This window comes from Nocardioides sp. TRM66260-LWL, assembly GCF_020075545.1.
Classification (GTDB): domain Bacteria; phylum Actinomycetota; class Actinomycetes; order Propionibacteriales; family Nocardioidaceae; genus Nocardioides.
On sequence record NZ_JAIQZK010000010.1, the window covers coordinates 1 to 55,433 of the forward strand.

At 72.7% G+C, this 55,433-nt stretch carries 53 protein-coding genes (1 of these 53 running past the window's edge); 17 read left to right on the forward strand and 36 right to left on the reverse strand.

Annotated elements, in window-relative coordinates; translation table 11 throughout:
- Positions 1-318 precede the first annotated feature (318 nt).
- The 20 genes from K8Z61_RS17055 to uvrA all read right to left on the reverse strand — a co-directional run bounded on the left by K8Z61_RS17055 (position 319) and on the right by uvrA (position 22,380).
- Positions 319-948, reverse strand: coding sequence for a DNA-3-methyladenine glycosylase (locus K8Z61_RS17055; protein WP_224131295.1), 630 nt, complete (start codon positions 946-948; stop codon positions 319-321).
- Positions 935-2,377 (reverse strand): argininosuccinate lyase, encoded by a 1,443-nt coding sequence (argH, locus tag K8Z61_RS17060; RefSeq protein ID WP_224131297.1) that lies wholly within the window; start codon positions 2,375-2,377, stop codon positions 935-937. Before argH ends, K8Z61_RS17055 begins: the two co-directional genes overlap by 14 nt.
- Positions 2,377-3,807, reverse strand: a complete 1,431-nt coding sequence (gene argG / locus K8Z61_RS17065; RefSeq protein WP_224131299.1) for an argininosuccinate synthase — start codon at positions 3,805-3,807, stop codon at positions 2,377-2,379. The genes argH and argG overlap by 1 nt, the downstream gene beginning before the upstream one ends.
- Before the next feature lie 41 nt (positions 3,808-3,848).
- Positions 3,849-4,379: an arginine repressor gene (locus K8Z61_RS17070; protein WP_224131301.1), complete on the reverse strand. Its 531-nt coding sequence runs from the start codon at positions 4,377-4,379 to the stop codon at positions 3,849-3,851.
- A complete protein-coding gene (argF, locus tag K8Z61_RS17075; RefSeq protein ID WP_224131303.1) occupies positions 4,379-5,311 on the reverse strand; it encodes an ornithine carbamoyltransferase in 933 nt (310 codons plus the stop codon). Before argF ends, K8Z61_RS17070 begins: the two co-directional genes overlap by 1 nt.
- 1 nt (position 5,312) lies before the next feature.
- Positions 5,313-6,536 carry an acetylornithine transaminase gene (locus tag K8Z61_RS17080; protein ID WP_224131305.1) on the reverse strand — a complete coding sequence of 408 codons (1,224 nt, stop codon included), beginning with the start codon at positions 6,534-6,536 and terminating at the stop codon, positions 5,313-5,315.
- Positions 6,533-7,477, reverse strand: coding sequence for an acetylglutamate kinase (argB, locus tag K8Z61_RS17085; RefSeq protein ID WP_224131307.1), 945 nt, complete (start codon positions 7,475-7,477; stop codon positions 6,533-6,535). Before argB ends, K8Z61_RS17080 begins: the two co-directional genes overlap by 4 nt.
- Complete coding sequence (gene argJ / locus K8Z61_RS17090; RefSeq protein ID WP_224131309.1) at positions 7,474-8,625, reverse strand: bifunctional glutamate N-acetyltransferase/amino-acid acetyltransferase ArgJ; 1,152 nt, start codon at positions 8,623-8,625, stop codon at positions 7,474-7,476. Before argJ ends, argB begins: the two co-directional genes overlap by 4 nt.
- Before the next feature lie 40 nt (positions 8,626-8,665).
- The gene (gene argC / locus K8Z61_RS17095) at positions 8,666-9,688 is read right to left on the reverse strand and encodes an N-acetyl-gamma-glutamyl-phosphate reductase (protein ID WP_224131311.1); all 1,023 of its coding nucleotides are present in this window, start codon (positions 9,686-9,688) and stop codon (positions 8,666-8,668) included.
- A gap of 59 nt (positions 9,689-9,747) precedes the next feature.
- Positions 9,748-10,107 carry an RNA polymerase-binding protein RbpA gene (locus tag K8Z61_RS17100; RefSeq protein WP_224131312.1) on the reverse strand — a complete coding sequence of 120 codons (360 nt, stop codon included), beginning with the start codon at positions 10,105-10,107 and terminating at the stop codon, positions 9,748-9,750.
- Between the two features lie 124 nt (positions 10,108-10,231).
- Positions 10,232-10,462, reverse strand: coding sequence for a preprotein translocase subunit SecG (gene secG, locus K8Z61_RS17105; protein WP_224131314.1), 231 nt, complete (start codon positions 10,460-10,462; stop codon positions 10,232-10,234).
- A 30-nt stretch (positions 10,463-10,492) separates the two neighbouring features.
- Positions 10,493-11,284, reverse strand: coding sequence for a triose-phosphate isomerase (tpiA, locus tag K8Z61_RS17110; RefSeq protein ID WP_224131315.1), 792 nt, complete (start codon positions 11,282-11,284; stop codon positions 10,493-10,495).
- Between the two features lie 3 nt (positions 11,285-11,287).
- A complete protein-coding gene (locus K8Z61_RS17115; RefSeq protein WP_224131317.1) occupies positions 11,288-12,496 on the reverse strand; it encodes a phosphoglycerate kinase in 1,209 nt (402 codons plus the stop codon).
- A 2-nt stretch (positions 12,497-12,498) separates the two neighbouring features.
- A complete protein-coding gene (gene gap, locus K8Z61_RS17120; RefSeq protein WP_224131319.1) occupies positions 12,499-13,494 on the reverse strand; it encodes a type I glyceraldehyde-3-phosphate dehydrogenase in 996 nt (331 codons plus the stop codon).
- A 165-nt stretch (positions 13,495-13,659) separates the two neighbouring features.
- Positions 13,660-14,643, reverse strand: a complete 984-nt coding sequence (gene whiA / locus K8Z61_RS17125) for a DNA-binding protein WhiA (RefSeq protein WP_224131321.1) — start codon at positions 14,641-14,643, stop codon at positions 13,660-13,662.
- A 72-nt stretch (positions 14,644-14,715) separates the two neighbouring features.
- Positions 14,716-15,732: a uridine diphosphate-N-acetylglucosamine-binding protein YvcK gene (gene yvcK / locus K8Z61_RS17130; protein WP_224131323.1), complete on the reverse strand. Its 1,017-nt coding sequence runs from the start codon at positions 15,730-15,732 to the stop codon at positions 14,716-14,718.
- 2 nt (positions 15,733-15,734) lie between these two features.
- Positions 15,735-16,634, reverse strand: a complete 900-nt coding sequence (gene rapZ, locus K8Z61_RS17135) for an RNase adapter RapZ (protein WP_224131325.1) — start codon at positions 16,632-16,634, stop codon at positions 15,735-15,737.
- Positions 16,631-18,589 (reverse strand): excinuclease ABC subunit UvrC, encoded by a 1,959-nt coding sequence (gene uvrC, locus K8Z61_RS17140; RefSeq protein ID WP_224131327.1) that lies wholly within the window; start codon positions 18,587-18,589, stop codon positions 16,631-16,633. The genes rapZ and uvrC overlap by 4 nt, the downstream gene beginning before the upstream one ends.
- A gap of 94 nt (positions 18,590-18,683) precedes the next feature.
- Entirely contained in the window at positions 18,684-19,154 is a 471-nt protein-coding gene (locus tag K8Z61_RS17145; protein ID WP_224131329.1) for a Rieske (2Fe-2S) protein, read from the reverse strand.
- A 112-nt stretch (positions 19,155-19,266) separates the two neighbouring features.
- On the reverse strand, positions 19,267-22,380 hold the full coding sequence (uvrA, locus tag K8Z61_RS17150) for an excinuclease ABC subunit UvrA (RefSeq protein ID WP_224131331.1): 3,114 nt from the start codon (positions 22,378-22,380) through the stop codon (positions 19,267-19,269).
- Between the two features lie 113 nt (positions 22,381-22,493).
- Between uvrA and K8Z61_RS17155 the strand changes: the two genes are divergently transcribed.
- Entirely contained in the window at positions 22,494-23,168 is a 675-nt protein-coding gene (locus K8Z61_RS17155) for an MBL fold metallo-hydrolase (protein ID WP_224131333.1), read from the forward strand.
- A 99-nt stretch (positions 23,169-23,267) separates the two neighbouring features.
- Here K8Z61_RS17155 and K8Z61_RS17160 read toward each other — a convergent pair whose 3' ends face one another.
- From K8Z61_RS17160 to K8Z61_RS17175, 4 genes are all read right to left on the reverse strand, one after another.
- Positions 23,268-23,723 carry a hypothetical protein gene (locus K8Z61_RS17160; RefSeq protein ID WP_224131335.1) on the reverse strand — a complete coding sequence of 152 codons (456 nt, stop codon included), beginning with the start codon at positions 23,721-23,723 and terminating at the stop codon, positions 23,268-23,270.
- A gap of 143 nt (positions 23,724-23,866) precedes the next feature.
- Positions 23,867-24,934, reverse strand: a complete 1,068-nt coding sequence (locus tag K8Z61_RS19440; RefSeq protein WP_224131337.1) for a ferredoxin--NADP reductase — start codon at positions 24,932-24,934, stop codon at positions 23,867-23,869.
- A gap of 43 nt (positions 24,935-24,977) precedes the next feature.
- Positions 24,978-25,280: a hypothetical protein gene (locus K8Z61_RS17170; protein WP_224131338.1), complete on the reverse strand. Its 303-nt coding sequence runs from the start codon at positions 25,278-25,280 to the stop codon at positions 24,978-24,980.
- On the reverse strand, positions 25,280-26,479 hold the full coding sequence (locus K8Z61_RS17175; RefSeq protein ID WP_224131340.1) for a Rieske 2Fe-2S domain-containing protein: 1,200 nt from the start codon (positions 26,477-26,479) through the stop codon (positions 25,280-25,282). Before K8Z61_RS17175 ends, K8Z61_RS17170 begins: the two co-directional genes overlap by 1 nt.
- A 136-nt stretch (positions 26,480-26,615) precedes the next feature.
- On the opposite strand from K8Z61_RS17175, the gene K8Z61_RS17180 reads away from it, so the two are divergent.
- The 3 genes from K8Z61_RS17180 to K8Z61_RS17190 all read left to right on the forward strand — a co-directional run bounded on the left by K8Z61_RS17180 (position 26,616) and on the right by K8Z61_RS17190 (position 29,218).
- Positions 26,616-27,803 carry an acyl-CoA dehydrogenase family protein gene (locus K8Z61_RS17180; RefSeq protein ID WP_224131342.1) on the forward strand — a complete coding sequence of 396 codons (1,188 nt, stop codon included), beginning with the start codon at positions 26,616-26,618 and terminating at the stop codon, positions 27,801-27,803.
- A 39-nt stretch (positions 27,804-27,842) separates the two neighbouring features.
- Complete coding sequence (locus K8Z61_RS17185) at positions 27,843-28,955, forward strand: acyl-CoA dehydrogenase family protein (RefSeq protein WP_224131344.1); 1,113 nt, start codon at positions 27,843-27,845, stop codon at positions 28,953-28,955.
- A gap of 98 nt (positions 28,956-29,053) precedes the next feature.
- Positions 29,054-29,218: a hypothetical protein gene (locus tag K8Z61_RS17190; RefSeq protein WP_224131345.1), complete on the forward strand. Its 165-nt coding sequence runs from the start codon at positions 29,054-29,056 to the stop codon at positions 29,216-29,218.
- A gap of 87 nt (positions 29,219-29,305) precedes the next feature.
- Here K8Z61_RS17190 and K8Z61_RS17195 read toward each other — a convergent pair whose 3' ends face one another.
- The 3 genes from K8Z61_RS17195 to K8Z61_RS17205 are packed head-to-tail and all read right to left on the reverse strand — an operon-like array spanning position 29,306 to position 33,515.
- Positions 29,306-30,766: an LVIVD repeat-containing protein gene (locus tag K8Z61_RS17195; protein ID WP_224131347.1), complete on the reverse strand. Its 1,461-nt coding sequence runs from the start codon at positions 30,764-30,766 to the stop codon at positions 29,306-29,308.
- A gap of 1 nt (position 30,767) precedes the next feature.
- Positions 30,768-31,871, reverse strand: a complete 1,104-nt coding sequence (locus tag K8Z61_RS17200; RefSeq protein WP_224131348.1) for a nitronate monooxygenase family protein — start codon at positions 31,869-31,871, stop codon at positions 30,768-30,770.
- Between the two features lie 3 nt (positions 31,872-31,874).
- Positions 31,875-33,515, reverse strand: a complete 1,641-nt coding sequence (locus K8Z61_RS17205) for an acyl-CoA synthetase (RefSeq protein ID WP_224131350.1) — start codon at positions 33,513-33,515, stop codon at positions 31,875-31,877.
- A 46-nt stretch (positions 33,516-33,561) separates the two neighbouring features.
- On the opposite strand from K8Z61_RS17205, the gene K8Z61_RS17210 reads away from it, so the two are divergent.
- The 3 genes from K8Z61_RS17210 to K8Z61_RS17220 all read left to right on the forward strand — a co-directional run bounded on the left by K8Z61_RS17210 (position 33,562) and on the right by K8Z61_RS17220 (position 35,805).
- Positions 33,562-34,383: a crotonase/enoyl-CoA hydratase family protein gene (locus K8Z61_RS17210; RefSeq protein WP_224131352.1), complete on the forward strand. Its 822-nt coding sequence runs from the start codon at positions 33,562-33,564 to the stop codon at positions 34,381-34,383.
- Between the two features lie 190 nt (positions 34,384-34,573).
- Positions 34,574-35,251 (forward strand): DUF3137 domain-containing protein, encoded by a 678-nt coding sequence (locus K8Z61_RS19445; RefSeq protein WP_224131353.1) that lies wholly within the window; start codon positions 34,574-34,576, stop codon positions 35,249-35,251.
- Complete coding sequence (locus tag K8Z61_RS17220) at positions 35,248-35,805, forward strand: LemA family protein (protein WP_224131354.1); 558 nt, start codon at positions 35,248-35,250, stop codon at positions 35,803-35,805. The genes K8Z61_RS19445 and K8Z61_RS17220 overlap by 4 nt, the downstream gene beginning before the upstream one ends.
- A 27-nt stretch (positions 35,806-35,832) precedes the next feature.
- Here the strand turns inward: K8Z61_RS17220 and fadD8 are convergent, their stop codons facing one another.
- The 3 genes from fadD8 to K8Z61_RS17235 all read right to left on the reverse strand — a co-directional run bounded on the left by fadD8 (position 35,833) and on the right by K8Z61_RS17235 (position 39,503).
- Positions 35,833-37,455, reverse strand: a complete 1,623-nt coding sequence (fadD8, locus tag K8Z61_RS17225; protein WP_224131356.1) for a fatty-acid--CoA ligase FadD8 — start codon at positions 37,453-37,455, stop codon at positions 35,833-35,835.
- 64 nt (positions 37,456-37,519) lie between these two features.
- Positions 37,520-38,386 (reverse strand): oxidoreductase, encoded by an 867-nt coding sequence (locus tag K8Z61_RS17230; RefSeq protein WP_224131358.1) that lies wholly within the window; start codon positions 38,384-38,386, stop codon positions 37,520-37,522.
- Positions 38,387-38,459: 73 nt separating this feature from the next.
- Complete coding sequence (locus K8Z61_RS17235) at positions 38,460-39,503, reverse strand: LLM class F420-dependent oxidoreductase (protein ID WP_224131360.1); 1,044 nt, start codon at positions 39,501-39,503, stop codon at positions 38,460-38,462.
- 57 nt (positions 39,504-39,560) lie between these two features.
- Here K8Z61_RS17235 and K8Z61_RS17240 point away from each other — a divergent pair, with 57 nt between their 5' ends.
- Genes K8Z61_RS17240 through K8Z61_RS17250 form a run of 3 tightly spaced genes read left to right on the forward strand, consistent with a single transcriptional unit; the run spans position 39,561 to position 42,778 of the window.
- A complete protein-coding gene (locus tag K8Z61_RS17240; RefSeq protein WP_224131362.1) occupies positions 39,561-40,541 on the forward strand; it encodes a Zn-ribbon domain-containing OB-fold protein in 981 nt (326 codons plus the stop codon).
- A gap of 12 nt (positions 40,542-40,553) precedes the next feature.
- Positions 40,554-41,621 carry a thiolase domain-containing protein gene (locus tag K8Z61_RS17245; RefSeq protein WP_224131364.1) on the forward strand — a complete coding sequence of 356 codons (1,068 nt, stop codon included), beginning with the start codon at positions 40,554-40,556 and terminating at the stop codon, positions 41,619-41,621.
- Positions 41,618-42,778: a thiolase domain-containing protein gene (locus K8Z61_RS17250; RefSeq protein WP_224131365.1), complete on the forward strand. Its 1,161-nt coding sequence runs from the start codon at positions 41,618-41,620 to the stop codon at positions 42,776-42,778. The genes K8Z61_RS17245 and K8Z61_RS17250 overlap by 4 nt, the downstream gene beginning before the upstream one ends.
- A 129-nt stretch (positions 42,779-42,907) precedes the next feature.
- Here K8Z61_RS17250 and K8Z61_RS17255 read toward each other — a convergent pair whose 3' ends face one another.
- Positions 42,908-43,594: a hypothetical protein gene (locus K8Z61_RS17255; RefSeq protein ID WP_224131367.1), complete on the reverse strand. Its 687-nt coding sequence runs from the start codon at positions 43,592-43,594 to the stop codon at positions 42,908-42,910.
- Positions 43,595-43,651: 57 nt separating this feature from the next.
- On the opposite strand from K8Z61_RS17255, the gene map reads away from it, so the two are divergent.
- Positions 43,652-44,419: a type I methionyl aminopeptidase gene (map, locus tag K8Z61_RS17260; protein WP_224131369.1), complete on the forward strand. Its 768-nt coding sequence runs from the start codon at positions 43,652-43,654 to the stop codon at positions 44,417-44,419.
- A 51-nt stretch (positions 44,420-44,470) separates the two neighbouring features.
- Here map and K8Z61_RS17265 read toward each other — a convergent pair whose 3' ends face one another.
- Positions 44,471-45,727, reverse strand: coding sequence for a cytochrome P450 (locus K8Z61_RS17265; RefSeq protein WP_224131371.1), 1,257 nt, complete (start codon positions 45,725-45,727; stop codon positions 44,471-44,473).
- A 57-nt stretch (positions 45,728-45,784) separates the two neighbouring features.
- Entirely contained in the window at positions 45,785-47,026 is a 1,242-nt protein-coding gene (locus K8Z61_RS17270) for a cytochrome P450 (protein ID WP_224131373.1), read from the reverse strand.
- Positions 47,027-47,143: 117 nt separating this feature from the next.
- Between K8Z61_RS17270 and K8Z61_RS17275 the strand changes: the two genes are divergently transcribed.
- Together K8Z61_RS17275 and K8Z61_RS17280 are read left to right on the forward strand one after the other, a co-directional pair.
- On the forward strand, positions 47,144-48,307 hold the full coding sequence (locus tag K8Z61_RS17275) for a steroid 3-ketoacyl-CoA thiolase (RefSeq protein ID WP_224131375.1): 1,164 nt from the start codon (positions 47,144-47,146) through the stop codon (positions 48,305-48,307).
- A gap of 229 nt (positions 48,308-48,536) precedes the next feature.
- Entirely contained in the window at positions 48,537-49,472 is a 936-nt protein-coding gene (locus tag K8Z61_RS17280; protein ID WP_224131377.1) for a type IV toxin-antitoxin system AbiEi family antitoxin domain-containing protein, read from the forward strand.
- Between the two features lie 100 nt (positions 49,473-49,572).
- On the opposite strand, the gene K8Z61_RS17285 is transcribed toward K8Z61_RS17280, so the two are convergent.
- Both K8Z61_RS17285 and K8Z61_RS17290 read right to left on the reverse strand, forming a co-directional pair.
- Positions 49,573-50,457 carry an SDR family oxidoreductase gene (locus tag K8Z61_RS17285; protein WP_224131378.1) on the reverse strand — a complete coding sequence of 295 codons (885 nt, stop codon included), beginning with the start codon at positions 50,455-50,457 and terminating at the stop codon, positions 49,573-49,575.
- A gap of 3 nt (positions 50,458-50,460) precedes the next feature.
- Positions 50,461-51,243 (reverse strand): SDR family oxidoreductase, encoded by a 783-nt coding sequence (locus tag K8Z61_RS17290; RefSeq protein ID WP_224131380.1) that lies wholly within the window; start codon positions 51,241-51,243, stop codon positions 50,461-50,463.
- 38 nt (positions 51,244-51,281) lie between these two features.
- On the opposite strand from K8Z61_RS17290, the gene K8Z61_RS17295 reads away from it, so the two are divergent.
- Genes K8Z61_RS17295 through K8Z61_RS17310 form a run of 4 tightly spaced genes read left to right on the forward strand, consistent with a single transcriptional unit; the run spans position 51,282 to position 54,815 of the window.
- A complete protein-coding gene (locus K8Z61_RS17295; protein ID WP_224131381.1) occupies positions 51,282-52,037 on the forward strand; it encodes an enoyl-CoA hydratase family protein in 756 nt (251 codons plus the stop codon).
- Positions 52,038-52,051: 14 nt separating this feature from the next.
- Positions 52,052-52,942: a CoA transferase subunit A gene (locus K8Z61_RS17300; RefSeq protein WP_224131382.1), complete on the forward strand. Its 891-nt coding sequence runs from the start codon at positions 52,052-52,054 to the stop codon at positions 52,940-52,942.
- Positions 52,939-53,745: a CoA-transferase subunit beta gene (locus K8Z61_RS17305; protein ID WP_224131383.1), complete on the forward strand. Its 807-nt coding sequence runs from the start codon at positions 52,939-52,941 to the stop codon at positions 53,743-53,745. Before K8Z61_RS17300 ends, K8Z61_RS17305 begins: the two co-directional genes overlap by 4 nt.
- A complete protein-coding gene (locus tag K8Z61_RS17310) occupies positions 53,742-54,815 on the forward strand; it encodes a nitronate monooxygenase family protein (protein WP_224131384.1) in 1,074 nt (357 codons plus the stop codon). The genes K8Z61_RS17305 and K8Z61_RS17310 overlap by 4 nt, the downstream gene beginning before the upstream one ends.
- A gap of 76 nt (positions 54,816-54,891) precedes the next feature.
- Here K8Z61_RS17310 and K8Z61_RS17315 read toward each other — a convergent pair whose 3' ends face one another.
- Positions 54,892-55,433, reverse strand: the end of a protein-coding gene (locus K8Z61_RS17315; RefSeq protein ID WP_224131385.1) for a M4 family metallopeptidase. 1,036 nt of this gene lie beyond the right edge of the window; the window shows 542 of its 1,578 coding nt (coding positions 1,037-1,578); its start codon lies off the right edge, out of view — the gene reads right to left on this strand; it ends in the stop codon at positions 54,892-54,894.

Consider the following 55,433-nt stretch of genomic DNA (forward strand, 5'->3'; position numbering starts at 1 on the left):
AAGGTCGACAGGGCATCAAACTAATTCGTCGACTATCCAACACACTGTTGAGTTCTCAAACATCACGCGCATCCCGTCTCGGCTCCTCGGAGCCGCGGGCGGGGCAACCTGCAGAAACTTACCCGGCTGTCTTCGGCGCGTCAACTTGACTGTCGCGCCTCGGTTCAGTCGGTGCCGCACATGACGACTCGCGGTTCTTCGGGGCTGTCCGCCCCTGCTCCGCGGGCCGCTCTGGGCGACGACGAGAAAGTTACACGCGGGTTGCGTCGACACCAAATCGGGTGTGGTGGCGAGACGTCCTCCCAGGTCAGAGGCCTGTCAGCCGGGCTGCGCGCGTCCGGATCGCAGCGGAGCGGCCGGACGGTAGGCGGACACCGTCGGGTCTGCGGCCAGCCAGAACCTCCACGGGACATCCGCCGCCGCCCGCAGGCCGACGCGCGGTCCCGTGCGGATCTCTCCCGGATCGACGTGCGTCGGCGGCAGCCGTAGGCGGATCCGCCCCGACGACAGGTCCGTGCCGTCGTCGTCCAGCGCGATGCCGAGGGCACGGGTGAGCCTGGCGGGGCCACGCGCCAGGTCACGATCCGACGCGCCGGGCCGACGCGAGCGGGCCAGCTCGAGGCCGTCGACGATCTCGCCGGCGCGGAGCAGCACGCCGCACCCCTCGTCCTCCTCGCCCGTCACCACGTTGGCGCAGGTGTGCATGCCGTAGGTGAAGTAGCAGTAGAGGCGTCCCGCGGGGCCGAACATCGTCGCGTTGCGCGGCGTCCGGCCGCGGTGCGCGTGCGAGCCGGGATCGTCCCCGCCGCCGTACGCCTCGACCTCCGTGATCCGCAGCGCCACTCCCCCGGACGACAGCACCGCGCCCAGCAGTCGCGGCGCCATCGCGTGCGCCGGACCGCCGAGCGCGGTGCGGAGGTCGTCGGACCGCTCGTCAGAGTCGGGCACGCTCGCGCGCGATCCGCTGCTCGAGCTCGACCAGCTGCTCGCGCACCCGGTCGGGGGCGGTGCCGCCGCGTCCGGATCGCGAGGCCACGGAGCCGGCGGCCGTCAGCACCGAGCGCACCTCCGGCGTCAGCCGGGGGTCGATCGCGGCGAACTGCTCGTCGCTCAGCCCGTCCAGCTCGAGCCCGAGCTCCTCGCACCGGCGCACGCACGCGCCGGCCAGCTCGTGGGCGACGCGGAACGGGACGTCCTGCCGGACCAGCCACTCGGCGACGTCGGTCGCGAGCGAGAAGCCCTGCGGCGCGAGCTCGGCGAGCCTGTCGCGGTCGAACTCGAGCGTCGCGGTCATGCCCGTGAACGCCGGGAGCAGGACCTCGAGGGTGTCGACGGAGTCGAAGACCGGCTCCTTGTCCTCCTGCAGGTCGCGGTTGTAGGCCAGGGGCAGCGCCTTCAGCGTCGCCAGCAGCCCGGAGAGGTTGCCGATCAGGCGCCCGGCCTTGCCCCGCGCCAGCTCGGCGATGTCGGGGTTCTTCTTCTGCGGCATGATGCTCGACCCCGTCGACCACGAGTCGTGCAGCGTGACGAACGCGAACTCCCGCGTCGCCCAGAGGATGACCTCCTCGGCGAGCCGGCTGACGTCGACCCCGATCTGCGCGGCGACGAACGCGAACTCGGCGACGAAGTCGCGCGCGGCCGTGCCGTCGATCGAGTTGGCGGTCGAGCCGGTGAACCCGAGGTCGGCGGCCACGGCGGACGGGTCGAGGCCCAGGCTCTGGCCGGCGAGCGCACCCGACCCGTAGGGCGAGTCGGCCGCCACGCGAGCGTCCCAGTCGGCCAGCCGGTCGACGTCGCGCAGGAGCGGCCACGCGTGCGCGAGCAGGTGGTGCGAGAGCAGCACCGGCTGCGCGTGCTGGAGGTGGGTGCGGCCCGGCATGACCGTCGGCTCGACGCCCGCGCCGCCCAGATGCACTCGCGCCTGCTCCGCCAGCACCTCGACGAGGTCGAGCACCTGCCCGGCGATCACCCGTGCGTGGTCGCGCAGGAAGACCTTGAACAGGGTCGCGATCTGGTCGTTGCGGCTGCGACCCGCCCGTAGGCGTCCGCCGACCTCCGCGCCGACCTCCTCGAGCAGCAGGCGCTCGAGCGCGCCGTGGACGTCCTCGTCCGAGACGTCCGGACGCAGCTCGCCGGCGGCGTACCGCTCCCCCAGGACGTCCAGCCCGCGCCGTAGCTCGGCATGGTCGGCGTCGCTGAGCAGGCCGGCACGGTGGAGTGCCGCGGCGTGAGCGCGCGAGCCCGCGAGGTCGTACGGGGTCAGCCGCCAGTCGAAGTGCGTCGAGCGCGACAGCGCCTCGAGCTCGGGCGAGGGGCCGCCGGCGAACCGGCCGCCCCAGAGCTTGCCGGTGTTGGTGGTGTCGAGCGCGTCGGCCATCAGTCGGTCCCGGACTCGAGCGCCGCCTGGTCGAGCGCACCGAGGTCGGCCGCGTCGGCCGCCGGGTTCGCGGCGATCGTGTCGGCGCCGCCGGCGGGCAGCTCGCCGAAGAGCGTGCCGTGCTCGACGAGCACCTGGCCCTGGTCGAGCGGCTGCGCCGCGTACAGCTCGAGCTTGGCGCGCGAGTCGGCGATGTCGAGGTTGCGCATCGTGAGCTGCCCGATCCGGTCGGTCGGCCCGAACGCGGCGTTCTCGGTGCGCTCCATCGAGAGCTTCTCCGGGTGGTAGGAGAACGCGGGCCCCTCGGTGCGCAGGATCGTGTAGTCCTCGCCGCGCCGCAGCCGGATCGTCACCTCGCCGCTGACGAGCGAGGCCACCCAGCGCTGGATCGACTCCCGCAGCATGAGCGCCTGCGGGTCGAGCCAGCGGCCCTCGTACAGGAGGCGACCGAGACGGCGTCCCTCGCCGTGGTAGTTCGCCAGCGTGTCCTCGTTGTGGATCGCGTTGAGCAGACGCTCGTAGGCGATGAAGAGCAGCGCCATGCCGGGGGCCTCGTAGATGCCCCGCGACTTCGCCTCGATGATGCGGTTCTCGATCTGGTCGGACATGCCCAGACCGTGGCGTCCGCCGATGGCGTTGACCTCGTGCACCAGGGCGACCGCGTCGTCGAACCGGCGACCGTTCACCGACACCGGGCGACCGCGGTCGAAGCCGATGGTGACGTCCTCGGGCGCGATCTCGACCGTGGGATCCCAGAACCGGACGCCCATGATCGGCTGCACCGACTCCAGGGAGACGTCGAGGTGCTCGAGGGTCTTGGCCTCGTGCGTCGCGCCCCAGATGTTGGCGTCGGTGGAGTACGCCTTCTCGGCGCTGTCGCGGTAGGGCAGACCGTGCTCGGTGAGCCACTGGCTCATCTCGGCGCGCCCGCCGAGCTCGGTGACGAAGTCGGCGTCCAGCCACGGCTTGTAGATGCGCAGGGACGGGTTGGCCAGCAGCCCGTAGCGGTAGAAGCGCTCGATGTCGTTGCCCTTGAAGGTCGAGCCGTCGCCCCAGATGTCGACGCCGTCCTCGTGCATCGCGCGCACCAGCATGGTGCCGGTGACGGCGCGACCGAGCGGCGTGGTGTTGAAGTAGGCCCGCCCCCCGCTGCGGATGTGGAACGCTCCGCAGGCCAGCGCGGCGAACCCCTCCTCGACCAGCTGCGGGCGGCAGTCGACGGCCCGCGCGATCTCGGCGCCGTACTGCAGCGCGCGCGCCGGCACCCCCGAGATGTCCGGCTCGTCGTACTGCCCGATGTCGGCGGTGTAGGTGCACGGGACGGCGCCCCTGTCGCGCATCCACGCGACCGCGACGGAGGTGTCGAGGCCGCCGGAGAACGCGATGCCGACGCGCTCGCCCTGGGGCAGCGTGGTGAGGACCTTGCTCACGAGGTGTTCCTTCTGTGGTGGACGGGCTGGGTACGGGTGGGTCAGGACGGCTCGTCGGTGGGTGCGGCGAGCTCGGTGAGTCGGCGCGCCAACGCGTCGCCGCCGGCGGGATCGCGGCCGATCAGCAGGACGGTGTCGTCGCCGGCGATCGTGCCGAGGACCTCGGCGAGATCGGCCTTGTCGAGGGCGGACGCGAGGAACTGGGCGGCCCCGGGCGGGGTGCGCAGGACGACCAGGTTGGCGCTGGCCTCCGCGCTGACCAGCAGCTCGCCGAGGAGGCGGGCCAGGCGGGAGCGCGCCGCGACCGCGTCGATCGGCGTCGTCGGACGCCGGTCGCCGCCCTCGCCGGGCACCGCGTAGACCATCGCGCCGGACGGCGCGCGCACCTTGACCGCGTCGAGCTCGAGCAGGTCGCGCGAGAGCGTCGCCTGGGTGACGCGGACGCCGGCCTCGGCCAGCAGCACCGCGAGCTCGCCCTGGCTGTGCACCTCGTGTTGACCGACGAGGTCGACGATCAGCTGGTGACGGGCGCCCTTCGTGGTCGGGCGCAGCGGCAGGGCGAAGTCGGACATCAGGCGTCCTGCTGGGCGGCCTCGAGGAGCCAGGCGAGCACGGCCTTCTGCACGTGCAGCCGGTTCTCCGCCTCGTCCCACACGACGCTGCGCGGGCCGTCGAGCACCTCCGCGGCGATCTCCTTGCCGCGGTAGGCGGGCAGGCAGTGCAGGACGACGGCCTGCGGGTCGGCGTGCGCGAGCAGCTCGGAGGTGAGCGACCACGGCCCGAAGACGCGCTCGCGCTCGGCGGCCTCGTCCTCCTTGCCCATGGAGACCCACGTGTCGGTGACGACGACGTCGGCTCCGGACACCGCCGCGACGGCGTCGGGGACGACCGCGGCCGATCCGCCGGTCACGGCGGCGATCGCGTCGGCGCGGGCGAACATGTCGGGCCCGGGCACGTAGCCGTCCGGCCCGGACAGCCGCACGTGCATGCCGGCGGTGGTGCCCGCGAGCAGCCACGAGTTGCCCATGTTGCACGCGGCGTCGCCGACGAAGGCGACCGTGAGGCCCGCGAGGCGACCCCGGTGCTCGCGGATCGTCAGCAGGTCGGCGAGCAGCTGGCACGGGTGGTAGTCGTCGGTGAGCGCGTTGACGACCGGGACGCCGGCGTGCTCGGCCATCTGCTCCAGCCGCTGCTGCGCGTAGGTGCGCCAGACCACGGCCGCCACCTGGCGGCCGAGCACGCGCGCGACGTCGGCGACCGACTCGCGCACGCCGATGCCGGCCAGGGCGCCGTCGATGAGCAGCGGGTGGCCGCCGAGGTCGGCCACGCCGACGCCGAAGCTGACCTGGGTGCGCAGTGTCGGCTTGTCGAAGATCAGGGCGACGGACCGAGGCCCCGCCAGCGGCTGCCGGACGTGCGGCGCGCCCTTCATCGAGGCCGCGAGGTCGAGCAGGTGCGCCTGCTCGGCGGGGCTGAGGTCGTCGTCGGCGAGGAGGTGGCGCATCTCAGACCTCCGCCGCGTCGAGGATGCCGGGCCACGCGGCGAGGAACGTCGCGACGTCGTCGTCGGCGAGGACGTACGGCGGGGCGAGTCGGATCCGCCGCGGACCGGTGGCGTTGACGATGAAGCCGGCGTCCTGCGCGGCGGCGACCACGGCCGGCGCCGCGTCGCTGACCAGGTCGAGGCCGATCAGCAGGCCCAGCCCGCGCACCTCGACGACCCGCGGGTCGGCGGCGAGGCCGGCGCGCAGCCGCTCCCCCAGCTCCGCGGCGCGCGCCAGGAGCCCGTCGTCCTCGATCGTGCGGAGCACGGCGAGCCCCGCTGCGCAGGCGAGCGGGTTGCCGCCGAAGGTCGTGCCGTGGTTGCCCGGCTCGAGCAGGCTCGCGGCGCGGCCGACGCCGATGATGGCGCCGATCGGGACGCCGCCGCCGAGGCTCTTGGCGAGCGTGACGACGTCGGGCACGACCGGCTCGCCGAGCGCCGGGTGCTGGTGGGCGAACCACGAGCCGGTGCGACCGGCGCCGCTCTGGATCTCGTCGAGCCACAGCAGCGAGCCGTGCTCGTCGGCGATCCGACGCGCGGCGGCGAGGTAGCCCGACGGGGCGACGACCACGCCCGCCTCGCCCTGGATCGGCTCCAGGACGATGGCGGCCGTCTCGTCGGTGACCGCCGCCGCGAGCGCCTCGACGTCGCCGTAGGGCACGAACGTGACATGGCCCGGCAGGGGCTCGAACGGCGCCCGGTAGGCCTCCTTCGAGGTCAGCGCCAGGGCGCCGGTCGTGCGTCCGTGGAAGGCCCCCTCCGCGGCGACCAGATGCGTCCGGCCCGTGCGGCGGGTGAGCTTGAACGCCGCCTCGTTGGCCTCGGCGCCGGAGTTCGCGAAGAACACGCGTCCGTGCTCGGGCTGGCCCAGGAGGCGCAGCAGGGTCTCGGCGAGCTCGACCTGGGGCGCGGAGGTGAAGAAGTTGCTGATGTGGCCGAGCGTGCCCAGCTGCGCGGAGACGGCCTCGACCAGCGCGGGGTGGGCGTGGCCGAGCGCGTTGACGGCGATGCCGCCGAGCAGGTCGAGGTGACGGCGGCCGTCGACGTCCCACACGTACGGGCCCTCGCCCCGGGTGAGCACGAGCTTCGGCGGGCCGAAGGTGTTCATCAGGCTCGCGGCGTAGCGGGTCGCGTAGTCGCCCGCGGCCGTCGTCGGCGCCTGGGGCGCGCTGGTCTGGGTCGTCACTTGGTGACCGCCTTCTGCCGGGCCTTGCGGATCTTGGTCTCGACGCCGGGCAGCACCTGTGTGCCGACGCCCTCGTCGGTGAACAGCTCGAGCAGCACCGCGTGCGGCTCGCGCCCGTCGACCACGGTGGCCCGCGGGACGCCGTCCTGGACCGCCTGGAGGCAGGCGGTCATCTTCGGCACCATGCCGCTGGCGAGCGTCGGGATCAGCTCGCCGAGCGTCTCCGGGCTGATCTCGTAGATGACGTCGTCGCTGTGGGGCCAGTCGCGGTACAGGCCCTCGACGTCCGTGAGCACGAGCAGCTTCTCGGCCCCCAGCGCGACGGCCAGCGCGGACGCGGCGGTGTCGGCGTTGACGTTGTGCACCCGCCCGCGCTCGTCGGGGGCGACGCTGGAGACGACCGGGATGCGCCCGGCCTCGATCAGGTCGAGCACCGCCTCGGGCCGCACCTGCCGCACCTCGCCGACGAGGCCGAGGTCGACCTCCTCGCCGTCGACGACGGTGTTGGTCGGCTCGGCGGTGAACAGGCCGGCGTCCTCGCCCGAGAGCCCGACCGCGAGCGGCCCGTGCTCGTTGATCAGGCCGACGAGCTCCCGCTGCACCTGGCCGACCAGCACCATCCGGACGACGTCCATCGCCTCGGGGGTCGTGTAGCGCAGGCCGCCGCGGAACTCCGACTCGATGCCGAGCCGGTCGAGCATCGTCGAGATCTGCGGACCGCCGCCGTGGACGACGACCGGCTTGAAGCCGGCGAAGCGGAGGAAGGCGATGTCCTCGGCGAACGCGCGCTTGAGCACGTCGTCGGTCATGGCGTTGCCGCCGTACTTCACCACCACGATCTTGCCGTGGTAGCGCTTGAGCCACGGGAGGGCGCCCGCCAGGACGTGGGCCTTGGACGGGTCGGCGGCGTGCCCGGGCTGCGCGGGCTGGTCGGTCGTCATGAGCTGTAGGCGCTGTTCTCGTGGACGTAGGCGTGGGTGAGGTCGTTCGTCCACACCGTCGCCCGGGCGTCCCCGGACTTCAGGTCGATCGTGACGGTGACCTGGCGCGGCTCGAGGTCGACCCCGGCGGGGTCCTCGGCCGGGGTCGAGCGGCGGCAGACCCAGACGCCGTTGATGGCGACGTCGAGGTCGGCGGGGTCGAAGACCGCGTCGGTGGTGCCGATCGAGGCGAGGACGCGGCCCCAGTTGGGGTCCTTGCCGAAGACCGCGGCCTTGAACAGGTTGCTGCGCGCGACGCTGCGGCCGACGGCGACCGCATCGTCCTCGCTCGCGGCGTTGAGGGTGGTGATCGCGATCTCGTGGTCGGCGCCCTCGGCGTCGGCGAGCAGCTGCATCGCGAGATCGGTGCAGGCCCGGGTGAGGGCGGCGGTGAGGTCCTCGAGGGTCGGCGTGATGCCCGAGGCGCCGCTGGCGAGGACCGTGACGGTGTCGTTGGTGGACATGCAGCCGTCGGAGTCGAGCCGGTCGAAGGAGACCCTCGTGGCGGCGCGCAGCGCGGCGTCGAGGTCGGCCGGAGACGCCACGGCATCGGTGGTGAGCACCACCAGCATCGTCGCCAGCGCGGGCGCGAGCATGCCGGCGCCCTTGGCCATGCCGCCGACCGACCAGCCGGCCTCCTCGACGACGACCTGCTTGCTCACCGAGTCGGTGGTCATGATCGCGGTCGCGGCGTCGGTCCCGCCCTGCTCGGACAGCCCGGCGTGCGCGGCGTCGACGCCGGCCAGCAGCGCCTGCCGGTCGTTGGCCAGGCCGATCAGCCCGGTGGAGCACACCACGACGTCGATCGCGCCGATGCCCACGCGCTCCGCGACCCGCTCGGCCACCGCGTGGGTGGTCTGGAAGCCCTCGGGCCCGGTGTAGCAGTTCGCGCCGCCGGAGTTCAGCACGACGGCGCGCACAACGCCGTCCTTGACGACCTCCTTGCTCCACAGCACCGGGTTGGCCTGGCAGCGGTTGCTGGTGAACACCGAGGCGGAGTCGTGGCGCGGCCCGTCGTTGACGACGAGCGCGAGGTCGGGAGCGCCGGTGGACTTCAGCCCGGCGGCGACGCCGGCGGCCCGGAAGCCCCGGGGATGGGTGACGGTCATGGGAGTCCTTGGGATCTGCGGTGCGGAGCGGGCGGCGGCGTCAGGGCGCCAGGCCGACCGTCGAGAGGCCGGTGGTCTCGGGGAGCCCGAGAGCGAGGTTCATGCACTGGATGGCGCCGCCGGCGGTGCCCTTCGCGAGGTTGTCCACGACGCCGACGGCGACGAGTCGTCGTGCGCGGTGGTCGACGGCCACCTGGACGTGCACCGCGTTGGAGCCCACGACCGCCTTGGTCTGCGGCCAGACCCCGGCCGGCAGCAGGTGGACGAAGGGCTCCTCGGCATAGGCCTCGGCATAGGCCGCACGCGCCTGCTCGTCGGACACCTCGCCGCGCAGCGGCGCGCTGACGGTGGCCAGGATGCCGCGCGGCGTGGGCGCGAGCACGGGCGTGAAGCTCACGCCGACCGGCTCGTCGGTCAGGGTCGCCAGGTTCTGGGCGATCTCGGGGGTGTGCCGGTGGGTGGTGACGCCGTACGCGCTGAGGTTGCCCATGACCTCGCTGCCGAGCAGGTGGGGCTTGGCGGCCTTGCCGGCGCCGCTGGTGCCGGAGGCGGCGACCACGACGACGTCCGGCTCGACCAGTCCGGCGGCGACCGCCGGGGCGATGGTCAGCGTCGAGACGGTCGGGTAGCACCCGGGCACGGCGATCCGCGTCGCTCCGGCCAGCTCGGCGCGCTGACCGGGCAGCTCGGGCAGGCCGTAGGGCCACGTGCCGGCGTGCTCGCCGCCGTAGTAGGCCGTCCAGGCCTCGGGGTCGCGCAGCCGGAAGTCGGCGCCGCAGTCGATGACGACGGTCTCGCCGAGGGCGGCGGCGACGGCCGCGGACTCGCCGTGGGGCAGCGCCAGGAAGACGACGTCGTGGCCGGCGAGGACCTCCGGCGTGGTCGGCTCGAGCACGCGGCCGGCGAGCGGCACCAGGTGGGGTTGGAGCAGGCCGAGCGGCTGACCGGCGTTGGACGCTCCGGTGAGCGCGCCGATCTCGACGTCGGGGTGGCCGAGCAGGAGCCGGAGGAGCTCGCCTCCGGCGTAGCCGCTGGCGCCGGCGACGGCGATCCGCGTGGTCATGTGCATGACCATACATCAAGATGCATAGTCACGCGGCGGCATTCCACCGGCGCGGCGACTCAGAAGATCAGGTCGCCCGACTTGCGTCGCGAGCGCAGGAGCGTGAGGGCCTCGTCGAGGATCTCCTGCGCCTCCTGGTCGGAGCGCCGCTCCTTCACGTACGCGAGGTGCGTCTTGTACGGCTCGATCTTCGGCGCCGGCGGGGCGTTCTCGGAGTCGCGCCCCGCGGGCAGGCCGCACTTCGGGCAGTCCCAGGAGTCGGGCACCTGCGCCTCGACCGAGAAGGTCACGACGGAGCGGTGCTGGTTGGAGCAGAAGTAGCTGACGGCCTGACGCGGGGCGGCCTCGCCCCGCTCGGCCTCGCCCATCGGGCCTGCGCCGACCCGACTTCCACGGATCGCGTTGCCTCCACCGGCCATGGCGGCTCTCCTCAAGCGGTGTGTGTCGCCGACCGGAGCGCCGGGGGCGACGTGGGGGTGTGGGGGTCCCGACGCCGTCGTCGGAGGTGCGGTCGCCACCCGCGGACGGGCGGCGACCGGAGGGTCAGTAGGCCTTGAGCAGGCCCATGCCGACGACGCAGGCGAACCAGATGATGCCGATGCCGACGGTCAGCCGGTCGAGGTTGCGCTCGGCCACCGAGGAGCCGCCCAACGAGCTGGAGACGCCTCCGCCGAACATGTCGGAGAGGCCGCCGCCGCGACCCTTGTGCAGCAGCACGAGCAGGATCATCAGCAGACTCGCTGCGATCAGGACGATCGTCACGAACAGTTCCACGGTCGGGATCCTATGCCACGTCGTCCGGGCTCAGAGCGCCGGCATGTCGTAGAACCGGCAGATGCCGCCGAACTCGTCCGCCTGCAGGCTCGCACCGCCGACGAGCGCGCCGTCGACGTCGGGCTTCGCCATGATGCCGGCGACGTTCGAGGCCTTGACCGAGCCGCCGTAGAGGATGCGGAGGCCGGCGGCCGCGTCGGCGCCGTGGGTCTCCTCGATGCGCGCCCGGATGGCCGCGCACACCTCCTGGGCGTCCTCGGGCGTGGCGACCTCGCCGGTGCCGATCGCCCAGACGGGCTCGTAGGCGACGACCAGGCCGGCCACCTGCTCGGCGGAGAGCCCCGCCAGCGAGCCGTCGACCTGCGCGAGAGCGTACGCGACGTGCTCGCCGGCCTTGCGGACGTCCAGGCCCTCGCCGACGCAGACGATCGGCGTCATGCCGTCGCCGAGCACCCGGTGCGCCTTGGCGTTGACGACCGCGTCGTCCTCGCCGTGGTGCTCGCGGCGCTCGGAGTGCCCGACGACGACGTAGGAGCAGCCGAGCTTGGCGAGCATGCCCGAGGAGATCTCGCCGGTGTGGGCCCCGGACTCGTGGACCGAGACGTCCTGGGCGCCGTACTTCACCGGGAGGCGGTCGCCGTCGACCAGCGTCTGCACCGACCGCAGGTCGGTGAAGGGCGGGATGACGACGACCTCGGCCTTGGCGTGGTCGTGCCGCTTGTCCTGGAGGGTCCAGGCCAGCTTCTGCACCAGGTGCACGGCCTCCTGGTGGTTGAGGTTCATCTTCCAGTTGCCCGCCATGAGCGGGGTGCGGGACGACATGGCTCAGGCCTCCAGGACGGTGATGCCGGGCAGGGTCCTGCCCTCGAGGTACTCCAGCGACGCGCCGCCGCCGGTGGAGATGTGGCCGAAGGACGCCTCGTCGAAGCCCAGCGTTCGGACGGCGGCGGCGGAGTCGCCGCCGCCGACGACCGACAGGCCGCCGTGGTCGCGGGTGCGGCTCAGCGCGTCGGCGACGACCCGGGTGCCGTCGGAGAACTCCGGCACCTCGAAGACGCCCATCGGACCGTTCCAGAACACCGTCTGCGCGTCGGCGAGGGCCGCCGCGAAGTCGGCCGCCGAGGCGGGACCGATGTCGAGGCCCAGCGCGTCGGCCGGGATCTCCGAGGCCGGCACCACCTGCGGCTGCGGGGTGCGCTCGCCGGCCGGGAACTCGGTGTCGACGACGATGTCGCCGGGCAGCAGGATGCGCACGCCCGACTCCTCGGCCCGCCGCAGGTACTCCCGGCAGGTGTCGAGCTGGTCCTCCTCGAGCAGGCTCCGCCCGACCTCATGGCCCTGGGCCTTGAGGAAGGTGAAGACCATGCCGCCGCCGATCAGCAGCGTGTCGGCCTTGCCGAGGAGGTTGTCGATGACGCCCAGCTTGTCGGAGACCTTCGAGCCGCCGAGCACCACGGCGTACGGACGGGCGGGCTCGTCGGTGAGCCGACGCAGGACGTCGATCTCGGCGCTGACGAGGGTGCCCATCGCGTGCGGCAGCAGCTGCGCCACGTCGTAGACGCTCGCCTGCTTGCGGTGCACCACGCCGAAGCCGTCGGAGACGAAGGCGTCGGCCAGCTCGGCGAGACGCCGGGCGAACTCGGCCCGCTCGGCGTCGTCCTTGCTGGTCTCGCCCGCGTTGAACCGGACGTTCTCGAGCAGCGCGACCTGGCCGTCCGAGAGCGCCGCGACGGTCTCGTGGGCCGACTCGCCGACGGTATCGCCGGCGAAGGCGACCTCGCTGCCGAGCAGCTCGCCGAGCCGCGCGGCGACGGGAGCCAGCGAGTAGCGCGCCTCCGGCTCGCCCTTCGGGCGACCGAGGTGCGCGACCACCACCACCCGCGCGCCGGCCTCGGCCAGCGCGCGGATGGTCGGGACGCTGGCGCGGATGCGGCCGTCGTCGGTGATGCGGTCGCCGTCGAGCGGCACGTTGAGGTCGGAGCGGACGAGGACGCGCTTGCCGCCCACCTCGCCCAGACCGGCGTACTCCCCCACGATCAGAGGGTCTCGCCGACGTACGCGATCAGGTCGACGAGGCGGTTGGAGTAGCCCCACTCGTTGTCGTACCAGCCCGCGACCTTCACCTGGTTGCCGATGACCTTGGTCAGCGGCGCGTCGAAGATGCACGACGCGGAGTCGGTGACGATGTCGGTGGAGACGATCGGCGCGGTCGAGTACTTGAGGATCTTGCCGTCGGCAGCGGCCTTGACCGCCCCGTTGACCTCCTCGACCGAGGTCTCGCGGGAGGCCTCGAAGGAGAGGTCGGTGAGCGAGCCGGTCGGGGTGGGGACGCGCAGCGCGTAGCCGTCGAGCTTGCCCTTGAGCTCGGGCAGCACCAGGCCGATCGCCTTCGCGGCACCGGTGGAGGTGGGGACGATGTTCAGCGCGGCGGCACGGGCCCGGCGCAGGTCCTTGTGGATGTTGTCCTGCAGGTTCTGGTCGGCGGTGTAGGCGTGGATGGTGGTCATCAGGCCCTTGTTGATGCCGATCGCGTCGTTCAGCGCCTTGGCCATCGGGCCGAGGCAGTTGGTGGTGCACGACGCGTTCGAGATGACGGTGTGCGCCGCCGGGTCGTACTGGGTGTGGTTGACGCCCATCACGACGGTGATGTCCTCGTTGGAGGCGGGCGCGGAGATGATGACCTTCTTCGCGCCGGCGTCGACGTGGGCCTTCGCCTTGGTCGCGTCGGTGAAGAAGCCGGTCGACTCCACGACGACGTCGACGCCGAGGTCGCCCCAGGCCAGGTTGCCGGGCTCGCGCTCGGAGGTGACCTTGATCGTCCGGCCGTCGACGACGATGGCGTCGTCGGTGGCCTCGACCTCGGAGCCCAGGCGGCCCAGGATCGAGTCGTACTTCAGCAGGTGCGCGAGCACCTGGTTGTCGGTGAGGTCGTTGATGCCCACGATCTCGACGTCGGCGCCCGAGGCGGCGACCGCCCGGAAGAAGTTGCGGCCGATCCGACCGAAGCCGTTGATGCCTACACGAACGGTCACTGCTGCTCCTGCTCTTCCCCGCGGGCGGGGGTACGGGGGTTCACGACGCGGCGACCCTATCGCGCGCGACGGGGCGTCCTCGGGCGGTGTCCCGCCGTACGTGCGGGTAACCCTGGTCACGCCGTCGCGCGGCGCGGGACCAGCGCCGACGTGCCGGCGCCGGCGTCAGGCGTCGCCGAGCAGGTCGGGGCTGAGCGAGGCCTCGGTGTCGGGGATGCCGAGCTCCTCGGCGCGCTTGTCGGCCATCGCCAGCAGGCGGCGGATGCGGCCCGCGATGGCGTCCTTGGTGAGCACCGGCTCGTGCAGCTGGCCGAGCTCCTCGAGGCTGGCCTGCTTGTGCTCCAGACGCAGGGCGCCGGCCATCCGCAGGTGGTCGGGCACCTCCTCGCCGAGGATCTCCATCGCCCGCTCGACCCGGGCGCCGGCCGCCACGGCGGCGCGCGCGGAGCGGCGCAGGTTGGCGTCGTCGAAGTTCGCCAGGCGGTTGGCGGTGGCCCGCACCTCGCGGCGCATCCGCCGCTCCTCCCAGGCGAGCAGCGACTCGTGGGCGCCGAGGCGCGTGAGCAGCTGACCGATGGCGTCGCCGTCGCGGATGACCACGCGGTCGACGCCGCGCACCTCCCGCGGCTTGGCGGAGATGCCGAGGCGCCGCGCGACGCCGACGAGGGCCAGCGCCGCCTCCGAGCCCGGGCAGGTGATCTCGAGGCTGGACGAGCGGCCCGGCTCGGTGAGCGAGCCGTGCGCGAGGAAGGCGCCGCGCCAGGCGGCCACGGCGTCGCAGGCGCCGCCCGTGACGATCGCCGGCGGCAGACCGCGGACCGGACGCCCGCGCTGGTCGACCAGGCCGGTCTGCCGGGCGAGGGAGTCGCCGTCCTTGACCACCCGCACGACGTAGCGGGTGCCGCGCCGCAGGCCGTTGCCCTGCACCATCACGACGTCGGCGTGGTGGCCGTAGACCTCCTGGATGTCACGCCGCAGGCGTCGGGCGGCGGCACCGGTGTCGAGCTCGGCCTCGAGCACGATCCGGCCGTTGACCAGGTGGAGACCGTTGGAGAAGCGGAAGATCGAGGCGACCTCGGCCTTGCGACAGCACGGCTTGGTGACCTGCGTGCTGGCCAGCTCCGCCTTCACCTGTGCCGTCATCGCCATGTCGCCGATCCTCACACACGCGTCCAGCACCCTCGCAACCTGGTGCGGGCCGGCACCGTGCCCCCGACCCGGTCAGCCGCGGGGCCCGGCCGCCGCCGGCTCCTCGGCGAGGATGTGCTCGAACGCGGCGGCGAGCCGGTGCGGGTCGTGCCGCGGGGTGCCGTCGCCGAGCGCCACGTCGGCCACCACCAGCCGCGCGCCGAGCGCCTTCACCGTCTGCTCGAGCTCGGCCTCGTGGCCCTCGACGCTGACGGTGTCGGCCAGGACGACGTCGATGCGCAGCTCGGGCGCGTGCTCGGCCAGGACGGCGAGGTGGTCGGCGGGGCCGAAGCCGTGGGTCTCCCCCGCCTGCTCGTCGAGGTTCAGCACGACCGCGCGGCGGGCCGGGGTGCGCACGAGCGCTTCGCGGAGCGCGGGCACCATCAGGTGTGGGATGACCGAGGTGAACCACGAGCCCGGGCCGAGCACGACCCAGTCGGCGGCGTCGACCGCCGCGATCGCCTCGGGGCAGGGCTCGGGGTCGGACGGCTCGAGCTCGATCGACGCGATGACGCCATCGGTGCGGGCGACCTGCACCTGCCCCCGCACGGTCGTCAGCGACTCGGGGTCGAGCGGGTCGAGGCCCCGCACCTGTGCCCGGATGTCCATCGGGCTCAGCGCCATCGGGAGGACGCGGCCGGCCGCGCCGAGCAGGCGGCCGACGAGGTCGAGCGCCCGGACGTGGTCGCCGAGCTGCTCCCACATCGCGACGATCAGCAGGTTGCCGACCACGTGGCCGTTCATCTCGCCGTCGCCGGCGAAGCGGTGCTGGAGGACGCCGGCCCAGGTGTCGCCCCAGTCGTCGGTGCGGCACAGGGCGGCCAGGGCCATCCGCAGGTCGCCCGGCGGCAGGACGCCGAACTCGCCGCGGAGCCTGCCGGACGAGCCGCCGTTGTCGGCGACCGTGACGACGGCCGTCAGGTCGCCGACGACGCGGCGATGGACGAGCTCGCGCAGGGCCCGCAGGCTGGCCGAGAGCCCGTGACCCCCGCCGAACGCGACGACCGAGCGGCCCTGGCCCAGCCGGACGTCGGGCACCGTGACCCGCATGCTCACTCCCGCCCGAGGTCGCGGTGGGTGGAGGTGGCCTCGTGGCCCAGCTCGCGCAGGCGGCGGACGATCTCCTCGGTCATGGCGACGCTGCGGTGCTTGCCGCCCGTGCAGCCGATCGCCACCCGCATGAACCGCTTGCCCTCGCGCAGGTAGCCGCCGGCGACGCCGTCGAGCACGGGCACGTAGGCGTCGAGGAACTCCGCCGCCCCGTCGCGGGAGAGCACGTACTGCGAGACCTCGGGATCGCGTCCGGTGTTGGGGCGCAGCTCGGGGATCCAGTGCGGATTCGGCAGGAAGCGCATGTCGGCGACGAAGTCGGCGTCGACAGGGATGCCGTACTTGAAGCCGAAGCTGACCACGCGGATGCGCAGGGTGGTGGACTCCGGGGAGCCGAAGCTCTCGGCGATGCGCTTGGCCAGCTGGTGCACGTTGAGCGAGGTCGTGTCGATGACCAGGTCGGCCTCGCCGCGCAGCTCGGCCAGCACCTCGCGCTCGCGCTGGAGGCCGTCGAGCAGGCGGCCGCCGGCCTGGAGCGGGTGGGGCCGGCGCGCGGCCTCCTGGCGGCGGACGAGCACGTCGTCGGTGGCCTCGAGGAACACCAGGGTCGCGTCGCGTCCGGTCGCGCCCTGGGCGAGGTTGGCCTGCAGCGAGCCGAAGAACGAGCCCGAGCGCACGTCGACCACCACCGCGATCGGCTGCGCGACGCCGCGGCTCTCGTCGACCAGCCGGACGACGTCGCGCAGCAGGCTCGGCGGCAGGTTGTCGACGACGTAGTAGCCGAGGTCCTCGAGCTCGGCGGCGGCGGTGCTGCGTCCGGCGCCGGTCATGCCGGTGACGACCACGAGCGGCCCCGGCACGGGCGCGGCCGACGGGACGGGGACCTCGGGCTGCTCGCTCATGACTCCTCGATCTCGCCGGTGGCGGTGTTGACGGCGACAGTCTTGCGGGTGGCCGACGCGGCCGCGACGGCGTCCTTGATCGCGACCGCCGTGCGCTCGCCGATGCCCGGCACCTGGACGAGCTCCTCGACCGTGGCCTCGCGCAGCCGCTTGAGCGAGCCGAAGTGCTTGAGCAGCGTGCGCCGACGGACCTCGCCGAGGCCGGGCACGTCGTCGAGGGTGCTCTCGACCATGGTGCGGCTGCGCCGCGAGCGGTGGTGGTTGATCGCGAAGCGGTGCGCCTCGTCACGGATGCGCTGGAGCAGGTACAGCCCCTCGGAGGTGCGGGGCAGGATGACCGGGTCGTCCTCGCCCGGCAGCCAGACCTCCTCGAGGCGCTTGGCCAGACCGCAGACCGGCACGTCGTCGATGCCCAGCTCGTCGAGGGCGCGCTGCGCGGCGGCCACCTGGGGCGGGCCGCCGTCGACGACGACCAGCCCGGGGACGTAGGCGAACTTCCGGGGGCGGCCGGTCTCGGGGTCGACCAGCATGGGCCCGGAGTCGCCCTCGACGGTCGCGGACCGGGCCTGCTCGTCGAGCAGGCGACGGAAGCGGCGGGTGATGACCTCGTGCATGGAGGCGACGTCGTTCTGTCCGTCGACGCTCTTGATGACGAACCGCCGGTACTCGCTCTTGCGGGACAGGCCGTCCTCGAAGACCACCATCGAGGCCACCACCTCGGTGCCCTGCAGGTTCGAGACGTCGTAGCACTCGATGCGCAGCGGGGCGTCGTCGAGCTCGAGGGCCTCCTGGATCTCCTCGAGCGCCTTGCTGCGGGTGGTGAGGTCGCTGGCGCGCTTGGTCTTGTGCAGCGCGAGCGACTGGGCGGCGTTCTGGGCGACGGTCTCCTGCAGCGTCCGCTTGTCGCCCCGCTGGGGGACGCGGATCTGCACGCGCGAGCCGCGCAGGTCGGAGAGCAGGCTCTCCAGCGTCGCGGCCTCGGGCGGCAGAGCCGGGACGAGGATCTCGCGCGGGATGGAGTCGGACTCGCTGGCGTAGAGCTGGAGCAGGAAGTGCTCGACCAGCTCGGCGGTCTCGCCCTCCTCGACGCGGTCGGCGACCCAGCCGCGCTGACCGCGGATGCGGCCGCCCCGCACGTAGAAGACCTGGACGGCGACCTCCAGGGGGTCCTCGGCCAGCGCCACGACGTCGGCGTCGGCGCCGTCGCCCAGGACCACCGCCTGCTTCTCGAGGGCCCGGTTCATCGCGCCGAGGTCGTCACGCAGCCGCGCCGCCTTCTCGAAGTCGAGCGCGTCGGAGGCGTCGTACATCTGCTGCTCGATGCGCCGCATGAACGGGCGGGTCTGACCGCCCATGAAGTCGCAGAAGTCGTCGACGATGCGTCGGTGCTCCTCGGCGTCGACCTTGCCGACGCAGGGCGCGGAGCACTTGTCGATGTATCCGAGCAGGCACGGGCGACCCACCTGCTGGGAGCGCTTGAAGACCCCGGCGCTGCACGAGCGCATCGGGAAGACCCGCAGCAGGATGTCGACGGTCTCGCGGATCGCCCAGGCGTGGCTGTACGGGCCGAAGTAGCGGGTGCCCTTGCGCTTGGCGCCCCGGCCCACCATCACCCGCGGGAACTCCTCGCCGGTGGTGACGGCGAGCCACGGGTAGGACTTGTCGTCGCGGTACTTGACGTTGAAGCGGGGGTCGAACTCCTTGATCCAGGAGTACTCGAGCTGGAGGGCCTCGACCTCGGTGTTGACGACCGTCCACTCCACGCTGGCCGCCGTGTGCACCATCGTCGCGGTGCGGGGATGCAGGTGCGCGACGTCCTGGAAGTACGACGACAGGCGTGGCCGCAGGCTCTTGGCCTTGCCGACGTAGATCACCCGGCCGCGGGCGTCCCGGAAGCGGTAGACCCCGGGCTGCGTGGGGATCGAGCCGGGCTCGGGGCGGTACGGGACGGACACGTCCCCAACCCTACGAGCGGCCACCGACAGGCCCGGCACAAGGTCGGGCGCGGCATCCGGGTCGGCCGCCGGCCGTCCCAGGGTCAGGCCCGGGTCAGGCCAGGGTGACCTCCCCGCCGCTGACCTTGACCGGCTTCTCCGCGAGGGGCGCGCTGGCGGGGCCGGCGGTGACCGAGCCGTCGGCGATGGAGAACTCCGAGCCGTGGCAGCGGCAGACGATCTGACCGTCCTCGACCGCGGACACCGCGCAGCCGGCGTGGGTGCAGGTGGCGCTGAAGGCCTTGAACTCGCCCGCGGACGGCTGGGTGACGACCACGCCCTGGTCGCCCAGGACCACGCCGCCGCCGACCGGGACGTCCTTGGTCGCGGTCAGCGGGCCGTCCGAGGCCGTCGCCCCCGTGCCGCCGGCCGACGTCGAGGAGGAGCCCGACGTGCCGCACGCGGCGAGCAGCGGCGCCCCCGCGCCGAGCGCCACCAGCCCGCAGATCGCGCCGCGGCGGGTCGAGCCGCGCGTGCCGCACGGCTCCTCGGCCGAGGTGGTCGGGTCGGTGCTCGGTGCGCTCATGGGGTACCTCTCGGCCGGGTCCTGGCGGGCTCGGGTGGACGTCGTCGACGCTACCGTCGCCGCCGACCCCGCCCCACCGCCGCCGGGTGAGAGCTCCCTGTGAATCGTCCGCTCAGGACGCCGCGCGCTTCGCGGTCTTCTTCGCCGCGGTCTTCTTCGCGGTCGCCTTGGTCGCCGTGGCCTTCGTGGCCGTCGTCTTCTTCGCGGCCGTCTTCTTCGCCGTCGGCGTGCGACGGGCGTCGGCCGCCTCCGTGGCCCGCGCCGCGGCCCGGGCGTTGGCGCTCTGGGTGGCTGCCTGACGACGCGTGGCACGGGCGGGCGCGGGCGCGGCATCGGCCGGCAGCATGCGCGTGGGCTGGCGGGCCTCGCGTCCCTCGAGCAGCGGGCGGAGGAAGCGTCCGGTGTGGCTCGCCGACACCTGGGAGACCTGCTCCGGCGTGCCCTCGGCGACGATCGTGCCGCCGCCGGAGCCGCCCTCGGGGCCCATGTCGACGATCCAGTCGGCGGTCTTGATGACGTCGAGGTTGTGCTCGATGACCAGCACCGTGTTGCCCTGGTCGACGAGGCGGCCGAGCACGAGCAGGAGCTTGCGGATGTCCTCGAAGTGCAGGCCGGTGGTGGGCTCGTCGAGCACGTAGACCGTGCGGCCCGTGGACCGCTTCTGCAGCTCGGCGGCCAGCTTGACCCGCTGCGCCTCGCCGCCGGAGAGCGTCGTGGCCGGCTGGCCGAGACGGACGTAGCCCAGACCCACCTCGACGAGGGTCGTCAGGTGGCGCGCGATCGCGGGGACCGCCGCGAAGAAGTCGACGGCCTCCTCGATCGGCATGTCGAGGACCTCGGCGATGGTCTTGCCCTTGTAGTGCACCTCGAGCGTCTCGCGGTTGTACCGCGCGCCCTGGCAGACCTCGCACGGCACGTAGACGTCGGGCAGGAAGTTCATCTCGATCTTGATCGTGCCGTCGCCGGCGCACGCCTCGCAGCGACCGCCCTTGACGTTGAAGGAGAAGCGGCCCTGCAGGTAGCCGCGGACCTTGGCCTCCGGGGTGGCGGCGAAGAGCTTGCGGACGTGGTCGAAGACGCCGGTGTAGGTGGCGGGGTTCGAGCGGGGCGTGCGGCCGATCGGCGACTGGTCGACGTGGATGACCTTGTCGACGTGCTCGAGGCCGGTGATCGCCCGGTGCCGACCGGGCAGCGTGCGGGCGTTGTAGAGCTGCTTGGCCAGCGAGGTGTAGAGGATGTCGTTGACCAGCGTCGACTTGCCCGAGCCGGAGACGCCCGTGACGGCCACGAAGACGCCGAGGGGGAAGGCGACGTCGACGTCGCGCAGGTTGTGCTCGCGTGCGCCGAGCACCTTCAGCTCGCGGCCCTTGGTGCGGGGGCGCCGGACCTCCGGCACGGAGATCTCGCGTCGACCCGAGAGGTACTGACCGGTGAGCGACTCCGGGTGCTCGTAGAGGTCCTTGACGGTGCCGCTGTGGACGACGCGGCCGCCGTGCTCGCCCGCCCCGGGGCCGATGTCGACGACCCAGTCGGCGACGCGGATGGTGTCCTCGTCGTGCTCGACGACGATGAGCGTGTTGCCGAGCTCCTTGAGCCGGACGAGGGTCTCGATCAGCCGCTGGTTGTCGCGCTGGTGCAGGCCGATCGACGGCTCGTCGAGGACGTAGAGGACTCCGACGAGGCCCGCGCCGATCTGCGTGGCCAGGCGGATGCGCTGCGCCTCGCCGCCGGACAGCGAGCCGGACGGGCGGTCGAGCGAGAGGTAGTCGAGGCCGACGTCGAGCAGGAACTGCAGGCGCTCCTGGATCTCCTTGAGCACCCGCTCGGCGATCTGCCGCTCGCGCTCGGAGAGCTCGAGCGTGCGCAGGTAGGCGGCGGTCTCGCTGATCGGCCGCGAGCAGAGCTCGTGGATGTTCAGCCCGCCGTCCTCCTTCGCGCCCAGGGTGACCGCCAGCGAGACGGGCTTGAGCCGGCTGCCGGAGCACGTGGGGCACGGCACCTCGCGCATGAAGCCCTCGAACCGCTCGCGGCTGGTGTCGGACTCGGCCTCGCGGTGGCGACGCTCGACGTAGGGCCGCACGCCCTCGAAGTCGGCGAAGTACGCGCGCTCGCGGCCGTAGCGGTTGCGGGTGACGACGTGCACGCGGGACGTGTGGCCGTCGAGCAGCGACCGCTGGGCCTTGGCCGGGAGGTCCTCCCACGGCGTGTTGAGGTCGAAGCCGAGCTCCTCGCCCAGCGCCGCCATCAGCCGCAGGAAGTAGTCGGCGATGTGCGCATGGCTCCACGGGGCGATGGCGCCCTCGCCGAGCGTCGCCGCGGGGTTGGGCACGACCAGCTCGGGGTCGACCTCCATGCGCGTGCCGAGGCCGCTGCAGACCGGGCAGGCGCCGAACGGCGAGTTGAACGAGAACGACCGCGGCTCGAGGTCGTCGGTGTCGATCGGGTGGTCGTTGGGGCACGCCATCCGCTCGCTGAACTTCAGCTCGCGCCCCGGATCGTCGGCCGGGAGGTCGACGAAGTCGACGACGACCAGGCCGCCCGCGAGGGTCAGCGCGGTCTCGATCGAGTCGGTGAGCCGGCGCTTGGCGGTCTCCTTGACCGCCAGCCGGTCGACGACGACCTCGATGGTGTGCTTGCGCTGCTTGTCGAGCGTCGGCGGCGCGTCGAGCGTGTGCGTCTCGCCGTCGATGCGGGCCCGGGAGTAGCCCTGGCTCTGCAGCTGGCGCAGGAGGTCGACGTACTCCCCCTTGCGGCCGCGGATGACCGGCGCGAGCACCTGGAAGCGCCGCCCCTCCTCCAGGGCGAGGAGCCGGTCGACGATCTGCTGCGGCGTCTGCCGCTCGATCGGGGCGCCGCACGTGGGGCAGTGCGGACGGCCGGCGCGCGCGTAGAGCAGGCGCAGGTAGTCGTAGACCTCGGTGATCGTGCCGACGGTCGAGCGGGGGTTGCGCGAGGTGGACTTCTGGTCGATCGACACCGCCGGCGAGAGGCCCTCGATGAAGTCGACGTCCGGCTTGTCCATCTGGCCGAGGAACTGCCGGGCATAGGCCGAGAGCGACTCGACGTACCGCCGCTGGCCCTCCGCGAAGATCGTGTCGAAGGCCAGCGACGACTTGCCCGAGCCGGAGAGCCCGGTGAAGACGATGAGGGAGTCGCGCGGGAGATCGAGCGAGACGTCGCGCAGGTTGTGCTCGCGCGCGCCACGGATGATCAGCTGGTCGGCCACGGACTCGTCCTCGGGGTGGTGGGGTGGGGCAGGATCGAACAGCTGTTCATCCTACGGGCGGGACGCGCGTCAGCCTGTCACGGCCCTCCGACACTCACGTTACGGTGGCGCGCATGAGCGCCTACACCGGAGACGTCGCCGTCGGCGGCGCCCCCGCCGTCCGCACCCTCGAGCACCTGACGATCACGAAGGTCGCCGTCGACGAGAAGATGGCCAACAACTGCTACCTGCTGCGGTGCGCGGCGACCGGCGAGCAGCTGCTGGTCGACGCCGCGGACGCCTCGGCGACCCTGCTGCCGCTGATCGGCGACGCCGGCCTGACCGCCGTGGTCACGACCCACCAGCACTGGGACCACCACCGAGCGCTCGCCGACGTCGTCGCCGCGACCGGCGCGGCGGTGATCAGCGGCGAGCCCGACGCGGCCGCGATCACCGAGCAGACCGGCGTGCCGGTGACCCGCACCGTGGGCGACGGCGACGTCGTCCGGGTCGGCGCCTGCGAGCTCGAGGTCACCGCGATCGCCGGCCACACCCCCGGCTCCGTCGCCCTGACCTACCGCGACCCGTCCGGCCACCCGCACCTGTTCACCGGCGACACCCTCTTCCCGGGCGGGGTCGGTGCCACCTTCGGCGACGCGGACGCGTTCGCGCAGCTCATCGGCGACGTCGAGACCAAGATCTTCGGCACCCTGCCGGACGACACGTGGTTCTACCCCGGCCACGGCGGCGACTCGACGCTGGGCGAGCAGCGGCCGCACCTGGCGGAGTGGCGCGAGCGCGGCTGGTGACGCGCGACCGCGGCGCGGGGCCGGTCACCGGAGTCAGGCAGGTCCGGGACGTCGGCTCCGCGCCGCGGTGGCAGGGGGAGGGAGCGGTCGAGGGCGGCGTCAGCCGTGACGCAGCTCGGCGGCCCCGCCGCAGAGCTGCGGGCTGAGCCCGCGGACGCCGGCCAGCACGGCCAGCGAGTCGAGGTCGGGGCAGCGGCCGCGCATCAGCGCGCCGGCCAGCTCCGCGGTGGTGAGGCCGCCGACGACGGCGACCGCGAGGGCCCGGGCGCCGAAGCGCTCGACCCAGGACCAGAGGAAGGCCGGGGCGACGAGGCGACGCTCGGCCGCCTCGAGGACGAGGGCGACGTCGGCCTCCGGGAGGCCCTCCCGACGCAGCCGCTCGACGACGTCGGGCAGCCGGACCTCGCGCGGGTCGACCGCGGCTCGGGAGCGCTCGCGGCGGATCACGGCGGCGTGGCCGGCCGGCGGCCGCGCGGCCAGCAGCATCACGGCCACGACCACGGCCAGCGAGATCAGCATCGCGGTTGCCACGACGATGGCGTCGTCGATGATCATTCGGTTCCCTCCCCAGGTTGCCTTCGAGGAGGACAACGCGACCGGCCCCGGGAGGCTACGGGTGTGCGCCGAACGATCTCGTCCGGTCTGGACCACCGCTCGCCGGGCGGTCGGGGCGAACCGGCGCGACCCAGGCGCGACGCTCAGGAGTAGGTGGCCTCGACGTCCTCGCCCACCGAGACCGACTGGCAGGCCAGGCGGATGCCGTCGGCGCGGTCCTCGTCGTCGAGGACGTCGTCGTGCAGCATCCGCACCTCGCCGGCCAGCAGCCGCACCGCGCAGGCCGAGCACTCGCCCTCGCGGCACGAGAACGGCGCCTTGACGCCCTTCGACTCCAGGTGGTCGAGCATCGTGGTGCCCGGGGCCCAGTCGTCGAAGACGTGCTTCTCGCCGTCCAGCTCGACCGAGAGCGAGACCGGCTCGGTGACGACCGGGCCGGCGTCGGCGACCGGCGCGTCCTCGGCCGGCGCGGTCGCGAGCGCGATCTCGCCGAACGGGTTGCCGCCGAGGGAGACGAACTTCTCCTGGTGGCGTCGCTCGCGCGGGAAGCCGAGCTCCTTGAGCGCGCCGGTGACCATCTTCATGAACGGCGCGGGGCCGCAGACGAACGCGTCGTGGCCGAGCCGGTCGGCGGCGAACGCCTCGATCTGGGCCGGCGTCGGCAGGCCCTGCACCGACTCCAGCCAGTGGACGACCTGGAGCCGGGAGGGGTGCTCGGCCGCCAGCCGCGACAGCTCCTCGGCGAAGATCACCGACCGCTCGTCGCGGTTGGCGTAGAGGACGTCGATGCGGCCGGTGCCGTGGGCGAGCGCGGTGCGCAGGATGGACATGATCGGCGTGACGCCGCTGCCGCCCGCGAACAGCAGCAGGTCGGCGTCGAGCGACGCCGGGGTGAAGATGCCGCTCGGCGGCAGCACCCGCAACGTGTCGCCCGGCGTCAGTCGGTCGCACAGCCAGTTCGACGCGTAGCCCTGGGCGGTGCGCTTGACCGTGACCGTCAGCGGTCCGCCGTCGTGCGGGCTCGAGGACAGCGAGTAGCAGCGTGCGGCGACGCCCGTGAGGTCGCTCGGCACGGCGACGGTCAGGAACTGGCCGGGCCGGTAGGCGAACGTCTGCTCCTCCCCCGCCGGCACGGCGAAGGAGATCGAGCGGGCGTCGGCGGTCTCCTCGACGACGTCGACGACGGTGAGCTCGAAGGACTGCGGGTCCACGGGTGCGGTGTCTCCTCGGTTCGGGGGCGGCGCGGCCGACGGCTCAGTAGCCGTCCTCGGCGCCGAGCGGGATGTCGCCGCGGCGGGCGGCGGCGTCGATGCTGGCGGCCAGGCGCTCACAAGCCTGATGCACGCCGCGGCCGCGGGCGCGCTCGTCCCGCCGGCTGAGCACAGGGCACGCGGCGGTGGCCTCGGCGCTCCACTGCACCGACGTGTGGTGCTCGGAGTTCTTCTTCACCCCGACCCTCGCCAGGCAGTCGAGGCAGGCGACCTCGACGAGCCGGGCCGCGGTGTAGAGCCGCTGGTCCTCGGCGGTCTCCGGGCTGGTCGGGACGAACGAGGCCATCAGGCGTCGACGGCCGCCGGGGCGGCCTCCTCCTGCGCGGCGGCCTCCTGCTCGGCCCGCTCCTGCTCGGCCCGCCGGGCGAGGTTCTCGGCGACCTCGACCTGCCAGAACTCGTTGGCCTTCGTGGTGTCGACCTCGAACTCGAAGCGGGCCGTCATCTCCGGGCTGACGTCGGCGACGTCGACGTAGAACTGCTCGTACCAGCGGCGCAGCTGGTAGACCGGCCCGTCCTCCTCGCAGAGCAGCGGGTTCTGCACGGGGATCTTGTTCTTCCAGATGTGCACGTCCTGCAGGAATCCGCCGCCGAACATCTGGGCGTACTTGCGCGCGATGTACTGCGCGGTGCGGTCGTCGAGCCCCTCGGGCTTCTTGACGGTGATGCCGTACTGGAGGGTGAAGGAGTCGGGCCCGGTGGGCAGGTGGCAGTTGATCAGGACGACCTCGGTCTGGAAGCCCTTGTACTCCACGTCGAGCCAGTTGATCATGTACGACGGCCCGTAGTACGTGGCCTCCGAGCGCAGGAAGAGGTCGGCGTCGGAGTAGCCCTCGGTCTTGTCGGGGCGCCCCTTGGACTCCATGTACTGGGTGGCCGTGTGGCCCTCGAAGACGTTGCGGAAGCTCGTCGGGAACGAGAAGTGCACGTAGTAGAAGTGCGCCATGTCGACGACGTTGTCGATCAGCTCGCGGCAGTGGGAGCCCTCGATCGGCTCGACCGCCCAGATCCAATCGGTGTAGGCGTCGGTGCCGACGCCGGGCAGCTCCGGGGGCAGCAGGTCGTGGTCGGCCGCGCTGTTCTCGGCGTCGTGCCAGATGAGCAGCTGGCCGTTGCGGACGACCGTCTCGTAGCGCTGCGTGCGGGCGCGCAGCGGGACGCGTCGGGCGTACGGGATGGTCTTGCAGCGGCCGTCGCCGCCCCAGCGCCAGTCGTGGAACGGACACGCGATCTCGTCGCCCTTGACCGAGCCCTGGGTGAGGTCGCCACCCATGTGGCGGCAGTAGCCGTCCAGGACGTTCAGCCGGCCCTCGGAGTCCGACCAGACGACCAGCTTGGTGCCGAAGGCCTCGATGCCGTGCGGCTTCCCGTCGGCGAAGGTCGAGGCCAGGCCGAGGCAGTGCCAGCCGCGGGCGAACCGCTGGGGCTCCAGGCCCCGGTCGAGCATCCGCACCGCACCTGGGGTGGTGCCGCCGCCGTGGTTCATCGCGTCCTCCGCTTCCTGTGGACCAAAACGAGAACAGGTTATAGTTTTGCGACGTGTGGCGCCAGCCACACGCCCCAGCATCCCAGAGCCGCGCCGTCCCGGCGGCGGCTCGCCGGCCGCACGAACGGAGCCGTCCATGCACCTGGAGCTCGAGCCCGAGCAGGTACGCCTGCGCGAGGAGCTGCGCGAGTACTTCGCCGACCTGGTCACCCCCGAGGTCCGCGCGGGCCTCTCCTCGGCCACCGGCGAGTTCGGCGACGCCGGCGTCTACAAGGACGTCATCCGTCGCCTCGGCACGGACGGCTGGCTCGGCATCGGCTGGCCGAAGGAGTACGGCGGCCAGGCGCGCTCGATGGTCGACCAGCTGATCTTCACCGACGCCGCCGCCGTGGCCGGCGTGCCGGTGCCGTACCTGACGCTCAACACCGTCGGGCCGACGATCATGCACTACGGCACGCAGGAGCAGAAGGACTACTTCCTCCCCCGCATCCTGGCCGGCGACCTGCACTTCTCCATCGGCTACTCCGAGCCCGGCTCCGGCACCGACCTCGCCTCGCTGCAGACCCGCGCGGTGCGCGAGGGCGACGAGTGGGTGATCAACGGCCAGAAGATGTGGACCTCGCTGATCCAGTACGCCGACTGGATCTGGCTGGCCTGCCGCACCGACGCCGACCTGCCCCGGCACAAGGGCCTCTCGATGATCCTCGTGCCGGCCGACGCCGAGGGCTTCTCCTACACGCCCGTGCACACGGTGGCGGGGGTGCACACCAGCGCCACCTACTACCAGGACGTGCGGGTGCCGGTGACCAACCTGGTCGGCGAGCTCAACCGCGGGTGGCCGCTGATCACCGACCAGCTCAACAAGGAGCGCGTGGCGCTGACCTCGGCCGCGCCGCTGCAGCAGTCCCTGCGCCTGGTGCGCGAGTGGGCGCAGCAGACCAAGAACCCCGACGGCCAGCGGGTGATCGACGCCGAGTGGGTGCAGATCGCGCTCGGCCGGGCGCACGCCCGCATCGACATGCTCACCCAGCTGAACTGGAAGCTCACCTCCGACGCCGACCTCGGCATCGCGCTCTCCCCCGCCGAGGCGTCGGCGACCAAGATCTACGGCTCCGAGCTCGCGATCGAGGTGTATCGCTCGCTGATGGAGGTCGTCGGCCCGCACGCCGGGCTCACCGGCGACTCCGAGGGCGCGGTGCTCGCCGGGCGCCTCGAGCGCTACCACCGCTCGTCGCTCGTCATGACCTTCGGCGCCGGCACCAACGAGATCCAGCGCGACATCATCGGCTACGTCGGCCTCGGCCTGCCGGCCGCGTCCCGCTGACGCCGAGCCGCACCCGAGCCCCCTCCCAGGACGGATCCCATGGACTTCACCTTCACCCCCGAGCAGGACGACGCCGCGGCCCTCGCCGCGCGGATCCTCGCCGACGCCACGACCACCGACCGGCTCAAGGCGGTCGAGGCCGCCGGCGATCGCCTCGACCGCGACCTGTGGCGAGCCCTCGGCGAGGCCGGCCTGCTCTCCCTGCAGCTCCCCGAGGAGCACGGCGGCGCCGGGCTCGGCCTGATCGAGCTCGCCCGGGTGCTCGTCGAGGCCGGACGCCGCGTCGCGCCCGTGCCGCTCGCCGTGCACGGGGCGGCGTCGCTGCTGCTGGCCGAGGCGGGGACGCCGGAGCAGCAGGCCGCCTGGCTGCCCGCCGCCGCATCCGGCGAGGCCGTGCTGACCGCCGCCGTGGCCGAGGAGCGCAGCCATCTGCCGGCGCGTCCCGTCACGGTCGCCCGGGTCGCGGGCGAGGGCCACGCCCTGCACGGCGCCAAGGCGCTGGTGCGCGCCGGCGCCACGGCCTCCGCGGCGCTGGTCACCGCCACCGTCGAGGGCACCGAGGGCGGCGTCGGCGTGTTCCTCCTCGACCTCGGCGCAGACGGCGTGGAGCGCACGCCGCAGCGCACCAGCGACGGCGACGTCGTCGTCCGGCTCGACCTCACCGGCGCCCCCGCGACGCTGGTCGGCGCCGCCGACGGCGTCGCCGCCACCCGGCTGGGCCAGCTGCTGACCCTCACCACGGCCGCCGAGCTGCTCGGCGTCACCGAGGGGGCGCTCGCGCTGACCGCCGGCTACGCGCGCACCCGCGAGCAGTTCGGTCGTCCGATCGGCACCTTCCAGGCGGTCTCGCAGCGCCTCGCCGACGGCTACATCGACGTGCTCGGGCAGCGGCTGACGCTGTGGAGCGCCGTGTGGCGGCTCACCGAGGGCCTCCCCGCGGAGGTGGAGGTCGCCACCGCCAAGCTGTGGGCCGCGGACGCCGCCCACCGGCTGGCGCACACCACCGTGCACGTGCACGGGGGCGTCGGCATCGACCTCGACGGCGAGGCGCACCGGTACTTCACCGCGGCCAAGCGCTTCGAGTTCGCCTGGGGCTCGGCCACCGAGCAGGCGCTCGCCATCGGCCGCGTGCTGGCCGCCGAGCCGGCCTGACCGCCCGCCGGTCGGCCCGGCCGGCCCACCCTGTCGCACGCCCCGGATCGTCCGTTCGACCGATCCGGGGCGTCGTCGCGTCGGCCTACCGTTCTCGGGTGAGGTGGGCGGACGAGGCGCAGCGGCAGGCGTCGCTGCGGCGCGCCGTGCGGCTGGCGCTGGTGGTCGCCATGCTGGTCTTCCTCGCCGTCGCGACCTGGCCCACGCTGACCCGCGCGGGCACGCCGGGCGGCGCGATCACGCCGGTGAGCTCCGACCACTGAGGTCGGCGGACGCGAGGGTCTCGACAGGCTCGACCACCGACCCACGGCCCGACCCAGCGACGGACGCCCAGACGGCTCGCGTGACGGTCAGCGGAGCAGCCGCTGGACCCCGTTCGTGAGCTGGACGACGTGGAAGCCGGTGTTGGCGTCGGTGTACCAGACCTGGCCGCGCCGGCGGTCCCAGGCGGGCGCGGACATCGCGAAGGCGCCCGCGAAGGTGGGCAGCCCCACCGCCGGCGTGGCGGGCTGGTTGAAGTAGGCCACCTCCCGCGGGTGGTCGACGTCGCGGATGTCGAAGAGCCGCAGCCCCGAGAGGATCATCGAGCAGCCCGCGATCGCCGGGTCGACGCTCGTCGGCAGCGAGCAGTAGTGGGCCGCGTAGCCCTGGGCGGGGAACGACGCCCCGGGGTCGCCCACCTGCTCGCCGCCGTGGACGTCGGGCTGGTGGACGGCGAGCCGGATGCGCGAGACCACGCGCGGGCGGCGCGGGTCCTCGACGTCGATGATCCGTGCGGCGCCGACCGAGGCGTTCGGCCCGGCGAGCAGCCCGCCGAGCTCGAAGAGGTCGATGAACTCGTCGACCTCGAGGACGTAGTGGTGGCCGTCGCGGGTGAACGGCTCGGCCACCTGCGGGATCGAGTGCTCGGGCCAGGTGATCTCCGAGAGCACGGGCACGGCCGGGCTCGCCGCGCGGTCCTGGATGCCGCCGACGTCGAGGATGGTCAGGCCGGCGTCGCGCAGCAGGGTCAGCGACGGCGTGCCGATGCGGGCGGCGTACAGCGTGCGGTCGTCGGCGGAGAGCCGCAGACCGTGGTAGGTGACGCCCCAGCGGGTGAAGATCGTCCGCGGGGTCGAGGGATCGGTCAGGTCGACCGCGGCGAGCGTCGCCACCGTGCTCGCGGTGTAGAAGGTGCGGCCGTCGTGCGACCAGCCCGACTCGTGGCCCAGCACGCCGGACGGCGTGCTCGAGCGCAGCACCGGGAAGCGGCAGTCGGCGCGCAGGTCGTAGACGTCCAGGACGCCCGGGTAGGTCAGGAACGTGCCGAGCACGCCGGCCAGCAGGCCGCGCCGCTGGTTGAGCAGCAGGCTCTCGTGCGGGCTGATCATCGCCGGCGTGCGGAGCGTGGTCGTGTGCACCGGCTTCGCCGGGTCGGTCATGTCGAGGACGACCACCCCGTTGCCCTTCCCGGTCGTCAGTCCGGTGACGACGTCGCGGGGGAAGACCAGCGTCGAGTCGTAGTAGGCGCAGGTGCGTCCGGTGCGGTCGGTGTAGCGCAGCACCTTGAAGCCGCCGGTGCGCCCGACGGTCGCGACCGGACGCGTGTTGCACCGGTAGCCGCGGGCGGCGCGGCCCGAGGCGTAGTCGGAGGCCGGCACGCGGCCCTGGATGCCGGTCTCCGGGCGGGCCCCGGGGCCGCAGACGGCCGCCGGCACCGGCTGCAGCGCGTCGAGCGCGGAGACGCTCGGGACGGCGTGCAGGCCGACGCCGCCGGCCACGACGAGCGCGATCGCCGCCCCGAGGCGGCGCACCGGGGCGGCGACGCGCACGTCAGGCGTTGATCTTGCCGAGGGCGGCGACGGCCTCGCCGAACTCCGTGACCAGGTCGGCCACGACGTCGGCGACCGGGCGCACCCGGTTCATCCGACCGACGATCTGGCCGATCGGCATCGAGATGACGTCGGGGTCGCCGGAGGCGTTGATCCGGTTGTGGGCCTCGGCCACGAGCAGGTTCTGCAGCGGCATCGGCAGCGGCGCGGGTGCGCCCTCCTCCGCCCATGCGTCGGTCCACTTCGTCTTCAGCAGGCGCGCCGGCTTGCCGGTGTAGATGCGGGTGCGCACGGTGTCGCTGGAGCTGGCCCGGAGGAAGGCCTCCTCCCAGCCCTGGTTGGAGGCGAGGTTGCGGTACTCCTCGGTGCCCAGCCAGATCGAGCCCATCCACACGCCCTGCGCGCCGAGCGCGAGCGAGGCCGCGATCTGCCGGCCCGAGCCGATGCCGCCGGCGCCGAGCACCGGGACGTCCGGGCCGACGGCGTCAACGACCTCGGGCGTGAGCACCATCGAGGCGATCTCGCCGGTGTGACCGCCGGCCTCGTAGCCCTGGGCGATGATCACGTCGACGCCGTTGGCCACGTGGTTGAGCGCGTGCTTGGCGGTGCCCGCGAGCGCGCCCACCTTGACCCCCGCCGCGTGGCACTTCTCGATCACGTCGACCGGCGGGCTGCCCAGCGCGTTCGCCATGAACACGGTGCGGTGCTGCAGGGCGACGTCGACGTGCGAGCGCGCCACCGAGTGCAGCCAGCCGAGCACCCCGTCGCGACCCTCGCCCTCGGGCAGCGGCGGGACGCCGAGCCTGAGCAGGGTCTCGTCGACGAACCGGCGGTGGTCCTCGGGGATGTAGGACGACAGGTCGGTGGAGGTGCCCTCGGTGGGCACCTTCATCGGCATGACGACGTCGGTGCCGTACGGCTTGCCGTCGGTGTTCTCGTCCATCCAGGTCAGCGTGCGGTCGAGCTCCTCGGTGTCGTTGAACCGCACGCAGCCGAGCACGCCCAGGCCGCCGGCGCGGGACACCGCGGCGGCCACGTGCTCGGAGGGGGTGAACGCGACGATCGGGTACTCGACGCCGAAGAGGTCGCAGATGGGGGTGCGCATCGATCAGACTCCAGTCGTGAGGGATTCCAGGGCGAGCTCCTTGGCTCGCGGGTACTGCGCCTTGCCGGTGGCGTTCCGCGGGATCTGCGGGACGACGGCGAGCTGGCGCGGCAGCTTGTAGCCCGAGAGGTGCTCGCGCAGGAAGGTCCGCAGGTCCTCCAGCTCGAGCGTGACGTCCTCGCGCAGCTCGACGACGGCGGTGACGGCCTGGCCGTACCGCTCGTCGGGCAGCCCGACGACGAGCACGTCGTAGACGGCCGGGTGGCGCTTGATCGCCATCTCGACCTCCTCGGGGAAGACCTTCTCCCCGCCGGTGTTCACGCAGTTCGAGCCCCGGCCGAGCATCGTCACGCGGCCGTCGGCCTCGATGCGGGCGAAGTCGCCGGGCACCGAGTAGCGCTCGCCGTCGATGACCAGGAAGGTCTCGGCCGACTTGCGCTCGTCCTTGTAGTAGCCGACCGGCACGTGGCCGCCACGCGCCAGCCGCCCGGTGCGTCCGGCACCCGAGGCCAGGTCGATCGGCCGGTTGTCGTCGTCGAGCACGACCACGTGCGGGCCGAGCGCGACGACCGGTCCGTCGGTGCTCAGGTGCGCGGCGTCCTGCAGGCCGGTGCCCTGGAAGCCGGTCTCGGAGGCCCCGATGGAGTCGGTGAAGAACGAGTTCGGGAACGCCGCCATCCAGCGCTCCTTGACCGGCGGGCTGAAGATCGCGGCGCTGCTGGAGATCGCGATCAGGTCGGGGCAGTGGTACGGCGTGCCGGTGGCGGCCTTCGCCTCGTAGGCCTCGATGAGCGGGCGCGCCATGGCGTCGCCGGTCATGAATATCAGCTGCACCTTCTCGCGCTCGATGATCTCCCAAGTGCGCACGGGGTCGAACTTCGGCTCGAGGATCGTGAGGTGCCCGGCGAACAGGTGCATGAGCAGGCCCGCCTGGGCGCCGCCGTGCATGAGCGGGCTCAGCGGGAAGGTGGTCATCCGGCCGTCCTGCGCGGCCTGCGCCGCCTGGTCGTGCTCCTCGAGCAGCGCGCCGGTCATGAAGTCGATGCCGCCGCCGAGCACCCGCCAGAAGTCCTCGTGGCGCCACATGACGCCCTTCGGGAAGCCCGTGGTGCCGCCGGTGTAGATGATGTGCAGGTCGTCGTTCGAGCGCGGGCCGAAGTCGCGCTCGGCGCTCTGCACGCCCAGCGCGTCGTCCCACAGCACGCCGCCGAAGGCCGAGACGTCGCTGGCGTCGTCGGGTTCCATGACGTCGGGCATGACGACGACCGAGGTGAGCCGCTCGTGCTTGGGGAAGCACGACGCGACGAGCGGGGCGTAGGTGCGCTCGACGACCAGCGCGACGACGTCGGCGTTGTCGAAGAGGTAGTCGAGCTCGGCCTCGACGTAGCGGTAGTTGACGTTGATGTTGACGGCGCGGATCTTGCAGATCGCGAGCACAGCCACCACGTGCTCGACGGAGTTCTTGGCGTAGACCGCGACGTGCTGCCCGGGCTGCACGCCCTGGGCCTGCAGGTGGTGGGCGAGCCGGTTGGCGTCGGCCTCGAGCTCGGCGAAGGTGACGGTGCGCTCCCCCACCTTCAGGGCCGGCTTGTCAGGGGCGGCGTCGACGGCGTGCTCGAAGAGATCGGCGATGTTGAGGGCCACGGCCGAAGACTAGAACACGTTCTTGTTTGTGGCTAGCATCACGCCCATGACCGCTGCGATCACCGAGCCGGACGCCGCCGCGACGGCCCCCGACTGCCTCGTCGAGCAGGACGGCCACGTCCTGATCGTCACCATGAACCGTCCCGAGCGTCGCAACGCGCTCTCCTCGCAGATGCTGCGGATCATGGAGTCGGCGTGGGACCGCGTGAACGAGGACCCCGAGATCCGCGTGTGCATCCTCACCGGCGCCGGCGGCTACTTCTGCGCCGGCATGGACCTCAAGGCGGCCGACGAGAAGCCGCCGTCGGAGAGCTTCGAGGACGGCAGCTACGACCCCACGATCATCAAGGGCCTGCTCAAGGGCTTCCGCCTGACCAAGCCGCTGATCGCGGCGGTCGAGGGCCCGGCGATCGCCGGCGGCACCGAGATCCTCCAGGGCACCGACCTGCGCGTGGCCGGCGCGTCCGCCCGGTTCGGCGTCGCCGAGGCCCGGTGGAGCCTCTACCCGATGGGCGGCTCGGCGGTGCGGCTCCCCCGCCAGATCCCCTACACCGTGGCCGCGGAGCTGCTGCTGACCGGCCGCACCCTCGACGCCGCCGAGGCGAAGGAGATCGGCCTGATCGGCCACGTCGTCCCCGACGGCGAGGCGCTGACGAAGGCCCGCGAGCTCGCCGACCGGATCGCCGCGAACGGCCCGCTCGCCGTCCAGGCGATCCTGCGGACGATGCGCGCGTCCGAGGGCCGCCACGAGGACGAGTGCTGGGCCGACGACGCCCGCATCGGCGCCGCCGTGTTCTCCTCCGACGACGCCAAGGAGGGCCCGCGGGCGTTCCTGGAGAAGCGCGCGCCGGTCTTCCGCGGCCGCTGACGTGGGAGCGGCGCCGCCAGGGTCCCGATAGCCCTGGCCGCACCGCGCGTCCCAGCCTCGCGGCCGCAGGGCGGACCCACATGAGCAGCGATGCTCAGGTCCGGCCCGACAGCCGCGGAGGCCTGCGACGGACCCCGACCGTTCGGCGAACGTCCGCCTTCCTGGGGACGCCGGACGGCATGCTGAGCCCGTGATCGTCCTCGCGTTCGTCGGCGCCCTCGCGCTGATCGCGCTCGTCGCCTGGCTGTCGTACCGCGCCGAGCAGCGGCACCGCGCCGCCCTCACCGCGTTCGCGACCGCCCGCGGCTGGAGCCTCGCCGACTCCGATCCGAGCCTGGTGCACCGGTTCTCCGGGGAGCCCTTCGGCCGGGGGTTCGGCCGGAGGACGCGGCACGTGCTGCGCGGCACCCACGCCGGGCGGCCGTTCGTCGTCTTCGACTACGTGCACAAGACGCGAGACGGCAGCGGCGAGAACGCCCGCACGGTCACCCATCGCCACTGCCTGACGGTGATCGAGCTGGGCGTGCGCACCCCCGGCCTCGTGGTCGACCCCGAGAACGTGCTCGAGCGGTTCGCGGGACGGCTGCTGAACACCGACATCGAGCTGGAGTCCGAGGAGTTCAACCGGGCCTTCCGGGTCAACTCCCGCGACCGGCGGTTCGCCTCGGCGGTGCTGCACCCGCGGATGATGGAGCACCTGCTGCACCTGCGCGACCTCGGCTGGCGGATCGAGGACGACGCGATGATCCTGGTCGAGCGGGGCTCCTACGAGGTCGACGGCGTCGAGACGAGGCTGGCGATGCTGGCCTCGGTGCTCGACCTCGTGCCCGACTTCGTCTGGGACGATCTGCGCGGAGGCCGCGGATGATCGCGCTCGCCGTCGCGGCCGGCGTCGTCCTGCTCGCCGGACTCGCGGTGATCGTCATGTACAACCGGTTCGGCTCCCAGCAGGCGCTGATCGAGGAGTCGTGGTCGGGCATCGACGTCGAGCTCACCCGGCGTCACGACCTGGTCCCGAACCTGGTCGCGACCGTGCGCGGCTATGCGGCGCACGAGGCGGCGGTCCTCGCGGCCCTGACCGACGCCCGGGAGAGCGCCGTGGCCGCGGCCGGACGTCCGCCCGCCGACCGCGCCCCCGCCGAGGACGCGCTCACCGGCTCGCTCGGGCAGGTGCTCGCGCGCGCCGAGGCCTACCCCGACCTGAAGGCGTCGGCCGGCTTCCTGGCCCTCCAGCGCGAGCTGGTCACGACCGAGGACCGCATCGCCGCCGCCCGCCGGTTCTTCAACGGCAACGTCCGCGCCTACAACGCCCGCTGCCGCACCGTGCCGTCGAGCCTCGTGGCCTCGGCGTTCGGGTTCCGTCCGCGGGCGTTCTTCGAGATCCGCGACGTCTCGGTGCGGGAGGTGCCGGACGCGGGCTGAGCCCGGCGGCCGGCCCGGGCCGTCCGGTCAGCCGACGGCGCGCTCGCCGGTCCAGAACCGCGCGCGGAGCGCCTTCTTGTCCGGCTTGCCGAGCCCGGTGAGCGGCAGCGCGTCGGCGACGATCACCTGCTTCGGCGCCTGCACCGACCCCTTGCGCTGCTTGACGGCGGCCTGGATCTCGGCGGTCATGGTCGCGATCGAGGCCTCGTCGCGCGGGGCGTCCTCGCGCAGCACGACGACCGCCGTGACGGCCTCGCCGAACCGCTCGTCCGGCACCCCGATGACGCCGACCTGGGCGACCATCGGGTGCTCGGCGACGACGTCCTCGACCTCGCGCGGGAAGACGTTGAAGCCGCCCGTCACGATCATGTCCTTGGTGCGGTCGACGATGTACCAGAAGCCGTCCTCGTCCTCGCGGGCGACGTCGCCGGTGTGCATCCAGCCGTCGCGGAAGGTCTCGGCGGTGGCGTCCGGCAACTGCCAGTAGCCGGCCGAGAGCAGCGGTCCGGCCACGCAGATCTCCCCCGGCTCGCCCTGCGCCACCGGCCGGCCGTCCTCGCCGAGGAGGGCCGCGCGCAGGTAGGCCGAGGGCCGGCCGCACGAGGTGAGCCGGTGCTCCAGCGGCCGGCCGTCCTCGTCGACGTGGTCGCCCTTGGCGAAGTAGGTGATGACCATCGGCGCCTCGGACTGGCCGTAGTACTGGGCGAAGATCGGGCCGAGCCGCTCGATCGCCTCCTTCAGGCGCACCGGGTTGATCGCCGAGGCCCCGTAGTAGACCGTCTCGAGGCTGGAGAGGTCGCGGGTGCGCGAGTCGGGGTGGTCGAGCAGCGCGTAGAGCATCGTCGGGACGAGCATGAGCGAGGTGATCCGCTGCTCCTCGATGGTCCTCAGCACCTCGGCGGGGTCGAAGCGCGCGGAGACGAAGAGCGTGCCGCCCTGCAGCACGACCGGCACGAAGAACGCCGCGCCCGCGTGCGAGAGCGGGGTGCACATGAGGAAGCGGGGCTGCGCGGGCCACTCCCACTCGGCCATCTGGATCTGCGCCATGGTCGAGAAGGCGCGGACGGTGCCGACGACGCCCTTCGGCTTGCCGGTGGTGCCGCCGGTGTAGGTGATCGAGGTGATGTGGTCGGGCTCCAGCAGCGCCGCCTCGAGGGGACGCGGCTCGAAGCCGGCCGCGACCTCGGTGAGGTCGGTGGCCGTGACGCCGGGCAGGTCGGCCAGCTGCGGCGGCACGGGGCCGATCGTCAGCACCTGACCGAGCTTCGGGCACCGCTGCACCAGCTCGACGGCGCGGTCGGCGAAGTACGGGTCGACGACGAGCACGCTGATGCCGGCGTCCTCGATGACGTAGGCGTGGTCGTCGGCCGAGCCGAGCGGGTGCAGCGAGGTGCGCTGGAACCCCTGGGTCTGGCCCGCGCCGAGCACGAAGAGCACCTCGGGACGGTTGAGCGCGAGCAGCGCGCCGGCCACGCCGCGTCCGGCGCCGAGGGACTCGAAGGCCTGGACGTACTGCGAGATCCGCTCCGCGACCTCGCGGCCGGTGAGCGTCACGTCGCCCAGGTGGACGATCGGACGGCGCGCGTGGCGCTTGAGGGCCGCGACCATCAGGTGGCCGTTGTGGGTCGGGGTGCGCAGCGTGTCGGTCACGCCGGGAGACTAGAACGCGTTCTATTTGTGCGGCAAGGGGCGTGGCCACCGCCGGGCACGGGCGTCAGCCGGCGATGCCCTCCAGGTCGAGGAGGTCCTGCTCGTCGAGGACGAGATCGGCGGCCGCGAGGTTGTCGGCCAGGTGCTCGGGCGAGGACGTCCCGGGGATCACCGCGATCGCCGGGGAGCGCTGCAGCAGCCAGGCCAGCGCCACGCGCTGCGCCGAGACGCCCCGGCGCGACGCCACGGCGTCCAGCACCTGCGACTGCAGCGGCGTGAAGCCCCCGAGCGGGAAGTAGGGCACGTAGACCAGGCCCTCGGCCTCGAGGTGGTCGATCAGCGGGTCGTCCTCGCGCTTCGCCAGGTTGTACTCGTTCTGGACGCACACGATCGACGCGACGCCGCGCGCCCACCCCAGCTGCTCGGGCGTCACCTCGCTGACGCCGAGGTGGCGGATCTTGCCCTGCTGCTGCAGCTCGGCCAGCGCGCCCACGGCGGCCGTGAGCTTCGGCTCCGCCGCGATCGGCGGCATGACCCGCAGGTTGACCACGTCGAGGGTCTCGACGCCGAGGTGGCGCAGGTTGTCCTCGACGCCGGCGACCAGCTGCTCGGGACGGCCGGCCGGCAGCCAGTCGCCCTTCTCGCTGCGCCGGGCGCCGACCTTGGTGACGATCGTCAGGTCGTCGGGATACGGGTGCAGCACCTCCCGGATCAGCTGGTTGGTGAGGTGCGGTCCGTAGAAGTCGCTGGTGTCGATGTGGGTGACGCCGGCCTCGACGACGCGGCGGAGCACGGTGCGGGCGGCGTCGGGATCGCGGGGCGGACCCATGACGCCGGGGCCGGCCAGCTGCATGGCGCCGTAGCCCAGGCGCGAGACGGTGCGGTCGCCGAGTCGGAGGGTGCCGCCCGGGGCGGTGCGCTGCGTCGTCATGCCCCCACTGTGCCGGGGCCGCGGCGGTCGCCACGGCCCCGACGGGTGAGCCCGCGCCTCCGGGGAGGCCGGGTCAGGCCAGCAGCTCGGCGATCCGCCGGACCTCCTCGGGCGTGCGCAGGCTGAGCATCAGCGTCGTCACGCCGGTCTCGGCCCACTGCGCGACCTTCTCCTTGACCTCGCCCTCGGTGCCGATGATGTGCATGTCCTCGATCAGGGCGTCGGGGATCAGGGCGGTGGCCTCGTCCTTGCGGCCGGTCAGGTAGAGCTCCTGGACGGTGCCGGCGAGCTCCTCGTAGCCCATCCGCTCGAAGACCTGCTTGTGGAAGTTGGCGTCCTTGGCGCCCATGCCGCCCATGTAGAGCGCGGCGAACGGCTTCATCGCCTCGATCGCGGCCTGCTTGGCGGCGGCGTCCGGCACGATCTCGAGGTGGCAGGTGGCCGCGATCTCGAAGTCGGCGCGGGTGCGGCGGGCGCCGGGCCGGGCGAACCCCTCGTCGAGCCACGGCTGGTACATCCCGGCCGAGCCGGGCGTGTAGAAGATCGGGATCCAGCCGTCGGCGATCTCCGCTGTCTGGGCGACGTTCTTCGGGCCCTCGGCGCCGAGCCAGATCGGCAGGTCGGCCCGGAGCGGGTGGGTGATCGGCTTGAGCGGCTTGCCCAGGCCGGTCGCGCCCTCGCCGCGCAGCGGGAGCGGGTAGTGGGGGCCGTCGTTGGTGACCGCGCCCTCGCGGGCCAGGACCTGGCGGATGATCGACACGACCTCGCGGGTGCGGGCCAGCGGCTTCGCGAACGGCTGGCCGTACCAGCCCTCGACGACCTGCGGGCCGCTCACGCCCATGCCGAGGATCATCCGGCCGCCGGAGAGGTGGTCGAGGGTCAGCGCGTGCATCGCGATCGACGTCGGGGTGCGCCCCGACATCTGGACGATCGAGGTGCCGAGCCGCACGTTGCGGGTCTCGCGGCCCCACCACGCCAGCGGCGTGAACGCGTCGGAGCCCCACGCCTCGGCGGTGAAGATGGCGTCGAAGCCGCTCTCGTCGGCCGCAGCGACGAGCCCGGCGTGGTTGGTCGGCGGCTGCGCCTGCCAGTACCCCAGCTGAAGTCCCAGTCTCATGCGCGCACCCTCTCACGGCCCTTGCCCCAGGTATAGAACGTGTTCTAGTTTGCGGCCATGTCGAGAACCCTGCAGGCCCCCGTCACCGTGGCGTTCGACTACACCCGCTCGACCGGTCCCGTCCTCGGACGCTTCCTGACCGGGCTGCGGGACGGCGTCGTCGTCGCCGGCCGCACCTCCGACGGCGAGATCGTCGTCCCGCCGCCGGAGTACGACCCCGTCACCCACGCGCAGCTGGACGACTTCGTCGAGGTCGCCGCCGAGGGCAGCGTCGTGTCGTGGACCTGGGTGCCCGAGCCGGTCAAGGGCCAGCCGCTCGACCGTCCCTTCGCCTTCGCCCTCGTGCTTCTCGACGGCGCCACCCGCACGCTGCTGCACGCGCTCGACGTGCCGACGCCCGACGCGGTCTCGACGGGCATGCGGGTGCGGGTGCGCTGGGCCGGCGAGCGGGTCGGCGCGATCACCGACATCGCCTGCTTCGAGCCGGCCGACGGCTCTGCGGCGGGCGCGGGCGGCGCCGGCGGCGCGGGCGGCACCGAGCCGCTGGCCGTTCCCGACCCGGTGACCGGCGTCATCACGCCCGTCTCCCTCGACTACGTCTACGCCGCCTCCCCGGAGGAGTCGGCCTTCTACCGGGGCCTCGCCGAAGGCCGCATCGTCGGCCAGCGCTGCCCGTCCTGCGGCAAGGTCTACGTGCCCCCGCGTGCCGCCTGCCCCACCGACGGCACGCCGACCACCGACGAGGTCGAGGTGTCCCACAGCGGCACGGTCACCACGTTCTGCATCGTCAACGTGCCGTTCCTCGGCCAGCGGATCACCCCGCCGTACGTCTCGGCCTACGTGCTGCTCGACGGCGCCGACATCGCGGTGCTGCACCTGATCCTCGACATCCCGGCCGACCAGGTGCGCATGGGCATGCGCGTCAAGGCGGTGTGGAAGCCCCGCGAGGAGTGGGGCACGACGATCGAGAACATCAGCCACTTCGCGCCCACCGGCGAGCCCGACGCCGACTTCGACTCCTACCGCCACCACCTCTGAAAGGCACCGACCATGCGTGACGTCGCCGTCGTCGGGTTCGCCCAGCGACAGATGGAGCAGTTCGACGGGTCGCCGACCTGCGTCGAGCTCCTCGTCCCCCTCTTCCAGGAGTGCTACGAGCAGACGGGCTGGACCCGTCAGGACGTCGGCTTCTGGTGCTCCGGCTCCTCGGACTACCTCGCGGGCCGCTCGTTCTCCTTCGTGCAGGCCGTCGACGCGATCGGCGTCATCCCGCCGGTCAACGAGTCGCACGTCGAGATGGACCTCGCCTGGGCCATGTACGAGGCCTGGCTGAAGATCCAGACCGGCGAGGTCGACACCGCGCTGGTCTACGCCTTCGGCAAGAGCTCGGCCGGCACGCTGCGCCGCACGCTGGCGCTGCAGCTCGAGCCGTACACGATGACGCCGCTGTGGCCCGACACCGTGTCGCTCGCCGGCCTGCAGGCCCGGATCGGCCTCGACGCCGGCCTGTGGGACGAGCGGGCGATGGCCGAGGTCGTCCAGCGCTCGCTCACCGACGCGGAGAAGAACGAGCACGCGATTCGCAAGGGCGGCTCGTCGGTGGAGGCCCTGCTCGAGCGGCCGATGTACGCCGACCCGCTGCGCAAGCACGACTGCGCGCCGGTCACCGACGGCGCTGCGGCCATCGTCCTGGCGGCGGGCGACCGCGCGCGCGACGTGCGGGACCGTCCCGCCTGGCTGACCGGGCTCTCGCACCACATCGACCCGATGAGCCTCGGCACCCGCGACCTCACCCGCTCCCCCTCGGCCGCCCGCTCGGCCGCCGCGCTCGACCTCGGCGGCGTCGAGGTCGCCGAGCTGCACGCGCCCTTCAGCCACCAGGAGCTGATCCTGCGCCGCGAGCTCGGTCTGGACGACGACGTGCGAGTCAACCCCTCGGGCGGCGCGCTCGCCGGCAACCCGATGTTCTCCGCCGGCGGCATCCGGGTCGGCGAGGCCGCCACGCGAATCTGGAGCGGCGAGGCCGACAAGGCGCTCGCCCACGCGACCTCCGGCCCCGCCCTGCAGCAGAACCTGCTGTGCACCCTCGCCAGCTCGCCCGAAGGAGCCACCCGATGAGCAAGCAGCCCGCCGCGGTCATCGGCGTCGGCCAGACCCACCACCGCGCCAAGCGCGAGGACGTCTCCATGGCCGGCCTGTGCCGCGAGGCGATCGACCGGGCGCTGGAGGACGCCGGCCTCACGCTCGACGAGATCGACGCGATCGTCGTCGGCAAGGCGCCCGACCTCTTCGAGGGCGTGATGATGCCCGAGCTGTTCCTGGCCGAGGCGCTGGGCGCGGCGGGCAAGCCGCTGCTGCGCGTCCACACCGCCGGCTCGGTCGGGGGCTCGACGGCCATCGTCGCGGCCTCCCTGGTGCAGGCCGGCGTGCACCGCACGGTGCTCACCGTGGCCTACGAGAAGCAGTCGGAGTCGAACGCCATGTGGGCGCTCTCGGTGCCGGTGCCGTTCAACATGCCCGTGCACGCCGGCGCGGGCGGCTACTTCGCCCCGCACGTGCGCTCCTACATCCGCCGCTCCGAGGCGCCCACGCACATCGGCGCGATCGTGGCCGCCAAGGACCGCACCAACGCGCTCAGGAACCCCTACGCCCACCTCCGGGAGACCAAGACCGTCGACGACGTGCTGGCCTCGCAGATGCTGTGGGACCCGATCCGGTACGAGGAGACCTGCCCGTCCTCCGACGGCGCGTGCGCCCTGGTGATCGCGGCCGAGGACGTCGCGAGGCGGTCTCCCGACCCGGCCTGGATCCACGGCACCGTGATGCGCTCGGAGGCCACCACGGCGGCCGAGCGCGACCAGGTGAACCCCCAGGCGTCCCGCGACGCCGCCGCGGCCCTGTGGCGACAGGCCGGCATCACCTCGCCGATCGACGAGATCGACGCCGCCGAGATCTACGTGCCCTTCTCCTGGTTCGAGCCGATGTGGCTGGAGTCGCTGGGCTTCGCCGAGGAGGGAGCCGGCTGGCGGCTCACCGAGTCGGGGGCCACCGCGATCGACGGGCGGCTGCCGGTCAACGCCTCCGGCGGCGTGCTGTCGTCCAACCCGATCGGCGCGTCCGGCATGCTCCGCTTCGGCGAGGCCGCGCTCCAGGTGCGCGGACGCGCCGGCGAGCACCAGATCGACGGCGCCCGCAAGGCGCTCGGCCACGCCTACGGCGGCGGCTCGCAGTTCTTCGCCATGTGGGTCGTCGGCTCGGAGCCGCCGACCAGCTGAGTCCGGATCTGCGCCCTCCACGGGACGACCGGCGGCGTCGGAGCTCCCCTCAGAGGATCCGACGCCGCCGCATCTCGACGAGCCCGGGCTGGGTCGAGCGCGTGGACGGTCGCGGCCTCTTCATCGAGATCATCGATCCCGGATGCAGGCGTCCTTGAAGACGAAGGACCTCGTGAGCTTTCGGCGCGACGTGCCCGTGGTGTTCCGGATGGAGACGGAAGCAGCAACGCTCGTGCACAGCTCGGCGTAGGTGCCTGCCGCCGGGACGCGGGGAGTCCAGGTGTCGGTGTCGTTCCAGGCGAGGGTCTTGACGTTGGTCGTCTCGAAGACATGCGCCCCCCGGGCGCGACCCTGGGAGTCGCCGAATCGCGCCCGCTGCACGCGGCCGCAGGTCGGCGTGACGGCGACTCCGATGGACCACGGCAGGGAAGCGGAGAAGCTCGGGTTGGACCGGCAGCCCTGCCCGTACACCAGGGAGGAGTAGCTGATCTCGTCGAAGCGGTTCCGCGCCTCGGTCGGCCTCGTGGACGAGCAGGATCGCTTCGTCACCACCGAGAGTGACATCTTCGAGATGCGCGGCTGGTCGAAGTTGTTCTTCTTGTTCGCGAAGTACGCACGTGCGCTCATGACAGCTGAGTACCGAGCCTCCAGGCAGGTGGCGAAGGTCGTCGAGTAGAACGAGTCGACCCCGCGGATCGTCTTCGTCACCGTCCGATAGGTGACGGCCTCAGCCGGCCCCACCTGCACCAGCAGACCCAAGAAGCAGAGCAGGACGGAGAGGACGGCCAGGCGGACGCGGCTCAGGGCGGCAGGCATGACCGGCACCGTTCCCCCGGCCCCCTATGGCCAAACCGAGCACCTAGGCTGGGAGACATGATCGAGCTCCGCACCCCCGCCCAGATCGAGGAGATGAGGGCGGCCGGCCGGTTCGTCGCCGACGTCATCACCCGGCTCGCGGAGGTCGCGGACGTCGGCGTCAACCTGCTCGACCTCGACGCCGAGGCGCACCGGATGATCCGCGAGCGCGGCGCGGAGTCGTGCTACATCGACTACCACCCGAGCTTCGGCGCCTCCCCGTTCGGCAAGGTGCTGTGCACGTCGGTGAACGACGCCGTGCTGCACGGCCTGCCGCACGACTACGTGCTGCGCGACGGCGACCTGCTCAGCGTCGACTTCGCCGCCTCGGTCGACGGCTGGGTCTCCGACTCCGCCCTCAGCGTCGTCGTCGGCACCCCGCGCGAGGAGGACCTCCGGCTGATCGAGGTCACCGGACGCGCGCTCGAGGCCGGCATCGCCGCGGCCCGACCGGGCAACCACATCGGCGACATCTCCGCCGCGATCGCCGCGGTCGCGCGCCAGGCCGGCCTGCGGATCAACACCCAGTTCGGCGGGCACGGCGTCGGCCGCACGATGCACGGCGAGCCCCACGTCCCGAACGACGGCCGGGCCGGCCGCGGGTTCAAGCTGCGCCCGGGCCTGGTGATCGCGATCGAGCCGTGGTTCCTGCACACCACCGACCGCATCCACACCGACCCCGACGGCTGGACGCTGCGCAGCGACGACGGCTCGCGCGGAGCGCACATGGAGCACACGGTGGCGATCACCGCCGACGGACCGCTGGTGCTGACCGCGCGCGACTGACCGGCGCGGCTCGTCCGAGCCGATCGCCGGAGCCGATCGAGCGGGGAGCGGTCAGCGGTAGGCGACCTCGAGTCGCTTGATGCCGTTGACCCAGGCGTGCCTCAGCCGGTCGGGCTCGGCGAGCCGGCGGATGTCGGGCGCGTGGTCGGCGAGGGCGTCGAAGATGACCCGGATCTCCTGCCGCGCGAGGTTGGCGCCGAGGCAGTAGTGCGCGCCGTGGCCGCCGAAGCCGACGTGGGGGTTGGGGTCGCGGGTGATGTCGAAGCGGAACGGCTCGTCGAAGACGTCCTCGTCGAAGTTCGCGCTCGCGTAGAAGAGGCCGACCCGCTGGCCCTTCGCGACCGGCACGCCGCCGACCTCGGTGTCGACCAGCGCGGTGCGCTGGAAGACGCTGATCGGGCTGGCCCAGCGGACGACCTCGTCGACCATCGTGTCCGGGCGCTCGGCCTTCCAGAGCTCCCACTGCTCGGGGAACTCGAGGAAGGCGTTCATGCCGTGGGTGATCGCGTTGCGGGTGGTCTCGTTGCCGGCGACCGCGAGCAGGATGACGAAGAAGCCGAACTCGTCGTCGGTCAGGCCGCGGTCGCCCTTGTGGGCGTTGATCAGCTTGGTGACGATGTCGTCGCGCGGGTTCGCCTTGCGATCGGCCGCGAGCATCATCGCGTAGCCGAGGATCTCCGCCGCGGCGGTCTCCGGGTCGCCCTCGATGTCGGGGTCGTCGTCGGAGGCGAGCATCTGGTTCGACCAGTCGAAGAGCCGGTGGCGGTCCTCCTGGGGGACGCCGATCAGGTCGGCGATCGCCTGCAGCGGCAGCTCGGCCGCCACCTGCTCGACGAAGTTGCCCGACCCCTGCGCGACGGCGTCCGCGACGATCGCCGACGCCCGGGCGACCATCGTCTCCTCGAGCTCGGCGATCGAGCGCGGGGTGAAGCCGCGGGAGACGATCGCCCGGTGCGCCGTGTGGTGCGGCGGGTCCTGATTGAGCAGGATCGTGCGCTGCAGCTCGATCTGCTCGCGCAGCATCCCCTCGGAGAACCGGATGATCGCGCCGTTCTCCTCCGCCGACCAGTCGCGGCTGTTCTTCGACACCGCAGCGACGTCGGCATGCCGCGTCACCGCGAAGTAGCCCGAGCCCGACTCCGGCGCCATGCCGTCGTAGGTGCCCGGCGCCTGCTCGACCCAGTGCACCGGCGCATGGCGCCGGGCGGCACGGAAGGCCTCGTGCGGGATGCCGCGGACGATGAGCGAGGGATCGGTGAAGTCGCTGACGCCCTCGGGCAGGACGCGGAGGGGCTCGATGACGGTCATGGCGGTGCTCCTGGCGGGTGCGGACGGGGGTCCCGAGAGAGGTCGGCCGGACGGGCCTCAGCGGTGGTAGGCCACCGGCATCGACTTGACGCCGTTGAGCCAGCCGCTGCGCAGCCGACGCGGCTCGCCGCGCAGCTCGATGCGGACGCCGGCGTCGGCGATCGCGTTGAACATCAGGTCGACCTCGAGCCGGGCGAGGTTGGCCCCGATGCAGTAGTGGGCGCCGTGACCGCCGAAGGCCTGGTGCGGGTTGGGGTCGCGGGTGATGTCGAAGCGGAAGGGGTCGGCGAAGACGTCCTCGTCGAAGTTCGCGCTGGCGTACAGCAGCCCGACGCGCTCGCCGGCCGGGATCGCCTGGCCGCCCACGACGACGTCGCGGATCGCGGTGCGCTGGAAGGCCGTCACGGGGGTGGCCCAGCGGATGATCTCGTCGGTGGCGGTGCGGGGACGCTCGGCGCGGAACAGCTCCCACTGCTCGGGGTTGGTGAGGTAGGCGTGCATGCCCCACGTGATCGCGTTGCGGGTGGTCTCGTTGCCGGCCACCGCGAGCAGGATCATGAAGAAGCCGAACTCGTCGTCGGTGAGGCCGCGTCCGTCGACGTCCGCGCTGACCAGCTTGGTGACGATGTCGTCCTGCGGGTTGCGGCGACGCTCGTCGGCCAGCGCCATGGAGTAGGCGAGGATCTCGGCGAACGCGACCATCTGGTCGCCCTCGACCTCGGGGTCGTCGTAGCTCATCATCTGGTTCGACCAGCTGAACAGCTTGCCGCGGTCCTCCTGCGGGACGCCGAGCAGCTCGGCGATCGCCTGCAGCGGCAGCTCGGCGGCGACCTCCTCGACGAAGTCGCCCTCGCCCTTCTCGATCGCGGCGGCCACGATCGCCGTCGCCCGCTCCTTGAGGTTGTCGTGCAGGGCGTTGATCGAGCGCGGCGTGAAGGCGCGCGAGACGATCTGGCGCAGCTTGGTGTGGTCGGGCGCGTCGTGGTTGATCAGCAGGAAGCCCGAGGCCTCGCGCTCGTCCTTGGTCATGCCCGGCGCGAACCGCATGATCACGCCGCTCTCGCGGGTGGAGAAGTCGGTCTGGTTCTTGGAGACCGCGGCCACGTCGGCGTGCTTGCTGATCGCCCAGAAGCCGGCGTGGTCGGGGAAGCCGGCCCGCGCGTCCTCGTCCTGCGGGACGAAGGACACCGGCGCCGTGCGCCGCAGCGCGAGCAGCTCGTCGTGCGGGACCCGCTCGACCATCACGTCGGGGTCGGTGGGGTCGAACGGCGCGACGGGGACGTCGGGGGCGAGGGTCACGTGCTCTCCTAGACTTGGAACCTGTTCTAGTGATCAGGGTTACATGCCGGGAGTATGCAGGGAAGGGCGATCTCGCGATTCTTGCCCCCGAATGAGAACTTGTTCTAGTTTCTCCGCATGGGCAACCCCGTGATCGTCGACGCCGTCCGCACCCCTCTCGGCCGCCGCAAGGGCTGGCTGGCCGGCGTCCACCCCGCCGTCCTGCTCGGCTTCGTGCAGCGGGAGGTGTGCGTGCGGGCCGGGGTCGACCCCGAGCTGGTCGAGCAGGTCGTCGGCGGCTGCGTGACGCAGGCCGGCGAGCAGAGCAACGACATGGTGCGGCGCGCCTGGCTGCACGCCGGGCTCCCCCAGCACACCGCCGGCACGGCGATCGACGCCCAGTGCGGCAGCGGCCAGCAGGCCGCGCACCTCGTGCACGACATGATCGCCGCCGGCTCGATCTCGGTCGGCATCGCGTGCGGCGTGGAGGCGATGTCGCGCATCCCGCTCGGCGCGAACGTGCCGCCCGGCCTCGGCGACCCGCGTCCGGACGACTGGACGATCGACATGCCCAACCAGTTCGAGGCCGCCGACCGGATCGCCCGTCACCGCGGACTCACCCGTGCCGACCTCGACGCCTTCGGCCTGGCCTCGCAGGCCAAGGCCCGGGTCGCGGTCGACGAGGGCCGGTTCAAGCGCGAGATCGCGCCGCTCACCGCCCCCGTGCTCGACGCCGAGGGTGCGGCCACCGGCGAGACGCGCGTCGTCGACGCCGACCAAGGGCTGCGCGACACCACGCTCGAGGGGCTCGCCGGCCTGCGCACGGTCCTGCCCGACGGGCTGCACACCGCCGGCACCTCGTCCCAGATCTCCGACGGCGCCTCGGCGGTGCTGATGATGGACGAGGACCTCGCCCGCTCCCTCGGCCTCACCCCCCGCGCCCGCATCCGCGCGCACACCCTCGTCGGCTCCGACCCGTACTTCCACCTCGACGGCCCCGTCGACGCCACCCGGCGGGTGCTGGAGCGCGCCGGCATGACGATGGCCGACCTCGACCTCTTCGAGGTCAACGAGGCCTTCGCCTCCGTCGTGCTGTCGTGGGCCTCGGTGCACCGGCCCGACCTCGACCGGGTCAACGTCAACGGCGGCGCCATCGCCCTCGGCCACCCCGTCGGCTCCACCGGCGTCCGACTCATCACCACCGCCCTGCACGAGCTCGAGCGCCGCGACGCCTCCACCGCCCTGCTGTCCATGTGCGCCGGCGGCGCCATGGCCACCGGCACGGTGCTCGAGCGGGTGTGAGGGCGGGCGGGGCGCGCAGTTTCGGCGGCCAACCGCTGAAGCTTCAGCGGTTGGCCGCCAAAACTGTCGGTGGGCGTTCATAGCTACGAACTCCCACCGAAAGCTTCCGTCGCGTCCCACCCCCATCAGCAGAAGCCAGGTCTTGCGCACAAGCAGTCCGCGGTCTCAGCGATCCACCGATCGCGGAGGCGGATGGCTACCCCAGGCCCCCGGCGGCGAGGGTCGACGCATGATCGAGCACCTCTGCGACGAGCACGGGATCTTCCTCCGACGAGACGCGGTACGCGCCGGCATCGACGACCTGGCGCTGCAACGGCGTCTGCGTACCGGCGAGATCGTCCGCATCCGTCACGGCGTCTACTGCCTAGGACCGCGATGGCGAGAAGCGACCTCCGCCGAGCGCCACCTCGCGTTGAGCCGCGGCGTCATGCGGCTCTATCCGAACGATGTCTGCCTCTCCCACACCAGCGCCGCCCTCCTCCAGGGCGCGCCGGCGTGGGGCATCGACCTCGACGCCGTGCACATCACCGACCTCGACCAGACCGGGCAACGTCGCCGGGCGAAGGTCCACCACCATCGCGGCTCGTGTCGTGTCGGCGATCTGACCAGGGTCGACGGCCACTGGCTCACCGCACCCACCAGAACCGTCCTCGACGTCGCCGGGCTCGTCCCCCGCGATGTCGCCGTCGTGGTCGCCGACGACTTCCTGCGCCGATCTCTGACGACTTTCCCCGAGTTGCAGGCCGGGCTCGCCCAGCGGACGGACTGGCCGGAGCACCTCAGGGCGTCGACCAGCCTCGGCCTGGCCCGAGTCGGTGCCGACAGCGTCGGCGAGACCCGGCTCCGCCTCCTCCTCCACGATCTCGGGGTGACGAGCATCGTGCTCCAGCACCCGATCCGTGACGACTCTGGCGATCCCTTCGCCTTCGTCGATCTGTATCTTCCCGAGCTCGGCGTGCTCGTCGAGTTCGACGGGCGCATCAAGTACACGAACCACCGGCGGCCCGGGGAGTCGATCGGCGAGTGCGTCCTGCGGGAGAAGCGACGTGAGGACCGCATCCGCGAGGTCAGCGGGCTGCCGGTCCTCCGCGTGACATGGCAGGACCTGGAGGACCCGATCGGGCTCCTGCGGCGGATCCACCAGTTGGCTCGCAGGGCGGCATGACGCAACCTGTCGGTGAGCGTACGAAGGTTCGTACACCAACCGACAGTTTCGGCGGTTGACCGCCGAAACTTCGGCGGTCAGCCGCCGAATCTGGCGCCGCTCACGCCCCGTACACCGGCTCGGGAGCGGCAGAGCCGGCGAGCAGCTGGCGCAGGGCCGGACCGACCTCGGGGGCGGACCAGCGGCGGCCGAGGTCGCGGGAGGCGTCGTGTCGCCAGCCCGACTCGACGGTCACCCGCGAGCCGTCGATCTCGATCACGCGTCCGGTCACGTCGCCCGCCTCCTCCGAGGCCAGCCACGCGACGATCGGGGAGTTGTCCTCGGGCACGGCCATGGCGGAGGTGTCGAAGGCGCCCTCGGTCATGCGGGTGCGGGCGACGGGGGCGATGGCGTTGACCGTGACGCCGTAGCGCCCCATCTCGGCGGCGGCCACGAGGGTGAGGCCCGCGATGCCGGCCTTCGCGGCGGAGTACGTGGCCTGGCCGATCGAGCCCTGGAGGCCGGCGCCGGAGGAGGTGTTGATCACCCGGGCCGCGCGGGTGCGTCCGGCCTTGGCCTCGGCGCGCCAGTAGGCGCCGGCGTGACGCAGCGGCGCGAAGTGGCCCTTGAGGTGCACCCGGATGACGGCGTCCCACTCCTCCTCGGAGGTGTTCACGAGCATCCGGTCGCGGACGAAGCCCGCGTTGTTGACCAGCACGTCGAGTCCGCCGAAGACGTCGATCGCCTGCTGCACCATCGCCGCGGCCTGCGCGAAGTCGGCCACGTCCGCGCCGTTGGCGACGGCACGCCCGCCCGCGGCCTCGATCTCGGCGACCACCGCGTCGGCGGGCGACTCCCCCGCGGACTCGCCGGCCAGCGTCACGCCGTAGTCGTTGACGACGACGGCGGCGCCGTGGCGGGCGAGCTCGAGGGCATGGGCACGACCGATGCCGCGACCGGCTCCGGTGACGATGGCGACGCGACCGGCGAGCAGCTGGGACGACATGGATCAGCCTTCCTGGGAGGTGGCGGCCGCGAACGTGCGGCCGAGGTGGAGGAACACGGGGGGCTCGCCGCCGCCGTCGCAGGCGACGCGGGCACCGGAGACGTACGAGGCGAGGTCGCTGGCCAGGAAGGCCACCACCGCCCCGACCTCCTCGGGACGCGCCATGCGCCCCAGCGGGATGGTCGACTCGATCGCGGCCACCTGGGCGTCGCCGCCGTAGTGGTCGTCGGTGTGCTCGGTGCGGCACAGGCCGACGTCGACCGCGTTGACCCGCACGGCCGGGCCCCACTCCATCGCCAGCGAGCGGGTGAGCGAGTCGACGCCGGCCTTGGCCGCGGCGTAGGCGGCGATCGTCGGAGCGGGACGGGACGCCGCGATCGAGGAGATGTTGACGATCACGCCGGTCCCCTGACGCTGCATCACGGCGTTGGCGGCCTGCGCGCAGGCCAGCGGCCCGAGCAGGTTCAGCCCGACGATCCGCTCGTGGAAGCGCGCGGACGCCGTGGCCGCGTCGGTCGCCGGCGCGCCACCTGCGTTGTTGACGAGGACGTCGAGCCGGCCGTGCTCGGCGACGACCGCGTCGACCAGGGCGGTCACGGCGGCCGGGTCGCGCACGTCGCACAGCCGGTGCGCCGAGCCGGGCACGACGTCGTCGACCTCCGAGCGCGAGCAGGTGACGACGGTGGCGCCCGCCGCGACCAGCACGGCGGAGATGCCTCGTCCGATGCCGCGCTGGCCACCGGTGACGAGCGCGACGCGACCGGCGAGATCCAGGGCGAGCGACATGCTGACGACCCTACCAAGCAAGTGTTAGGTTGGCATCTATGCCGATCACCTCCGAGCTGCGCCCCGATGGCATCCGGGTCGTCACCATGGCTCATCCGCCGGTCAACGCCCTGCCCGTGCAGGGCTGGTACGACGTCGCCGCCGCCCTCGACGAGGCCACGGCCGACGCGGCGACGAAGGTCGTCGTCCTGCGCGCCGAGGGCAAGGGCTTCAACGCCGGCGTCGACATCAAGGAGATGCAGCACACGTCCGGCTTCGAGGCCCTGCTCGGCGCCAACCGCGGCTGCTACGCGGCCTTCAAGGCGGTCTACGAGTGCGCGGTGCCGGTGGTCGCGGCGGTCAACGGCTTCTGCGTCGGCGGCGGGGTCGGCCTGGTCGGCAACGCGGACGTGATCGTCGCCAGCGACGACGCCTACTTCGGCGTGCCCGAGGTCAACCAGGGCGCCCTCGGGGCGGCCACCCACATGGCCCGCCTCGTCCCCCAGCACCTGATGCGCACCCTCTACTTCACCGCCCGCACGATCCGCGCCGAGCAGCTGGTGCAGTTCGGCTCGGTGCTCGAGGTCGTGCCGCGCGCCGGGCTGGACGACGCCGCGCTCGCCGTGGCCGGCGAGATCGCCGCCAAGGACGGCCGGGTCATCCGGGCCGCGAAGGCGGCGCTCAACGGCATCGACCCGGTCGACGTCAACAGGAGCTACCGGTTCGAGCAGGGCTTCACCTTCGAGCTCAACCTCGCCGGGGTCTCCGACGAGCTGCGCGACGCCTTCGCGGGCACCGCCAAGGCCCGGGGCTGAGGGGCGGCGCCGCGATGGGAGCCACGCCCCGCGACAAGCGGATGAGCATCGACGAGGTCGTCGCCGAGCTGCGCGACGGCATGACGATCGGCATCGGCGGCTGGGGTCCTCGGCGCAAGCCGATGGCGCTGGTGCGCGCGATCCTCCGCTCCGACCTGCGCGACCTCACGATCGTCAGCTGGGGCGGCGCCGACGTCGGGCTGCTGGTGCGGGCCGGCAAGGTGCGCCGCCTGGTGTACGCGTTCGTGAGCCTCGACTCGATCCCCCTCGAGCCGAGCTTCCAGCGGGCGCGCCAGCTCGGCACGATCCCCGAGGTCGTCGAGCTGGACGAGGGCATGTTCCAGACCGGCCTGCGCGCCGCGGCCCAGCGGCTGCCGTTCCTGCCGATGCGCGCCGGCCTGGGCTCGGACGTGCTGGTGAACAACCCCGAGCTCCGTACCGTCACCAGCCCGTACGACGAGGGGTTCGGCCACGAGGAGCTCGTCGCGGTGCCGGCCCTGCGGCTGGACGTCGCGCTGGTGCACCTCAACCGGGCCGACCGTCACGGCAACGCCGCCTACCTCGGCCCTGACCCCTACTTCGACGACCTGTTCGCGCTGGCCGCCGATCGCACGTTCCTCAGCGTCGAGCAGATCGTCGACACCGCCGGCCTGACGGTCGACTCCCCCGTGCAGCGTCTGCTGCTGAGCCGCATGCACGTCGACGGCGTCGTCGAGACCCCGCACGGCGCGCACTTCACCACCTGCACGCCCGACTACGAGCGCGACGAGCGGTTCCAGCGCGCCTACGCCGCCGCCGCGGGAGGCTCCGACGAGGAGTGGGCCGCCTTCGAGCAGCGCTTCCTGGCCGGGGACGAGACCGACTACCAGGCCGCGGTGCGCGCCTTCCACGAGGAGCAGTCGTGACCCAGCCCGACACCCCGACCGCCGACCGGTCCCCCGCCCGCGCCGAGGTCTGCGCGGCCGCCATCGCCGACGCGTTCGCCGAGGACGGCGAGATCTTCGCCAGCCCGATGGGGCTGCTGCCGACCCTCGGCGTCCGCCTCGCCCGGCTCACCAGCAACCCCGATCTGGTGATCTCCGACGGCGAGTCGCTGTTCCTCGCCGGCACCCCGCCGCTGTTCGCGAAGGCCGACGTCGTGGAGGGCTGGATCCCGTTCCGGCGGGTCTTCGACGTGGTGGCCAACGGGCCGCGTCACGTGATGATGGGCGCCACCCAGATCGACCGCGAGGGCAACCAGAACATCTCCGCGATCGGCCCCTTCGACCGACCCACCCGCCAGCTGCTCGGCTCGCGCGGCGCGCCCGGCAACACCGTGAACAACCGGACGTCGTACTGGGTGCCGCGCCACTCCCCGCGCGTCTTCGTCGAGCACGTCGACGTCGTGTCCGGCGTCGGGCCGCGCCGGGCCCGCGAGGCCGGGACCGCCGCGTCGCGGTTCCACGACGTGCACCGCATCGTCACCGACCTCGCCGTCCTCGACCTCGGCGGTCCGGACGGCACGGTGCGCCTCCGGTCGGTGCACCCGGGCGTGGCCGTCGAGGACGTCGTGGCCGCCACCGGGTTCGCGCTCGCCGTGCCGGACGAGGTGCCGACGACCCGCGAGCCGTCCGCCGAGGAGCTCGTCCTGATCCGCGAGGTGCTGGACCCGAAGGGCCTGCGCTTCAAGGAGGTCCCCCTGCCCTCGCCGACCCGGGAGTCCCGATGATCGAGCAGCTCCTCCGCACGCCGTTCACCGACCTCGTCGGGGTGCGGCACCCCATCGTCCAGACCGGCATGGGCTGGGTCTCCGGCCCGCGGCTGGTCAGCGCGACCGCCCGCGCCGGCGGCCTGGGCATCCTGGCCAGCGCCACGATGTCCTTCGCCGAGCTCGAGCAGGCGATCCTCGAGGTCAAGGGCCGCATCCCCGACGGCACGCCGTTCGGCGTCAACCTGCGCGCGGACGCCGGCGACGCCGCCGACCGCTGCCGGCTCCTGATCGACCACGGGGTGAAGGTGGCCTCGTTCGCGCTGGCGCCGAAGCCCGAGCTGATCGCGCGGCTCAAGGAGCACGACGTCGTGGTCATGCCCTCCATCGGCGCGGCCAAGCACGCCCGCAAGGTCGCGGCCTGGGGCGCGGACGCGGTGATGGTGCAGGGCGGGGAGGGCGGCGGCCACACCGGGCCGGTGCCCACGACCCTGCTGCTCCCGACCGTGCTCGACGCCGTCGACATCCCCGTCGTCGCCTCCGGGGGCTTCTTCGACGGCCGCGGCCTGGCCGCCGCGCTGTCGTACGGCGCCGCGGGCGTCGGCATGGGCACCCGCTTCCTGCTGACCTCGGACTCCGCGGTGCCGCAGGCGGTCAAGGAGCTCTACCTCGGCCACGACCTGACGGGCACGGTCGTCACCGCCAAGGTCGACGGCATGCCGCACCGGATGCTGCGCACCGCCCTGGTCGAGGAGATCGAGGGCGGCAGCACCCTGCGACGGCTCGCCCCGACGGTGCGCCGCACCTGGGAGTTCAAGCGCGACAGCGGCATGAGCTGGCCGCAGCTGATCAGCGACGGCCGCGCGATGCGCCGCACCCAGGGCCGGACCCTGGCCCAGATGACGCTCGCCGCCAACACCCCGACGATGCTCAAGGCCGGTCTGGTCGAGGGCGACACCGGCGCCGGCGTCCTGGCCAGCGGCCAGGTCGTGGGCGTGATCGACGACCTGCCCAGCTGCGAGGAGCTGATCGACCGGATCGTCACCCGCGCCGCCGAGGAGCTCGGACGGGCCCGGTCGTACGTCCTGTGACGGCGACGAGGCCGCCCGTCCCAGCGGGACGGACGGCCTCGTGCGGGAGGGCCTGCGGGGCTGGGCTCAGCCGGGCTCAGCAGGTCGGGTCGGCGGCCTGCGCCGGCACCTTGACGGCGTTCCAGGCGGCCTTGACCGCGTTGAACTCCACGCAGCTGCCCGGGTAGAGGTTCTTCGCCGCGGTGAGGGTCCAGGTGCGGTACTTCAGGTACGACGACGACGAGGTCTTCTGCAGCATCGCGTTGTACATGATCGTCATCGCCTTCTGGATGCCGATGCCGCTCACGCTGGCCCCGTTGCAGGTGGGGCTCGACGGCTGGCCGTCGGTCGGGCTGGAGCCCTCGGCGAGCAGGTAGAACCAGTGGTTGCCCGGACCGGCGGCCGCGTGCACCTCCTGGGTCGGGGTGGAGCTGGAGTAGCAGTTGTCGTCACCCGCCAGCGACGGGTCGTACATGTAGCGGATCGGACCGGAGCCCACGAGGTTGACCTGCTCGCCGACGGTGAAGTCCGGACGGTCCGTGGCGTTGTTGGCGAACCACTCGGTGGCCGCGCCGAAGGTGTCGGCGACGAACTCCTGGGTGTTGCCGCCGGAGATGCCGCCCGGGGTGTAGTCGTCGA

What these genes read in the sequence shown, in the direction of transcription:
- K8Z61_RS17255 (WP_224131367.1), bottom strand. Translation starts at nt 43,594, where the DNA reads ATGCCTGCCGCCCTGAGCCGCGTCCGCCTGGCCGTCCTCTCCGTCCTG.
- K8Z61_RS17155 (WP_224131333.1), top strand. Translation starts at nt 22,494, where the DNA reads ATGAGCGCCTACACCGGAGACGTCGCCGTCGGCGGCGCCCCCGCCGTC.
- K8Z61_RS17250 (WP_224131365.1), top strand. Translation starts at nt 41,618, where the DNA reads ATGAGCAAGCAGCCCGCCGCGGTCATCGGCGTCGGCCAGACCCACCAC.
- K8Z61_RS17310 (WP_224131384.1), top strand. Translation starts at nt 53,742, where the DNA reads ATGATCGAGCAGCTCCTCCGCACGCCGTTCACCGACCTCGTCGGGGTG.
- argB (WP_224131307.1), bottom strand. Translation starts at nt 7,477, where the DNA reads ATGACGACCGACCAGCCCGCGCAGCCCGGGCACGCCGCCGACCCGTCC.
- K8Z61_RS17180 (WP_224131342.1), top strand. Translation starts at nt 26,616, where the DNA reads ATGCACCTGGAGCTCGAGCCCGAGCAGGTACGCCTGCGCGAGGAGCTG.
- K8Z61_RS17175 (WP_224131340.1), bottom strand. Translation starts at nt 26,479, where the DNA reads ATGAACCACGGCGGCGGCACCACCCCAGGTGCGGTGCGGATGCTCGAC.
- K8Z61_RS17145 (WP_224131329.1), bottom strand. Translation starts at nt 19,154, where the DNA reads ATGAGCGCACCGAGCACCGACCCGACCACCTCGGCCGAGGAGCCGTGC.
- K8Z61_RS17185 (WP_224131344.1), top strand. Translation starts at nt 27,843, where the DNA reads ATGGACTTCACCTTCACCCCCGAGCAGGACGACGCCGCGGCCCTCGCC.
- K8Z61_RS17290 (WP_224131380.1), bottom strand. Translation starts at nt 51,243, where the DNA reads ATGTCGCTCGCCCTGGATCTCGCCGGTCGCGTCGCGCTCGTCACCGGT.
- K8Z61_RS17210 (WP_224131352.1), top strand. Translation starts at nt 33,562, where the DNA reads ATGACCGCTGCGATCACCGAGCCGGACGCCGCCGCGACGGCCCCCGAC.
- K8Z61_RS17200 (WP_224131348.1), bottom strand. Translation starts at nt 31,871, where the DNA reads ATGCGCACCCCCATCTGCGACCTCTTCGGCGTCGAGTACCCGATCGTC.
- K8Z61_RS17240 (WP_224131362.1), top strand. Translation starts at nt 39,561, where the DNA reads ATGTCGAGAACCCTGCAGGCCCCCGTCACCGTGGCGTTCGACTACACC.
- K8Z61_RS17230 (WP_224131358.1), bottom strand. Translation starts at nt 38,386, where the DNA reads ATGACGACGCAGCGCACCGCCCCGGGCGGCACCCTCCGACTCGGCGAC.
- K8Z61_RS17295 (WP_224131381.1), top strand. Translation starts at nt 51,282, where the DNA reads ATGCCGATCACCTCCGAGCTGCGCCCCGATGGCATCCGGGTCGTCACC.
- map (WP_224131369.1), top strand. Translation starts at nt 43,652, where the DNA reads ATGATCGAGCTCCGCACCCCCGCCCAGATCGAGGAGATGAGGGCGGCC.
- K8Z61_RS17100 (WP_224131312.1), bottom strand. Translation starts at nt 10,107, where the DNA reads ATGGCCGGTGGAGGCAACGCGATCCGTGGAAGTCGGGTCGGCGCAGGC.
- tpiA (WP_224131315.1), bottom strand. Translation starts at nt 11,284, where the DNA reads ATGTCGTCCCGCACCCCGCTCATGGCGGGCAACTGGAAGATGAACCTC.
- argC (WP_224131311.1), bottom strand. Translation starts at nt 9,688, where the DNA reads ATGACCACGCGGATCGCCGTCGCCGGCGCCAGCGGCTACGCCGGAGGC.
- K8Z61_RS17275 (WP_224131375.1), top strand. Translation starts at nt 47,144, where the DNA reads ATGGGCAACCCCGTGATCGTCGACGCCGTCCGCACCCCTCTCGGCCGC.
- argF (WP_224131303.1), bottom strand. Translation starts at nt 5,311, where the DNA reads ATGCGCCACCTCCTCGCCGACGACGACCTCAGCCCCGCCGAGCAGGCG.
- K8Z61_RS17220 (WP_224131354.1), top strand. Translation starts at nt 35,248, where the DNA reads ATGATCGCGCTCGCCGTCGCGGCCGGCGTCGTCCTGCTCGCCGGACTC.
- K8Z61_RS17235 (WP_224131360.1), bottom strand. Translation starts at nt 39,503, where the DNA reads ATGAGACTGGGACTTCAGCTGGGGTACTGGCAGGCGCAGCCGCCGACC.
- K8Z61_RS17265 (WP_224131371.1), bottom strand. Translation starts at nt 45,727, where the DNA reads ATGACCGTCATCGAGCCCCTCCGCGTCCTGCCCGAGGGCGTCAGCGAC.
- K8Z61_RS17245 (WP_224131364.1), top strand. Translation starts at nt 40,554, where the DNA reads ATGCGTGACGTCGCCGTCGTCGGGTTCGCCCAGCGACAGATGGAGCAG.
- yvcK (WP_224131323.1), bottom strand. Translation starts at nt 15,732, where the DNA reads ATGCGGGTCACGGTGCCCGACGTCCGGCTGGGCCAGGGCCGCTCGGTC.
- K8Z61_RS17160 (WP_224131335.1), bottom strand. Translation starts at nt 23,723, where the DNA reads ATGATCATCGACGACGCCATCGTCGTGGCAACCGCGATGCTGATCTCG.
- argH (WP_224131297.1), bottom strand. Translation starts at nt 2,377, where the DNA reads ATGGCCGACGCGCTCGACACCACCAACACCGGCAAGCTCTGGGGCGGC.
- whiA (WP_224131321.1), bottom strand. Translation starts at nt 14,643, where the DNA reads ATGGCGATGACGGCACAGGTGAAGGCGGAGCTGGCCAGCACGCAGGTC.
- K8Z61_RS17280 (WP_224131377.1), top strand. Translation starts at nt 48,537, where the DNA reads ATGATCGAGCACCTCTGCGACGAGCACGGGATCTTCCTCCGACGAGAC.
- argJ (WP_224131309.1), bottom strand. Translation starts at nt 8,625, where the DNA reads ATGACCGTCACCCATCCCCGGGGCTTCCGGGCCGCCGGCGTCGCCGCC.
- K8Z61_RS17285 (WP_224131378.1), bottom strand. Translation starts at nt 50,457, where the DNA reads ATGTCGTCCCAGCTGCTCGCCGGTCGCGTCGCCATCGTCACCGGAGCC.
- K8Z61_RS17170 (WP_224131338.1), bottom strand. Translation starts at nt 25,280, where the DNA reads ATGGCCTCGTTCGTCCCGACCAGCCCGGAGACCGCCGAGGACCAGCGG.
- rapZ (WP_224131325.1), bottom strand. Translation starts at nt 16,634, where the DNA reads ATGAGCGAGCAGCCCGAGGTCCCCGTCCCGTCGGCCGCGCCCGTGCCG.
- K8Z61_RS17300 (WP_224131382.1), top strand. Translation starts at nt 52,052, where the DNA reads ATGGGAGCCACGCCCCGCGACAAGCGGATGAGCATCGACGAGGTCGTC.
- K8Z61_RS17070 (WP_224131301.1), bottom strand. Translation starts at nt 4,379, where the DNA reads ATGTCCGACTTCGCCCTGCCGCTGCGCCCGACCACGAAGGGCGCCCGT.